This is a genomic window from Pseudomonas sp. UC 17F4 (assembly GCF_900101695.1).
Classification (GTDB): domain Bacteria; phylum Pseudomonadota; class Gammaproteobacteria; order Pseudomonadales; family Pseudomonadaceae; genus Aquipseudomonas.
The window spans coordinates 2,756,462-2,814,132 of record NZ_FNKV01000001.1 but is presented as its reverse complement, the minus strand read 5'-3'; the positions used below and the strand labels follow the sequence as shown (position 1 = coordinate 2,814,132).

The 57,671-nt window shown below is 64.7% G+C and carries 29 protein-coding genes (2 of these 29 running past the window's edge); 12 read left to right on the top strand and 17 right to left on the bottom strand.

The features are described from left to right. A protein-coding gene (locus tag BLR26_RS12960; protein ID WP_052676483.1) for a TonB-dependent siderophore receptor crosses the window boundary here: on the top strand, window positions 1-408 show its end. It extends 2,052 nt beyond the left edge of the window; the window shows 408 of its 2,460 coding nt (coding positions 2,053-2,460); its start codon lies beyond the left edge, outside the window; it ends in the stop codon at window positions 406-408. A 75-nt stretch (window positions 409-483) separates the two neighbouring features. Here the strand turns inward: BLR26_RS12960 and BLR26_RS12955 are convergent, their stop codons facing one another. The 7 genes from BLR26_RS12955 to BLR26_RS12925 all read right to left on the bottom strand — a co-directional run bounded on the left by BLR26_RS12955 (window position 484) and on the right by BLR26_RS12925 (window position 39,985). Further along, the gene (locus tag BLR26_RS12955) at window positions 484-1,443 is read right to left on the bottom strand and encodes an alpha/beta hydrolase (protein ID WP_093381094.1); all 960 of its coding nucleotides are present in this window, start codon (window positions 1,441-1,443) and stop codon (window positions 484-486) included. Window positions 1,444-1,508: 65 nt separating this feature from the next. After that, entirely contained in the window at window positions 1,509-10,676 is a 9,168-nt protein-coding gene (locus tag BLR26_RS12950; protein ID WP_371128642.1) for an amino acid adenylation domain-containing protein, read from the bottom strand. A 13-nt stretch (window positions 10,677-10,689) separates the two neighbouring features. After that, the gene (locus BLR26_RS12945; protein WP_093381091.1) at window positions 10,690-14,103 is read right to left on the bottom strand and encodes a non-ribosomal peptide synthetase; all 3,414 of its coding nucleotides are present in this window, start codon (window positions 14,101-14,103) and stop codon (window positions 10,690-10,692) included. Further along, window positions 14,103-26,474, bottom strand: coding sequence for a non-ribosomal peptide synthase/polyketide synthase (locus tag BLR26_RS12940; RefSeq protein ID WP_176794243.1), 12,372 nt, complete (start codon window positions 26,472-26,474; stop codon window positions 14,103-14,105). Before BLR26_RS12940 ends, BLR26_RS12945 begins: the two co-directional genes overlap by 1 nt. 2 nt (window positions 26,475-26,476) lie before the next feature. Then, the gene (locus tag BLR26_RS12935; RefSeq protein ID WP_093381085.1) at window positions 26,477-29,581 is read right to left on the bottom strand and encodes a non-ribosomal peptide synthetase; all 3,105 of its coding nucleotides are present in this window, start codon (window positions 29,579-29,581) and stop codon (window positions 26,477-26,479) included. A gap of 9 nt (window positions 29,582-29,590) precedes the next feature. Beyond that, the gene (locus BLR26_RS12930) at window positions 29,591-30,649 is read right to left on the bottom strand and encodes a TauD/TfdA family dioxygenase (RefSeq protein ID WP_045194609.1); all 1,059 of its coding nucleotides are present in this window, start codon (window positions 30,647-30,649) and stop codon (window positions 29,591-29,593) included. Between the two features lie 69 nt (window positions 30,650-30,718). Beyond that, entirely contained in the window at window positions 30,719-39,985 is a 9,267-nt protein-coding gene (locus BLR26_RS12925) for a non-ribosomal peptide synthetase (protein ID WP_093381082.1), read from the bottom strand. Between the two features lie 225 nt (window positions 39,986-40,210). Here BLR26_RS12925 and BLR26_RS12920 point away from each other — a divergent pair, with 225 nt between their 5' ends. Genes BLR26_RS12920 through BLR26_RS12885 form a run of 8 tightly spaced genes read left to right on the top strand, consistent with a single transcriptional unit; the run spans window position 40,211 to window position 46,320 of the window. Continuing rightward, window positions 40,211-41,413 carry a PepSY-associated TM helix domain-containing protein gene (locus BLR26_RS12920; RefSeq protein ID WP_045194614.1) on the top strand — a complete coding sequence of 401 codons (1,203 nt, stop codon included), beginning with the start codon at window positions 40,211-40,213 and terminating at the stop codon, window positions 41,411-41,413. Next, entirely contained in the window at window positions 41,410-41,946 is a 537-nt protein-coding gene (locus BLR26_RS12915) for a hypothetical protein (protein ID WP_045194615.1), read from the top strand. The genes BLR26_RS12920 and BLR26_RS12915 overlap by 4 nt, the downstream gene beginning before the upstream one ends. Beyond that, complete coding sequence (locus tag BLR26_RS12910) at window positions 41,946-42,260, top strand: hypothetical protein (protein ID WP_045194616.1); 315 nt, start codon at window positions 41,946-41,948, stop codon at window positions 42,258-42,260. The genes BLR26_RS12915 and BLR26_RS12910 overlap by 1 nt, the downstream gene beginning before the upstream one ends. Continuing rightward, window positions 42,257-42,826 carry a DUF6162 family protein gene (locus tag BLR26_RS12905; protein WP_093381079.1) on the top strand — a complete coding sequence of 190 codons (570 nt, stop codon included), beginning with the start codon at window positions 42,257-42,259 and terminating at the stop codon, window positions 42,824-42,826. The genes BLR26_RS12910 and BLR26_RS12905 overlap by 4 nt, the downstream gene beginning before the upstream one ends. 14 nt (window positions 42,827-42,840) lie before the next feature. Further along, entirely contained in the window at window positions 42,841-43,758 is a 918-nt protein-coding gene (locus BLR26_RS12900) for a metal ABC transporter substrate-binding protein (RefSeq protein WP_045194619.1), read from the top strand. Next, window positions 43,755-44,504, top strand: a complete 750-nt coding sequence (locus tag BLR26_RS12895; RefSeq protein ID WP_045194621.1) for a metal ABC transporter ATP-binding protein — start codon at window positions 43,755-43,757, stop codon at window positions 44,502-44,504. The genes BLR26_RS12900 and BLR26_RS12895 overlap by 4 nt, the downstream gene beginning before the upstream one ends. After that, window positions 44,504-45,403, top strand: a complete 900-nt coding sequence (locus BLR26_RS12890) for a metal ABC transporter permease (RefSeq protein ID WP_045194622.1) — start codon at window positions 44,504-44,506, stop codon at window positions 45,401-45,403. The genes BLR26_RS12895 and BLR26_RS12890 overlap by 1 nt, the downstream gene beginning before the upstream one ends. Continuing rightward, window positions 45,400-46,320, top strand: a complete 921-nt coding sequence (locus BLR26_RS12885; RefSeq protein ID WP_093381075.1) for a metal ABC transporter solute-binding protein, Zn/Mn family — start codon at window positions 45,400-45,402, stop codon at window positions 46,318-46,320. The genes BLR26_RS12890 and BLR26_RS12885 overlap by 4 nt, the downstream gene beginning before the upstream one ends. A 61-nt stretch (window positions 46,321-46,381) precedes the next feature. Here the strand turns inward: BLR26_RS12885 and BLR26_RS12880 are convergent, their stop codons facing one another. The 7 genes from BLR26_RS12880 to BLR26_RS12850 form a co-directional block, all read right to left on the bottom strand. After that, entirely contained in the window at window positions 46,382-47,461 is a 1,080-nt protein-coding gene (locus tag BLR26_RS12880; protein WP_093381072.1) for a DUF1615 domain-containing protein, read from the bottom strand. 60 nt (window positions 47,462-47,521) lie between these two features. Beyond that, window positions 47,522-48,190: a hypothetical protein gene (locus BLR26_RS12875; RefSeq protein WP_093381070.1), complete on the bottom strand. Its 669-nt coding sequence runs from the start codon at window positions 48,188-48,190 to the stop codon at window positions 47,522-47,524. A 72-nt stretch (window positions 48,191-48,262) separates the two neighbouring features. Next, window positions 48,263-48,757, bottom strand: a complete 495-nt coding sequence (locus tag BLR26_RS12870) for a DUF1543 domain-containing protein (RefSeq protein ID WP_093381067.1) — start codon at window positions 48,755-48,757, stop codon at window positions 48,263-48,265. 14 nt (window positions 48,758-48,771) lie between these two features. Continuing rightward, entirely contained in the window at window positions 48,772-49,323 is a 552-nt protein-coding gene (locus BLR26_RS12865; protein ID WP_093381064.1) for a hydrolase, read from the bottom strand. A gap of 63 nt (window positions 49,324-49,386) precedes the next feature. Beyond that, the gene (locus tag BLR26_RS12860; RefSeq protein WP_045194635.1) at window positions 49,387-50,106 is read right to left on the bottom strand and encodes a thioesterase II family protein; all 720 of its coding nucleotides are present in this window, start codon (window positions 50,104-50,106) and stop codon (window positions 49,387-49,389) included. Window positions 50,107-50,115: 9 nt separating this feature from the next. Then, the gene (locus BLR26_RS12855; protein ID WP_038994517.1) at window positions 50,116-50,340 is read right to left on the bottom strand and encodes an MbtH family protein; all 225 of its coding nucleotides are present in this window, start codon (window positions 50,338-50,340) and stop codon (window positions 50,116-50,118) included. Between the two features lie 82 nt (window positions 50,341-50,422). After that, the gene (locus BLR26_RS12850) at window positions 50,423-51,775 is read right to left on the bottom strand and encodes a vWA domain-containing protein (RefSeq protein ID WP_093381061.1); all 1,353 of its coding nucleotides are present in this window, start codon (window positions 51,773-51,775) and stop codon (window positions 50,423-50,425) included. A gap of 180 nt (window positions 51,776-51,955) precedes the next feature. On the opposite strand from BLR26_RS12850, the gene BLR26_RS12845 reads away from it, so the two are divergent. Continuing rightward, window positions 51,956-53,014 carry an NAD(P)-dependent alcohol dehydrogenase gene (locus BLR26_RS12845; RefSeq protein ID WP_093381058.1) on the top strand — a complete coding sequence of 353 codons (1,059 nt, stop codon included), beginning with the start codon at window positions 51,956-51,958 and terminating at the stop codon, window positions 53,012-53,014. A 15-nt stretch (window positions 53,015-53,029) separates the two neighbouring features. Here BLR26_RS12845 and BLR26_RS12840 read toward each other — a convergent pair whose 3' ends face one another. After that, window positions 53,030-54,118, bottom strand: coding sequence for a polyamine ABC transporter substrate-binding protein (locus BLR26_RS12840; protein WP_093381055.1), 1,089 nt, complete (start codon window positions 54,116-54,118; stop codon window positions 53,030-53,032). Window positions 54,119-54,165: 47 nt separating this feature from the next. Continuing rightward, on the bottom strand, window positions 54,166-55,467 hold the full coding sequence (locus BLR26_RS12835) for an NAD(P)/FAD-dependent oxidoreductase (RefSeq protein ID WP_093381052.1): 1,302 nt from the start codon (window positions 55,465-55,467) through the stop codon (window positions 54,166-54,168). Window positions 55,468-55,599: 132 nt separating this feature from the next. Between BLR26_RS12835 and BLR26_RS12830 the strand changes: the two genes are divergently transcribed. Both BLR26_RS12830 and BLR26_RS12825 read left to right on the top strand, forming a co-directional pair. Then, window positions 55,600-56,472: a LysR family transcriptional regulator gene (locus BLR26_RS12830; RefSeq protein WP_093381050.1), complete on the top strand. Its 873-nt coding sequence runs from the start codon at window positions 55,600-55,602 to the stop codon at window positions 56,470-56,472. A gap of 43 nt (window positions 56,473-56,515) precedes the next feature. Further along, complete coding sequence (locus tag BLR26_RS12825; protein WP_045194649.1) at window positions 56,516-57,157, top strand: LysE family translocator; 642 nt, start codon at window positions 56,516-56,518, stop codon at window positions 57,155-57,157. A 104-nt stretch (window positions 57,158-57,261) separates the two neighbouring features. Here the strand turns inward: BLR26_RS12825 and BLR26_RS12820 are convergent, their stop codons facing one another. Then, window positions 57,262-57,671: the 3' portion of a suppressor of fused domain protein gene (locus BLR26_RS12820; RefSeq protein WP_093381047.1), read on the bottom strand. Its footprint extends 379 nt past the window's final position; 410 of the gene's 789 nt are visible here — the last part of the coding sequence; its start codon lies off the right edge, out of view — the gene reads right to left on this strand; the stop codon is at window positions 57,262-57,264.

Genomic DNA, 57,671 nt, shown 5'->3' with positions numbered 1-57,671 from the left:
CCCGACTGGAATGTTCATGGCGGCTACACCTACCGCACCTCCGAAGACAAGGACGGCAACAAGGTCAGCACCACCCAGCCTGAACAGATCGCCCGGTTCGCAACCACCTATCGCCTGCCCGGCCTGCTCAACCGCATGACAGTGGGCGGCAACGTCTCGTGGCAGAGCAATATCTACTACGACACCACCCTGGGCTTTGGCCCCGGCGCAATCCCCGCCCGCTTCGACCAGAAGGGCTACACCCTGGTCGGCCTGCTGGCCGGTTACGATTTCAGTGACAACCTGCGCGGCAACATCAACCTCAACAACCTGACCGACCGCAAGTACTTCAGCGGCATGGGCTCCTACGGTTCGACCTTCTACGGCGAGCCGCGCAATGTGATGGCCAGCCTCAAGTATTCGTTCTGATCCAGGGCACAGGAAAAAGGGGCACTGAACGTCGGTTCAGTGCCCCTTTTTCATGGCCAGGGTGAAACCTTTGCCTCAACGCTCGAACGCCTGGCGCAGGTCTGCGCATAACTGTGTGTAGATGTCTGTGACCTGGCCAACCACCGAGCCCAGGCGCAAAAAGTCATGGGTCAGGCCGGTGTATTCCCTGAGCGTTACAGGTACGCCCTGCTCCTGCAGCCGGCGTGCATAGGCCCGGCCCTCATCAAGCAGCGGATCAAGCCCGGCCAGGGCAATGCAGGCGGGGGCAACGTTGCTCAGCTTATCTGTCAGCAACGGCGAAAAGCGCCAGTCACAGCGGTCTTGCGCAGCACTCTGGTAGTGCTGGTAGAACCACTCCAGCGTCTGGCTCTCGAGCAAGTAGCCTTCGGCGAACAGCTCCATGGAGGCGCTGCGCCGGGAGGCATCCGTCACCGGATAGCACAGGAGTTGCAAGCGCGGCTGCAGCGCCGCGTCCGGCCCTGCCTGGGCAGCCTGGGTCGCCAACACGGTGGCAATGGTCGCGCCGACACTGTCGCCGGCAAACGCGACCCGGGCAAGGTCCAGCTGCAGGGCCCGGGCCTGGCCGGGCAACCAGGCCAGGACATCCTCGCCATCGAGCAGCGGCTGCGGAAAACGGTGTTCGGGCGCCAACCGGTAGCCCACCGACAGCACCGCACATTGGCCGCCTGCGGCAAACTCGCGACAAACGCCATCGTGCGAATCCAGGCTGCCCACCACGTAGCCACCGCCGTGGAAGTACATCAGCAATGGCAAGGCCCCCTCGCATTGCCGGGCACGATACAGGCGCACCGGCACCGCGCCGCCGTCGCGGCTGGTGACCGTCAGTTCCTGACAGTCGAGCCGCTGCTCGACGGGCCAGCGCAGTTGCTGGGTAGTCTGCTCGAACGCGGCCCGGGCCTGCTCCGGGGTTTGTTGATGAAAAGGCAGATCGAGCGGGCCGCGGCTTTCCTCGGCCAGGTCGAGGAAATCAGCAAGATCAGGGTGCAAAGACATTTGAGCTTCCTAAACGGTGTATCGAATCGTGCCGGCAAAGGTTTGCCGGCACACAGGTTGACGGCTCAGGCGGCCTGGGCCAGGCAATGGCTGATGATCGCCTGCAGCTCGCGCTGATAGTCGTCCATCAACTGGCGAATGGTTTCACGACGATAGCGCCGGGTACTGAACACACAACGCAAGGCCAGGCGGCCGTCGAACACCTGGCCGACAATCTCCAGCCAGTTGCCCAGCGGCGCTTGCAGGCTGTAGCACGCCCCCACGCTTTGCTCGGCCGGCACCAACAAGGCGCGCTCGTCAAAGCTCTGGTCGAACTGGCCCAGGTAGTTGAACGTCACTCTGGCCTGGGCCAGCCCGGCAAACTGCTGCCTGAGGCTGTTGCCCGCCAGGTAGCGCAACACGCCGTAACCCAGCCCCTTGTCGGGGACTGCCGCCAACTGGCGCTGAACCCCGAGCAGGCTGGCGCGGATGTCACCCTCGGCACCGGGCACCAGGCGTACCGGGTACATGCTGGTGAACCAGCCCAGGCTACGGCTCAAATCCAGCTCGTCGAACAGGTCTTCACGACCGTGACCTTCAAGCTGGATCAACGCCGCATCCTGCCCGCTCCAGCGGCACAGCACGCGACTCAAGGCGCCCAGCAACAGGTCATTGATCTGCGTCTGGTAGACCGCCGGCACCTGGGTCAACAGTTCGCTGGTGCGCTGGGCGTCGAGTTCCATGCGCTCTACCGCATGGAAGCCGACCAGGTTCTTGCCGCGGGGGTTATCGCAAGGGAAAGGCTGCCCCGAGTCTTGCAGTTGTTCGAGCCAGTACCCCAGCTCGCGCTCCACCAGCAGCGGCGCTTGTTGTTCAAGACGGGTCGCCCAGGCCTGGTAGCTGCTGGTGCGAATCGGCAACGCTGGGCTGTTGCCCTGGCTGCAAGCCTCGTAGGCCTGTTGCAAATCCTGCAGCAAGATGCGCCAGGACACCGTATCAATCGCCAGGTGGTGAATGACCAGCAGCAAGCGCTGCTCGCCGGCAAAGGTGATTTGCAGGGCGCGCATCAATGGCCCTTGCTGCAGGTCCAGGCTACGTTGCACCCGGGCGGTCAAGTCTTCCAGCGCCGCCTCATCGGCCACGCTCACCTGCTCCAGCAGCGGCTTGTCGGCCTGGGCCTGCTGTGGCCGATACGCCTGATACCAACGTTCGCCCTCCTTGGCAAAGCACAAGCGCAAGCCATCATGCTGCTGCACCACAGCCTGCAAAGCCTGCTCCAGCGCCTGCGGATCGAGTGCCTGGCGCGAGCGCAGCATCAATGCCTGGTTGAAGTGGTGCGCCTCTGGCATGTTCTGGGCGAAGAACCATTCCTGGATCGGCAACAGGCTGAACCGGCCATCGCTGACCCGGTGGCTCAGGTCCTCCTGCTGCGCAGCACCGGCAAAGACCTGCTGATCGAACAGGCCGGCGATGGTCTGGTAGCGCATCAGGTCGCGCAGCTTGAGGTTGATGTCCAGCTGCGGGTGATTACGCACGCGGGAAATGACCTGCAAGCTGAGAATCGAGTCGCCGCCCAGCTCGAAGAAGTTGTCACTGATGCCAACCCTGTCGACTTGCAGCACCTCGGCCCAGACCTGCGCCAGCAGGTGTTCCTGCTCGCTGCGCGGGGCCAGGTAGCTATCGGCGCTGAAATCCGGCTCTGGCAAGGCCTTGCGGTCGAGTTTGCCGTTGAGCGAGATGGGCAGTGCCGCGAGGCAGATAACCTGTGCCGGGACCATGTAGTCGGGCAGCACCGCGCGCAGACCGCTGAGCAGCGCCGGCCCCTGATCGATGCCGTGCGGGGTGACCGCGTAGGCAATCAAGCGCTTGCCGGCGGCAAAGTCACGGGCAATGACCAGCGCATCGCTGACCCCGGGTTGCTGGCGCAGGCAGGCCTCGACTTCGCCCAGCTCGATGCGAAAGCCGCGAATCTTTACCTGGTGATCGATGCGACCGACGTAGTCGATGATGCCGTCCTCACGCAGGCGCACCAGGTCACCACTGCGGTAGGCCCGGGTTCCTGGCTGGCCGAAAGGGTCCGGTACGAAGCGCTCGGCGGTCAGGCCCGGGCGACGATGGTAGCCTCGGGCGACCCCCTCGCCACCAATGTACAGCTCGCCGGCGAAGCCTGCAGGCAACGGGTTGAGGTCATCGTCCAGGACCTGCAAGGCGCGCAAGCCGATCGCGCGGCCGATCGGTGCATACGCAGCTTCACAGGTCGAATCGGCCGGCACTTTCCATAGCAGCGGGGTGACCACGGTCTCAGTCGGTCCGTAGCCATTGGTGAAGTACTGCGGGCGCAATGCTGCCTTGACCAGCTCGAAGGTCTGTTCGGGTACGGCGTCGCCGCCAAAGCAGTAGATGTTCACCGCAGGCGCAGGCTCGCCACACTGGCGGGCATACTCGGCAACCTGCTTGAGGTAGGCCGGCGGGAAGCAGGCGATGGTGATTGCCTGCTGCCCAAGGGCCTTGAACGTCTGCTCCGGTGTCCACAGTTCGGCGTCGCGAATGACCAGCGCCCCGCCGCTGCCGAGGACGCTCAACCAACGCTCATGGGCACCGTCGAAGGCAAACGACATAAAGTGCAGTTCGCGGGTGCTGGCGTTCATTTCGTAGCGTTCGATAATTGCCTGGCAGTGCATGCTCAAGGGCCCGCGGGTAACCGCCACGCCCTTGGGCTGACCGGTGGAACCGGAGGTGTAGATCAGGTACGCCAGGTTGCGATCATCGCCGCAGGCAAGCGCTGGCCCGACGCGCTGTTCATCGAGCGGCAGTCGATCCATCTCTACCCGTGGCAACAGCGCCGGCAGCGGCAGGCGCCCGAGCAGATCGCTGTGGGTAATGACCAGGGCCATGCCCGAGTCCTCGATCATGTAGGCCAGGCGCTCGCTCGGGTAATCGATGTCCAGCGGCACATACGCCGCGCCGCACTTGAGCACGGCCAGCAGTGCCACGATCATCTGCGGCGAACGCTCCAGGGCCACCCCGAGCAGAACTTCAGGGCCCGCGCCCTGCGCCATCAAGGTCGCGGCCAGAGCATTGCTCTGGCGCTGCAGGGCGGCATAGTCCAGGCGCTGCCCCGCACATTCCACCGCAATCGCCCCGGGCTGACGCCGGGCCTGTTCGTCAATCAGCTCGACCACCGACAGCGGACGGTACTGCCGCGCCGGCTGTGCCCCCCAGGCTTGCAGTTGCTGCCACTGCGCGGTATCCAGCCGTTGCAGGTTACCCACCCGCTGCAGCGGTGTCTCGAGCATGGCCGTCAGTAGCCCCTCCATGGCGTGACGGATGCCCTCGACGGCCTGCTCGCTGAAGGCACTGCGCAAATGCAGGTATTCGATCGACAGGCTGTCGTTGAGGTGGACGGCCAGGTCCATCGGGAAGTTGGTGACATCGTGATTGCGTGACTCGCCAAAGTGCAGGCCGCTGTCCCGGGCCTCGCCAAGCCGCTCATCGATCGGGTAGTTCTCGAACACGATGATGCTGTCGAACAACGCCTGTCCGCCCATGCCTGCCCAACGCTGGATATCCGCCAGCGGCACATGGGAATGATCGCGCACGTCCAGGTTGTAGGCTTGCAGGTCGCGCAACCAGGCATCCAGCGCTTGTTCCGGCCTGATGCGGTGAATGACTGGCAAGGTATTGATAAACAGGCCCAGCAGGGTGTCGGCATTGGCCAGGCCCTCCGGTCGCCCGGCAACCGTGGCGCCGAACACCACGGTGTCCTGGCGCGTGTAGCGTTGCAGCAAGAGCAGCCAGGCGCCCTGAATCAGGGTGTTGGGGGTGATACGCAAGTCACGGCACACCTGTTGCAACCGTGCAGTGCGCGCTGCATCCCAGCGGGTGTACAGCGCCCGGTGACCGGGCTCGCTGCTGCTGTGCCGCGGATGCACCGCCTGGCTCAGCGAAGTCGGCTCGACCAAGGCCTGCAGGCGCTGCTTCCAGAACTGTTCGAGGCCCTTGGCGTCCTGCCCCTGCAGCCAGCCGATGAAGTCGCGAAAGCGCCCGCCTGGCGCCGCAACCTGCGCGCCACAGTAGTGCTGCAGCACTTCTGCGAGCAGACGTGAATTGCTCCAGCCATCCATCAGGATGTGGTGGCTGGTCCAGATCATCCGGTATTGCCCAGGGCCGGTACCAATCAGCAACAGGCGCAGCAACGGCGCGGCGCCGATATCAAAGCCGCGGGCCCGTTCGGCGCTGGCACATTGCGCGACACGCTGTTCATCCCAGGGTTGATCCTGCCAGTCGAGGGTCTGTACGTGCAGCTTGACCCGGCGCTGCACGACTTGCAGCGCCGGCGTCTGCCGATCCGGCCAATGAAAACTGGTACGCAGGGCCTCGTGGCGGTCGATTGCCGCCTGCCAGGCCTGGCAGAATCGCTCGACATCCAGGCCCTGCACCGGCAACTGCACCTGGTTGATGTAAAGCGCCGACTCGTTGTCTTCCAGGGTGTGCAGGAGCATGCCCTGCTGCATCGGCGAGAGCGGGTAGATGTCTTCGATTTCGCCGGCGGCAATCGGCAGTTGGTCAAGCCAGGCCTGCGAAACCTGCGCCAGCGGGAAGTCCGAGGGGGTCACCGCGCCAACGCCCTGATCGCAGCAATGCTCGATCAGACGCTCGAGCTCCTCGCTGTACTGCGCGGCCAGGTGCGCGATCGTCGCCTCATCGAACATGCTGCGGCTGAAGGTCCAGCCTATGCTCAAGGCCGAGTCGTACACCTGGCCATTGAGGCTCAACCAGTTGCCCAGCGGCGCGTCCAGGCTGCGCTCAAGCCCTCGGTTTTCAGCGGCGGGAACGAACAGTGCCTGATCGCTGCTGAAACTGGCGTCGAACTGCCCAAGGTAGTTGAAGGTCACCCGCGGCACCGGCAATTGCGCCAGGCTTTCACGCGCCTGCTGATCACCCAGGTAACGCAGCACCCCGTAGCCGATGCCTTTGTCCGGCACCGCCCGCAGTTGCTCCTTGATCCCCTTGAGGGTGTCGCTCCACTGCTCGAAGGCCTGCAACTTGAGCGCAAACATGCTGGTGAACCAACCCAGGGTGCGGGTCAGGTCGACCTCATCGAACAGCTCTTCACGGCCATGGCCTTCAAGCTGGATCAGGCAATGGTCGGCGCCGGTCCAGCGCTGCAACACCCTGGCCAGGGCTGCCAGCAGCAGGTCGTTGATCTGCGTGCGGTAAGCCGCGGGGGCCTGCTGCAACAGCTTGCGCGTCAGCTGCGGGCTCAACTGGCTGTACAGCGTCAGCGCATCGCGACTGCGCAGCGTACCGTCGGCGTGATCCTGGGGCAGCTCGGCGCATGCGCCCTGCAACTGCTGCTGCCAGTAGCCGAGCTGCGCCTGCAGGTTGTCGCCCCGCGCATAGGTTTGCAGACGTTCGGCCCAGGCTTTGACCGAAGTGGTCTTGGCCGGCAAGGCCACAGGCTGGCCTGCCGCCAACTGTGTGTAGGCCTGTTGCAGGTCTTCGAACAGGATGCGCCAGGACACACCATCCACGGCCAGGTGGTGGACCACCAGCAACAGCCGTTGCTGACCGTCGGCCAGGGTCGCCAACAGCGCCCGCAGCAACTGCCCTTGTGCCGGCTGCAGGCTGCGCTGGGCCTCGTCGCAGTCGACTGAAAGCGCGGCCAGGTCGACTGGCGCGGTTTGCCACAGCAGCGGCGCCTGCGCCCAGTGCGCAAGCAGGCGCTCGGGCTGCAGATAGCGCACCTGTTCGGCGCTGAAGCACGAACGCAAGACATCGTGGTGCATCACCAACGCTTGCAGCGCACGCTCCAGCAGGTCGGCCTGCAGCGGCTGCGATGGCTTGAGCAGCACCGACTGGTTCCACTGGTGACGCTGGGGGATGTCACTGGCAAAAAACGCCTGGTGGATCGGCAGCAGCAACGCCGCGCCACTGACCAGGCCCTGGTCCACTGCATCGACTTCGCCGACCTCGCGAGACCGGGCGACAGCCGCCAGGCTCTGCACCGTCTGGTGCTGGAACAGCTCTTTGGGGGTGAACACGATGCCCTGGCGCCGCGCGCGGCTGACCAGTTGAATGGACACGATGGAGTCGCCGCCGAGTTCGAAAAAGTTGTCGTTCAGACCCACCCGTTCAACCTTGAGCACCTCTTGCCAAAGCGCCGCCAGCGCCACTTCCACGGCACTGCCCGGGGCCACATAGGCCTGCTGCATCTGCTCTGCATCAGGCACCGGCAGCGCCCGGCGTTCCAGCTTGCCGTTAGGGCTCAACGGCAGGCTGTCGAGGAACATCAGTTGGCTGGGTACCATGTAGTCGGGCAAGGCCGCCAGCAAGCGCGACCGCAGCAGCTCGCGCGCCTGCGCCTGGCGCTGGCGGTCGTCGCCAGGCCAGTCGCGCCGGGCCGGCACCAGATACGCCACCAGTTGCTGGCCATTGCCAGTGGCAACGGCCAGAACAACCGCCTCGTGGATTTCATCCTGTTCCAGCAAGCGTGCCTCGATCTCGCCCAGCTCAATACGCAGTCCACGGATTTTTACCTGATGGTCGATCCGCCCGCGGTACTCGATCACCCCGTCACTGCGCTGACGCGCCAGGTCGCCGGTGCGGTACATACGCTCGCCGCTGGCGAACGGGCTGACGACAAACCGTTCGGCGCTCAGGCCCGGACGGCGATGATAGCCGCGCGCAAGCCCGATACCGGCCAGGTACAGCTCACCCGTTACCCCCACGGGCACCGGCGTCAGCTCGTCGTCCAGCACATAGGTGCCAAGGTTGGCAATCGGCTGGCCAATCGGCACGCTGTCGCGGCCTTCGTCGCGACAGGTCCAGTGGGTAACATCGATTGCCGCTTCGGTCGGTCCATACAAGTTGTACAAGCTGGCTTGCGGCAAGCGGCTCAGAACCTGTTGCTGGGCATCCGCCGGCAACGCCTCGCCACTGCAAATCACTCGGCTCAGCGAGGTGCACAGACCCGCCTGGTCATCGAGCATGAACACCTGCAGCATCGAGGGCACAAAGTGCAAGGTGGTTATCTGTTCACGGCGGATGACCTCGATCAGCCGCGCAGGATCCTTGTGATCACCCGGCGCCGCCAGCACCAGGCGTGCCCCCGTCATCAGCGGCCAGAAGAACTCCCACACCGAAACGTCGAAGCTGAACGGCGTCTTCTGCAAGACCCGGTCCTGTTCGCCCAGGCCATAGGCCTGTTGCATCCAGCACAGCCGGTTGGTCAGGGCCAGGTGGCGGTTGGCCGCGCCTTTTGGCTTGCCCGTGGAGCCGGAGGTGTAGATGACATAGGCCAGGTTCTGCGGGTGCGGGTAGCACGCCGGGTTGCTGACAGGCCAGCCATCCTGAGGTTGATCGAGCAGCAGGCATTCGACATCGGCCGGCACCGGCAAGCGCTCACGTACCGATTGTTGGGTCAGCAGCAGGCGCATGCCGCTGTCCTGCATCATGTAGGCCAGGCGCTCCGCGGGATAATCCGGGTCCAGCGGTACATAAGCGCCGCCAGCCTTGAGCACCGCCAGCAGGCCGATAACCATTTCCAGGCTGCGTTCGGCGGCAATACCCACCAGCACATCGGGCCCGACACCTGCGCCCAGCAAGCGGTGTGCCCACTGGTTGGCGACTTCATTGAGCTGGCGGTAACTGAGCTGCGCAGCACCCAGAACCAGGGCTACCCGGTCGGGTGTGGCCTGCGCCTGTTGTTCGATCAACTGATGCACGCAGCACGCCAAGGGGTAGTCCATCGCCGTGTCGTTCCAGCGCACGACCTGTTGCTGCCACTGATCGCTGTCGAGCAGGGGCATGGCCGCGACGCGCTGATCGGGCTGTTGCACGATCGCCTGCAACAGGCCCAGCCAGTGCGCAGCCATGCGCTCGACGGTCGCGCGTTCAAACAGGTCGCTGGCGTAGGTCAGGCCGGCGGCAAGCCCGCTCGGGCTGTCATGGGTATCGAGCATCAGGTCGAACTGAGCGGTGTGCTTTTCCCACGCCAGCGCCTCGATCGTCAGGGGCCCGCCCTGCCCCGCCAGTTGGTGACGCGTGCGCGCGTCGCTCTGGTGGTTGTACATGACCTGGAACAGCGGGCTGTGGCTGAGGCTGCGCTCCGGGCGCAACGCCTCGACCAGTTGTTCGAACGGCAAATCCTGATGAGTCTGGGCATCGAGCACTGTCTGGTGCACGGCCTGCAGCAACTGGCGGAAGGTCAGCTGATCGTCAAAGCAGGCCTTGATCACCTGGGTGTTGACGAAAAAACCGATCAGCCCCTCGGTCTCCACCCGGTTGCGGTTGGCCGAGGGTACCCCGACACGAATCTCGGCCTGGCCACTGTAGCGGTGCAGCAACAGCTCGAAGCTGCTCAGCAGCAGGGTAAACAGGGTGACATTCTCCTGCCCGGCGAAACGCTTGAGCGCATCGGCCAGGCCATCGGGCAGGCTCAGCGCCAGCCGCGCACCGCGATAACTCTGCTCAGCCGGACGCGGTCGGTCAGTGGGCAGTTCAAGCAAGGGATGCTCGCTACCCAGCTGCGCAGTCCAGTAGGCCAGTTGCCGCTCACGTTCACCTGCCTCCATCCACTGGCGCTGCCAGAGGGCGTAGTCAGCGTACTGGATCGGCAGCGGCGCAAGGTCCGGGGCCCGGCCCTGGGTGAACGCGCTGTAGTACTCGATGATCTCGCGCAGCAGGATCTCCATGGACCAACCGTCAGAGACAATATGGTGCTGGATGAGCAGCAATACGTGATCATCGACATCAAGGCGCAGCAGGCAGACGCGCAACAGCGGCCCCTGGCGTAAATCGAACAGCTGGCCGACCTGCTCCTCGACGAAGGCCTTCAGCCGCGCCTCAGAACGCGCCGACGCTGGCTCGTTCGACCAGTCCAGGCAGGTGAAGTCCGCAGTCATGGACGGGTGGACGACCTGCAGGGCCTGCAGGTCGTCGTCGACAAAGGTGGTGCGCAACGCTTCATGGCGCAGATGCAACGCCTCGACACTGCGCTGCAAGGCGCCAAGGTCGAGCTCGCCGCGCAGGCGCAGCGCGAGTGGAATATGGTAGTTAGCGCTGTCTGGCTCCATCTGCCAGAGAAACCACTGGCGCTCCTGCGCATAGGACAACAACAAGGGCTCGTCGGCTTTGCGCTTGAAAATCGGCGCGACATTGAAGAGGTTGATCCCTTTTTGCTTCAGCAGTATCGCCAAGGCTTTGCGTTCCTTCGACGAAAGCGCTCCAACTGCCCCGATCAGCTCTTGCACACCCAGACCCTCATTAGGAAATTAGCTTTTCAAGTTCATCTCCAGTTAAACGTTTGAGGGCCTGCAGAGATTTAGCCAATTCGTCTTCCAGCGGCGAGCTCTGCGCCTGAAGCGTTGCCACCAGCGTACAGAAAGCCTTGAAGTCGCGGGCCTGAAACAATTCACGCAACGGCACTTCGAGGTTCACCTGCTCACGGATGCGGACAATCACCTGGGTGGCCAGCAGCGAGTGCCCGCCAAGGCTGAAGAAGTCATCGTCGAGGCCAACCTGGGGCACCTGCAGTACCTCTTGCCAGACCGCTGCCAGTTGCAACTCGAGCGCGCTCTGCGGGGCGCGATAGCGGCGTGATCCCTGCAATTGGCCCGGCGTCGGCAGGGCCTTGCGATCAAGCTTGCCGTTGGCGGTCAACGGCCACGCCGCGAGGAAGACCATGTGGGTCGGCACCATGTACTCGGGCAGCGCCTGCAACAACAAGCCGCGCAAACGCTCCACGGCCTGAGCTTGATCCTCGGCGCTGGCCAGGGCGATGTCCGCGCGCGAAGCGATCAGGTAGGCCACCAGTTGTTGCCCGGCCACGCCCTGGTGCGCCAGGACCAGGGCCTGGTCGACCTCTGCCAGGGCTTGCAAACGCTCCTGGACCTCGCCCAGCTCAATGCGAAAACCACGGATCTTCACCTGGTGGTCGGCACGCCCGGCATACTCGACCGTGCCGCTGGCGGTGAAGCGCGCCAGGTCTCCAGTGCGATAGAGACGCCCGCCGGGGTTGCCGAACGGATCGGGAACAAAGCGGCTGGCACTCAAACCACCGCGATTCAAATAGCCACGGGCCAGCCCCGCGCGCCCGACATACAACTCACCCACACAGCCGTGAGGTACCGGGTTGAGGTCGCCATCGAGCACGTACCAGGACAAGTCGCCAATCGGTTCGCCAATGGGGCTGCCCTGGGCACTGCCCAGATCAGCCCTGGACAACGGTCGATAGGTCACGTGCACCGTGGTCTCGGTGATGCCATACATGTTGATCAGGCGCGGTGCCTCGTCACCAAAGCGCTCGAACCACGGCGCCAGGCTGCTGACCTCGAGGTTCTCGCCGCCAAACACCACATAGCGCAAGGCCAGGTCCAGCGTCCCGGCGGGCGCGGCGCAGGCAACCTGGGCCAGCACCTTGAACGCCGAGGGGGTCTGGTTGAGCACCGTGACCCGCTCGCGCTGCAGCAGCGCCAGGAACGCCTCGGGCGAGCGGGCAGTGTCCTGGTCGACCATGATCAGCCGGCCGCCGTGCAGCAAGGCACCAAAGATTTCCCACACCGAGAAATCGAAGGCGAATGAGTGAAACAGGCTCCACACATCGGCACTGTTGAAGGCGAACCACTGCTCGGTGGCCGCGAACAGACGCACGACGTTGGCATGCGCCAGCAAGGTGCCCTTCGGTAGCCCGGTCGAGCCCGAGGTGTAGATCACATAGGCCAGGTTGTCCGGGTCGAGCTTGAGCTGCGGGTTGCTGCAATCACCGTCATCCGCCACGTCCAGCAGCAGGGTTGGTACGCCTTCCGGCACCGGCAGCTGCGCCAGCAATTGCTCCTGCGCCAGCAACATCGACATGCCGCTGTCCTGCATCATGTAGGCCAGGCGGTCCTGCGGGTAGTTGGGGTCGAGCGGAACGTAGGCGCCACCGGCCTTGAGGATGGCCAGCAGGCCGACGATCATCGGCAGGTCGCGGGTCGCCGCCAGGCCCACCCGGACATCGGCCCCCACCCCCATGGCAATCAGCCGATGGGCCAGCTGGTTGGCGCTGTTGTTGAGCTGGCCGTAACTCAAGCACTGCTCACCGCGCGACACCGCCAGCGCATCCGGGTTGCGTTCGACCTGGGCTTCGAACAGTTCATGAATGCAGTGGCGCACAGGGAACTGTTGCGGCGCCGGGTTCCAGCAGCGCAGCGTTGACTGCTGTTGCGCCGGATCGAGCAACGCCAGCTGGCCCAGACGTGCCTGCGGGTCAGCGGCCACCGCCCGCAGCAGCGCTTGCCAATGCCCGAGCATCTGCTCGATGGTGGCCGCGTCGAACAGGTCCGTAGCGTAGTTGAGGCTGGCGCCAATGCCTTGCGCGGATTCATGGGTGGTCAGGGTGAGGTCGAACTGTGCATCCTGGCTGTCCTGGCCAACCGCCTCGACCTGCAGGGCCAGCGCGGCCTGAGGCGCCGCGCCCGGGGTGTCGCTGCGATGATTGAACATCACCTGGAACAACGGGCTATGGCTCAGGCTGCGCTCCGGGTGCAGGGCTTCGACCAGTTGTTCGAAGGGCAGGTCCTGGTGCGCCTGGGCGCCCAGCGCCCGCTCACGAACCTGGGCCAGCAGCTCGCTGAAACGCAGGTGCCCGTCAACCTCGGCACGCAGTACCTGGGTATTGACGAAAAAGCCGATCAAGCGCTCGGTTTCCGGGCGGTTGCGGTTGGCCACCGGTACTCCGACGCGAATATCCCGCTCGCCGCTATAGCGCGCCAGCAGCGCCTGGAACGACGCCAGTAACAGCATGAACAGCGTTGCACCCTGTTGCCGCGCCAGCCCTTGCAGTGCCTGGCTCAGGTCGCTGTCCAGCTGTATCTCCACACGTGCACCGCGAAAGCTCCTGCTGGCCGGGCGCGGCCGGTCGGTGGGCAGCGCCAGCACCGGCTGCTGATCGCCCAGTTGCTCAAGCCAGTAGGCCAGTTGGCGTTCGCGCTCACCAGCTTGCATCCAGTGCCGCTGCCAGATCGCATAGTCACTGTACTGCAGCGCCACTGCCGGCAGGCTGCAAGGCTGTCCTTGCAAGCGGGCGCTGTACAGGGCCACCAGCTCCTCGACCATGACCTGCATGGAGCGCGCATCCGAGACGATGTGATGCTGGGTCAGCACCAGCACGTGATCGTCGTTGCCCAGGGTCAGCAGCTTGATCCGCAACAAGGGCCCCTGGCGCAAGTCAAACAGCTGCGCGGTTTCGGCGCGGATGAACTGCCTGAGCGCCTGCTCGGCCGACTGCCCCGGCGGCACACTCAACGGCTGCACCGCAATGCGCAAATTGGCCTGGGCATCAATGACCTGGCAAGTGCCCCCTTGGGCGTTCTGGACAAACCGCGTGCGCAATGTGGCATGCCGCGCGCCCAGCAGGTCGAAGGCCTGCTGCAGGCTGGCGATGTCCAGCGGGCCACGTAGACGCAGCGCGGTGGGGATGTGGTAGGCGGCGCTGTCAGGGTCCAGTTGCCAGAGAAACCACTGGCGCTCCTGGGCAAAAGACAGTGGCAGTTGTTCGAACTCATCGCTCACCCGCGGTATCGGCAGGTTGGCGGGCGAGATGCCCTCTGCCTGCATTTTTTCCAGGTACAGCCGGCGTTTTTCCAGCGGCAGAAGAATGAAACGCTGAGCAATCTTCAAGGCGACCTGCTGATCCATCAGATGGCCTCCATTTCGTCGAGCAACGCATCGAGCCTGCTGAGTTTGTCACTGTTCAGCGAAGACCCGCTCTGTTCCAGCTCGGCGACCAAGGCGCCGAGGACCGGGAATTGAAAAACCGTTTGCGCTGTCAGTTTCATACCAAGCTCAAGTTGAATTCGCGACACCACGCTCACCACCAGCAAGGAGTGACCGCCCATCTCGAAGAAGTTATCGTTCATGCCAATCCGCTCGACCTGCAGCACCTGCTGCCAGATCTGCGCCACCTGGCAGGCCAGCTCAGTGCTTGGCGCAATGAATTCGCTGCTGCCAACCTGGCTGTCGACTGCCGGCAGCGCCTTGCGGTCAAGTTTGCCGTTGGGGGTCAGCGGCAACTGTTCAAGGAACAGCACGTGGGCTGGAATCATGTAGTCGGGCAGGTCGGCTCGCAGCGCGTGCCTGATGGCTTCGCCCGCCTGGGCGTAGGCGCTTGGCGCGAGGTCGCCATCCACCACCAGGTAGGCCACCAGGTGCGCGCCCCGCGCCCCCTGCAGCGCCAGCACCGCAGCCTCGCGCACCTGGGCCAGGGCCTGCAGGCGTGCTTCGACTTCGCCCAGCTCGATGCGGAACCCGCGGATCTTGACCTGATGATCCAGGCGGCCGATGTACTCAAGCTCGCCGTCGTCGCGGTAGCGCACCAGGTCACCACTGCGGTACAAGCGGGCGCCGGGCACGCCGAAGGGATCCGGCACGAATTTCTCGGCGGTAAGACCCGGGCGCAGCAGGTAGCCACGGGTAACCCCGTCGCCGGCCAGCAGCAACTCGCCGGCCACCCCAAGGGCGGTCGGCTGCAAGCGGCCATCGACGACGTAGGCGCGGGTGTTGGCCAACGGCCGGCCGATACTCGGTGTGCCGCCAGGGTGACGGCGCGTCCAGGTCGAGTAGGTGGTGTCTTCCGACGGTCCGTACAGGTCGTAGACGTGCTCGATGGTGCCGCTGGCATACAGCTGCTCCACCAGCGCCTGCCTGAGCGGCTCGCCGGCCAGGTTGACGATGCGCACGCCCGGCGGAATCTGCCCGGCACGCTGCAGGGCCGCGACTGCCGAGGGCACACTGTTGAGCAGACGTACCCGCTCGCGGGCCGCCAGCGTCGGCAGCTCCAGGGCATTGCGCGCCATGATCACCTGACCGCCATTGGCCAGGGTGACGAACAGCTCCCACACCGACAGGTCGAAGCAGATCGACGTCGACGCCAGCACACCCTGGATATCTTCCTGGCTGTAAACCTGCTGCGACCACTGAATCAGTGCGCCGACGTTGCGATGGGTAATCGCCACGCCCTTGGGTTTGCCGGTGGAGCCGGAGGTATAGATGACATACGCCAGGTTCTGCGCCGAGACCGCTGTCTGCGGGTTGCCAGGCGTGGTCGCCGCCTGCTCGCCATAGCCACGCTCCACCGGCACGACCTGAACGCTGGCGGGCACGCTGAGGTGCTCCAGCACCTGCTGCTGGCTCAGCAGGACACGGGCGCGACTGTCTTCAAGCATGTAGGCCACACGCTCGGCCGGGTAGTCGGGGTCCAGCGGCACATACGCACCACCTGCCTTGAGCACCGCCAGCAAGGCCACCAGCATTTCACTCGAGCGCGGCATCGCCACGCCGACCCGCACCTCGGGGCCCACGCCAAGCTCGATCAAGGCACAGGCCAGAAGATTGGCCCGCTGGTTCAACTGGGCATAACTGATGTGCGCCTGACCGTCGATCAATGCTGTTGCGTCAGCCCTGCGCGCGGCCTGCGCTTCGATATGCTGATGGATACAGCGCTGGTGAGCAAAGGCCAGGGTATTGCTGTTGCAGGTTTCGAGCAGCAGCCCGCGCTCGCTGCCGGTTAGCATGTCCAACTCGCCGAGGACCCGTTGCGGCGCCTGGCAGAGTTGCTCGAGCAGGTTGTCCAGGTGGGTGGCGATACGCTCGATCTGGGCATCGCTGAACAACGCACAGGCATAGTTGAACTGCAGCACCAGTTCCTCGCCCGTCGAAACCAGCAAGGTCAGCGGGTAGTGCGTTTGCTCGTGGCTGTTGAGCCGGCCGAAACGCAAGTCCTGGGTTGCGCCCTGCTCCAGGGCCTGCGACACCGGGTAGTTCTCGAACACCAGAATGTTGTCGAACAGCGATTCAGCGCTGTGTCCGGCCCAGCGTTGAATGACGAACAGCGGGGTATGTTCATGCTCGCGCAGGCTCAGGTTTTTCGCCTGCAGCGCCTGCAGGAAGCTGCCGACGCTTTGCTCCGGGCGCGGCGTGGTGGCAACCGGCAGGGTATTGATGAACAACCCCATCTGGCGTTCGGCATCAGGCAGTTCGACCGGACGTCCGGCTACCGTGGCACCGAACACGACCGTTTGCTGGCCGCTATAACTCTGCAGCAAGAGTGCCCAGGCGGCCTGAACCAGGGTGTTGAAGGTCACCTTCTGTTCGCGGGCAAACCCATGCAAGCGTTGGCTGCGCGAGCCTTCCAGCACGTGCCGGTACTCGCGCTGGTGGCGGTTGCCAGCGTCATGTGCCGTGCTTGCGGCCAGCCGGGTTGGGCCGACCAGGTCCTGCAGTTGCGCTTTCCAGAACGCTTCACTGGCCTGCTCGTCCTGAGCCTGCAGCCACTGGATATAGTCACGGTAACGGCCGTGCAGCGCAGCCGGTTGCTCGCCACGATAGCGTTGCAGCACCTCCCCCATCAGTTGTGAATTGCTCCAACCGTCCATAAGGATATGGTGGCTGGTGTAGATCAGCTGGTAGCGTTGCCCGTCGCAGTGCACCACATGCAGGCGCAGCAACGGCGCGCAGCCCAGGTCGAAACCGCGCTTGCGCTCACTGGCCGCCAGCGCGCCCAGCGCCTCGTCCAGGTCGGCACGCTGACGCCAGTCAAGAACGGTAAAGGGCACCTCCACCGATGCTTGCACTGCCTGCAAGGGACGTGCGCCAACGCCCTGCCAGATGAAACGGGTTCGCAGGATGTCGTGGGCCTGCACAGTGGCCTGCCAGGCGGCGGCAAAAGCCTCTACATCGAGGCCGAAAACCTCGACGCTCATCTGGTTGACGTAACTGCCCTGCTCGCGACCATCGAGGGCATGGAACAACATGCCCTGCTGCATCGGTGACAGCGGATAGAGGTCTTCGACTGCGCTCAGGTCCAACTGATCGAGCTGTGCCTGAGTCAGTTGCGCCAGGGCAAAGTCCGATGGCGTGGCGCCCTGGCTGCGTGGGTCACAGCAATGGGCGACCAGCGCTGCCAGTTCCTGCTCATAGTCATCGGCCAGGCGCTGCACCGTCGAGGCAGCGAACATTTGCGTGCTGAACGTCCAGCCGATACTCAGCTCGCCATCAAACACCCGGCCATTGAGCATCAACCAGTTGGCCAGTGGAACATCAGCGCCCTGCTCGGCCCCCCGCGCCTCGCCAGTCGGGGTGAACAGTGCCGCGTCGTCGGTGAAACTGCTGTCGAACTGGCCCAGGTAGTTGAACGTGATGCGCGGCACCGCCAGCCCTGTGAGCCGGGCGCGATCGCCTGGTTCAGCAAAATGGCCGAGCACGCCATAGCCCAGCCCCTTGTCGGGGATCGCGCGCAACTGCTCCTTGACGGTTTTCAGGGTCGTACCCAGGTCATCACGGGCACTCAGGCGCACCGGGAACAGGCTGGTGAACCAGCCAACCGACCGGGTCAGGTCAATGTCATCGAAGAGGTCTTCGCGGCCATGCCCTTCCAGCTGGATCAGCGTATCGGCCTGCCCGCTCCAGCGCGCGATGACCCGCGCCAGCGCCGCCAGGAGCACATCGTTGACCTGCGTCCGGTAAGCATTCGGCGCCACTTGCAGCAATTGCCGGGTGAGCCCGGCATTCAGGCGGGTGACCACGCTGTGGGCGTAACGGCTATGCAGGCTGGCGTCCGGATCGTCGCAGGGTAGCGCACTGCCCGACACCGACAATTGCGCCTGCCAGTAGTCGACCTGCCCGCGCACGGCCTCGCTTTGGGCATAGCGCTGCAAGCGTGCCGCCCAGGCCTGCACCGAACTGGTCTTGGCCGGCAGGTTGCCGGGCGTGCCCGCCAGGGCACTGGCGTAGGCTGCCTGCAGGTCCTCAAAGAGGATGCGCCAGGAAACCCCGTCCACCACCAGGTGGTGGATGACCAGCAGCAAGCGCTGCTGCTGGTCAGGCAGGTCGAGCAGCAACGCTCTGAGCAGCGGCCCCTGTGCAAGGTCGAGGCTGCACTGGGCCCGTTCACAGGCTGCGGCCAGTTCGCTTTGGTCGTGCACGCTTGCCTGCCACAGCAGCCCTTCGCGCCGCCAGTGCTGCGCCTGTTGTTGCAGGCTGCGGTAATCGGCCCGCCATTGCCCGTCTGCCGCGCTGAAGTTCAGGCGCAACGCGTCATGATGCTGCACCAGCGCTTGCAGGGCCTGCTCCAGTGCTGGCGCCTGCAGGCGTTCGGCGGGCTTGAGCAGCACCGACTGGTTCCAGTGCTGGCGTGTCTGCATGTCTTGTTCGAAGAACTGCGCCTGGATCGGCAGCAACTGCACCCGCCCGCTGGCTGGCCCCTGATCGATCTCAAGGGCCGCGGCGCCGGTTGCCGCAACCGCCGCCAGGCTTTGCACGGTCTGATGCTGGAACAGCTGTTTGGGAGTGAAATGGATACCCGCCTGACGCGCGCGGCTGACCACCTGGATGGAAATGATCGAGTCACCGCCCAGTTCGAAAAAGTTGTCGGTCAAACCGACGCGCTCGCACTTGAGCACGCTTTGCCAGATCTGGGCAATCTGCCGCTCCAGCTCCGCCACCGGTGCCACATACTGCTGGCTCGGTTCCAGGTCAGGTGCAGGCAGGGCCTTGCGCTCCAGTTTGCCGTTGGGGCTGAGTGGCATCCGCTCGATCAACTGGATGCGAGCGGGCACCATGTAGTCGGGCAGGTTTGCCTTCAAGTGCTGGTCCAGCGCCTGGCGCCAGGCGCCTTGCTCGGCCTGGGCGCTGGCAAAGTCCGCGCTCGGTACCACATAGGCCACCAGGCGTTGGGCGGCGTTGTCGCCCACCGCCAGCACCGCGGCCTCGCGAACCGACGCGTGTTCGACCAGGCGTGCCTCGATTTCGCCCAGCTCGATACGCAGCCCGCGAATTTTTACCTGGTGGTCGATGCGACCGGCATATTCGATCACCCCATCGGCACGGTAGCGCGCCAGGTCACCGGTGCGGTACAGGCGCTGAGCAGCGTCGAACGGGCTGGCGACGAAACGCTCGGCGGTCAGTCCTGGACGCAAATGATATCCCCTGGCCAGGCCTTCGCCGCCAAGGTACAGCTCGCCTATCACCCCCGCCGGCAGCAATTGCAGGCTCGCATCGAGAATCCAGGTTTGCAGGTTGGCGATCGGCTCACCGATCGGCACGCTGTCCCCCGGCTCTTCCCGGCAGGTCCAGTGGGTGACGTCGATGGCCGCTTCAGTCGGCCCATACAGGTTGTAAAGCGCCGCACCGGGCAACTGGGCAAAAACTTGCGCCTGGGCATCCACCGGCAGTGCTTCGCCACTGCAGACTATCCGCTTGAGCGAGGTACAACAGGCCACCGCCTCGTCCTGCATGAACGCCTGCAACATGGACGGCACAAAATGCAGGGTGCTGACGCCCTGGTTGCGGATCAAAGCAACCAACCTTGCAGGATCCCGATGATCGCCGGGCTCGGCGATGACCAGGCGGGCACCGAACATCAGCGGCCAGAAGAACTCCCAGACCGAGACGTCGAAACTGAACGGGGTCTTCTGCAGCACGACATCGTCAGGTGTCAGGCCGTAAGCCTGTTGCATCCAGTTAAGGCGGTTGCTCAGGGCCACATGGCGGTTACCGGCGCCCTTGGGCTTGCCGGTCGAGCCTGAGGTATAGATCACGTAGGCCAGGTTCTGCGCATCAGGCGTGCACGGCACTGGCGCCATGCCCTGGGCGGGTGTCAGTGCCTCGGGCCGGTCCAGCAGCAAGGTCTGCAGACTGCCCGGCAGGCTCAAGCGCTCGAGCAGTGCCGACTGGGTCAGCAACAGCCCGATACCGCTGTCCTCGATCATGTAGCTCAGGCGTTCGGCGGGGTAATCGGGGTCCAGCGGCACATAAGCGCCTCCGGCCTTGAGCACCGCCAGCAAGCCGACGACCATTTCCAGGCTGCGTTCGGCAGCGATGCCGACCAGCACCTCCGGGCCCACGCCTGCGCCAACCAGGCGCTGGGCCCATTGGTTGGCCTGCAGCTCCAGCGCCGCGTAGGACATGGCCTGACCGGCGAAGACCAGGGCAGTGGCCGCGGGCGTGCGCTGGGCCTGGTCGGCAATCACCTGGTGCACGCAGCGCGAGTCGGCATAGTGCTGCGCGGTATGGTTCCAGCCGTCGATAACCTGGCGTTGCGCGCGTTCACCCAGCATCGGCAACTGGCCAAGCGGCTGATCGACCTGCTCGACAAAGCCTTGCAGCAGTTGGGTCAGATGGCCGCACAGGTTCGTCACCGCAGTGTCATCGCACAGCGCCCGGTCGTAGCTGAACTGCAAGGTCAGCACCTCGCCGAGCCCCACCGCAAGGGTCAGCGCAAAGTGCGTCTGCTCCTGCATCTTCACCTCGCCGAACTGCAGCCCTTCAGGCGCACCTTGTTGCAGCGCATCGGCAATAGGATAGTTCTCGAACACCAGGATGCTGTCGAACAGCGGCTCGCCCGCCCGTCCAGCCCACCGCTGAATATCGGCCAGCGGCACCTGCTCATGTTCACGCAGCGCCACGTTCTGCGCCTGGACCTGTTGCAGCCAGTGCCCGACGCTGAGCTCTGCAGCCGGGCTGGCAATGACCGGCAGGGTGTTGATGAACAGGCCAACCTGCTGTTCGATGCCGGCAAGCTCCGCCGGCCGCCCCGCCACCGTGGCACCCAATGCCACGGAAGGCTGGCCGGTATAGCGCTGCAGCAATACCAGCCAGGCTGCCTGTACCAAGGTATTGAGGGTGACTTTCTGTTGCCGGGCAAACTCGCTCAAGCGAGTGCTTTGCGCCAGCGTCAGGCTCGCCTGGTACTGGCCCTGACCGCTAGCGGCCTGCCCGTGCGCGCCAGCCAGGGCTGGTGCCAGCAGGGTCGGCGCGGCGAGGTCAGACAACTGCGCCTCCCAGAACACGCGGCTGCGCGCATCATCCTGCGCCTGCAACCAGCCGATGTAATCGGCATAACGCCCAGGCCGCGCTGGCACGGCGTGCCCTCGGTAACGCTGGAGCACTTCGCCCATCAGCAACGAGCTGCTCCAGCCGTCCATCAGGATGTGATGACTGGTGTGGATCAGGTGATAGTCATGCTCGCCGCTACGCACCAACAGCAAACGCAGCAATGGCCCGCAGCTCAGCTCGAAACCCCGTGCCCGCTCAGTGTCCGCCAGTTCCTGCAGGTCCTGGGCACTGCCCGGCCGCCCGCGCCAGTCAAGGACCTCAAACGGCAGCTCGACCTGTTTGAGCACCACTTGCACAGGTTTGTCGGCATCGTCAGGCCAGATAAAACCACTGCGCAGCACTTCATGGGCCTGCAGGCACGCCTGCCAGGCATCGCGGAAGCGCTGCAGATCCAGCCCGCGAATATCCACGCGCAACTGATTGATATAGTCACCCGACCCCTGCTCATAGAGGGAGTGGAAAAACATGCCCTGCTGCATCGGCGACAGTGGATAGAGGTCCTCGATATCCGCGCCATTGCACGCCAGCCGGTCCAGTTGCGCCTGGCTCAAGCGCGCCAGCGCGAAGTCGGACGGGGTAACCCCACGGTGGCGTGGATCACAGCAATGGCTGATCAGGCTGCGCAGCTCGTCGGCATACTCATCGGCCAGCGCCTGCATCTGCGCGCGGTCGAACATCTGCTCGCTGAAAGTCCATTCCAGGCTGAGCTCGCCCGCGTAGACCTGGCCGTTCAAGGTCAGCCAGTTGCTCAACAGTGCCTGCGGGCTGCGCTCCTCGCCCTTGTCCTCGGTACTGGGGACAAACAGGCCTTGCCCATCGGCAAAACTGGCATCGAACTGCCCCAGGTAGTTGAAGGTGATCCGCGGTTGCGCCAGGCCACGCAACTGCAGGCGCGTCGGCTCATCGGCCAGATAGCGCAGAAGACCGTAGCCGATGCCCTTGTCAGGCACCTGGCGCAGTTGCTCCTTGATCTGCTTGATCGATTGCCCAAGGTCGTCGCAAGCCGTCAGACGCAGCGCAAACACGCTGGTAAACCAGCCCAGGGTCCGGCTCAGATCGATATCGTCAAACAGCGCTTCACGGCCGTGGCCTTCCAGGCGGATCAAGGTATGCCGGTCGCCGGTCCAACGGCTGATGACACGGGCCAGGGCCGTCAGCAGCAAGTCGTTGATCTGCGTACGGTAGGCAGCAGGCGCCTGTTGCAGCAACTGGCGCGTCACGGTGCTGTCGAGCCGGGTCTGGACGCTGCGGGCGTGACTGGCCAACAGGCTCGCCTGCGGGTCACGGCATGGCAAGTCGTTGGCGCAGCTCAACTGCTCACGCCAGTAAGCCAGCTCGGTGTCCATGCGCCGCTCGCGGGCTCGCACCTGCAAACGCTCGCTCCAGGCCTTGAGCGAACTGGTCTTGTCCTGCAAGCGCAGCGTTTGGCCAGCCATCAGCTGCTGGTATGCCTGCTGGATATCCTCGAGCAACAGGCGCCACGACACACCATCGACCGCCAGGTGGTGAACCACCAGCAGCAGCCGCTGCGAGCCATCGGCCAAGGTTGCCAGCAACCCGCGCAGCAGCGGCCCGTGCTGCAAGTCCAGACTGCGCTGAACCTCGTTGCAGCGCGCGGTCAGGGCCTGCTCATCCGCCACGTCAGCCTGCCACAGCAATGTCGCTGGCAGGCGCGTCAACGCACCGTAGGTGGCCTGCCAGCTACCGTCGGCCTGGCGCTGGAAGTTCAAGCGCAGCGCATCGTGATGCACCACCAGCGCTTGCAGCACCTGCTCCAGCAGCTCGGCTTGCAAGGGCGCTCGCGGTTGCAGCAGGACCGATTGGTTCCAGTGCCCAGGGGCCTGCAGTGACTGCTCGAAAAACGCCTGGGCAATCGGCAGCAATGGCACCTCACCGACCACCGGCGCTTGTTCGAAGCGCTGCACGCCACCCAGCCGGGCGACACTGGCCAGGCCCTGGACAGTCTGCTGCTGGAACAGATCGCGCGGGGTGAAATGAATGCCGGCCTGGCGTGCGCGGCTCACCACCTGAATGGAGATGATCGAGTCGCCACCGAGCTCGAAGAAGTTGTCCTGACGACCAATGGCCTGGCGCTTGAGCACCGCCTCCCAGATCGTTGCAATGCGCTGCTCCAGCTCATTGGCCGGTGCCTGATAATCTTCCTGCGCGCGCTCCAGGCCGGGCTGCGGCAAGGCCATGCGGTCGAGCTTGCCATTGGCCGTCACGGGCAGTTGGTCAAGCAGCACCACATGCGCGGGCACCATGTAGTCCGGCAGCACTGCGTGCAATTGCTCGCGCAGCTGGCTTGGCGGGGTGCCAGCGTCGGCGACCACGTAGGCAACCAGCTGTTTGCCAAGGCTGGCGTCAACGGCCAGCACCACCGCTTCGCGCACCGGTGCCAGGGCCAGCAACTGCGACTCGATTTCCCCCAGTTCGACACGCATGCCGCGGATCTTCACCTGGTGATCGATACGGGTAACAAACTGCAATTCGCCGTCAGCCCCCCGCCGCACCAGGTCACCGCTGCGGTACAGGCGTGCGCCCGGGCTGCGGCCGAACGGATCGGGGACAAAGCGCTCGGCCGTCAGCCCAGGGCGGCGGTGATAACCACGCGCCAGCGCCGCGCCGCCGATGTACAGCTCACCGATGGCCGCCGGGGCCAGCACCTCAAGACCGCCACCGAGCACGTACAAGGCGGTATCAACCAGCGGCCGGCCAATGCCTACCCGTGTATCGCTGGCGGTTGCGCGTTGGCTGTGGCTGGCATTGATGGTCGCCTCCACGGGCCCGTAACGGTTGTACAAGGCTACGTGGGGCAGGCGTTGCAGCACCTTGTGCTGCAGCTCGCGAGACAACGCCTCGCCCCCACTGAACAGATTGCGCAACGACGTACAGCCTTCAAGCCCAGGGGTTTCAATGAACGCCTGGAGCATCGAGGGAACAAAGTGCAAGGTACTGACCTGATGAGCCTGGATCAGCGCCAGCAGACGCTCCGGGTCTCGCTGGTCGCCCGGTTGCGCCAGCACCACCGGCGCACCACAGGTCAACGGCAGCAACAGCTCCCAGACCGAGACATCAAAACTGCTTGAGGTTTTCTGCAGCACCGCGTCTGCGGGGCTCATGGCATAGGTATCGCGCATCCATTGCAAGCGCCCGCTCAAGGCCCCATAGCGATTACCCGCCGCTTTCGGCCGGCCGGTGGAACCGGAGGTATAGATCAGGTAGGCGAGGTTCTCGGCCTGCTGCACAATCGGCAAAGGCTGGTCGCTGCACTGCGCCAGAGACGGATCGTCAAGCAACTGCACAGGCAACGGCAGGTCGCCGGGCAGGCGCGAGAGCACCGGCGCCTGGCTCAGCAGCAGGGCGATACTGCTGTCCTCGATCATGTAGGCCAGGCGCTCGCGCGGATACTCAGGGTCCAGCGGTACATAGGCGCCACCGGCCTTGAGCACGGCAAGCACGGCCACGACCAACGCCATCGAACGCTCGACGGCGATGCCCACCAGAACGTCCGGCCCAACCCCCGACGCCCGCAGGCGCTGGGCCAGCCGGTTGGCCTGGGCGTCGAGCTGCGCATAACTCAAGGTCGCCTCGGCAAACACCAGCGCGGTTGCCTGGGGCCGGGTTGCGACCTGCTCGGCGATCAGGCTCAGCAGGCAAGCCGGGACGCTGGCTTGCGGGTCATTGCAGGCGTCGAGCAACTGACGAGTCTGGGCATCGTCGAACAGCGACTGTTCCGCCAGGCGCTGGTGCGGCTCGGCAAGGCAGCGCTCAAGCAGGTAACGCCAGTGCTCGCCGAGCCGCTCGATGGTGGCTGGCTCGAACAGGTCACAGGCATAGGCCAGCGACGCCTTGAGTATCCCGCCCTGGTCCTCGGTGTTGAGGGTCAGATCGAAACGCACCGTGTCGCTGCCTCGATCGAGCGCCTCGACGGTCAATCCCGGCAGGCGCCACTGGTCAACCGCCGGTTGCGCCACCTGGTGGTTGAACATCACCTGGAACAGCGGGCTCTGGTTCAGGCTGCGCTGCGGCTGCAAGGCATCGACCAGGTGCTCGAACGGCAGGTCCTGATGGGCCTGGGCCTCGAGCACGCGCTGCTTGGCCTGCTGCACCAGCTCGACGAACGACATCTGCCCATCGACCTGTGCCCGCAGTACCTGGGTATTGACGAAGAAACCGATCAGCGGCTCGACCTCGGCCCGTGTCCTATTGGCGATCGGCGTGCCAATGCGGATATCCGATGCGCCGCTGTAGCGATGCAGCACCGCCTGAAACGATGCCAGCAGCACCATGAACGGCGTCGCGCCCATGCTCGCGGCGAATGCGCGCACCGCTTGCGAAACGCTCTCGGACAAGGCTATCGGCACCCGTGCGCCACGTGCACTGCGCGACGCCGGGCGTGGGTAATCGAGGGGCAGCTCGAGGTTGACCGCCTCCTCTCCAAGGTTGGCTTTCCAGTACGCCAGCTGCCGTTGCGCTTCACCGGCGTCCAGCCACAGGCGCTGCCAACGTGCATGGTCGGCATACTGCACGGCCAACGGCGCGGGTACGGCCTGCTCGGCGTCCGCGACCAGGCGCGCATAGCCGTGGGTCACTTCTTCGACCAGAATCGGCAGGGACCAGGCATCACAAACGATGTGATGGGTGCAGAACAACAGCACATGTTGCTCGGCATCCAGCCTGAGCAGCGTGGCCCGCAGCAACGGCCCCTGCTCCAGGTCGAAGGCTTGCCGGGCCTGGCGTTCAATCTCCTGATCCGCCAGTGCCTGGCCGTTCTCGCCGCTAAAGTCGAGCAGTTGCAGTTCAAAGCGCGCAACGGCCTCGACCTGCTGCAACACCTGGCCGTCCTGCAGCACAAAACGGGTGCGCAGGACTTCATGGCGGGTCACCAGCGCCTCGAAGCTTTGCCGCAGGCTTTCGACATTCAACTGTCCGCGCAAGCGCAGCACGGCCAGTTGGTTATAGGCCGTGGAGTCCGGCTCCAGTTGCCAGAGAAACCACATCCGTTGCTGGGCATGCGAGGCGGGCGTCGCCTCGCTGGGGTCTTCGCGCCGGGGAATCGGCAGGCTTTCCAGCGACAGGCCTTGCTCAAGCATGCGCGCCTGCAAGGCGCGCCGTTCAGCAGCGGAAAAACGGGTGAAGCGCTCAGCCAGCGCCAGCATTCGTTGCTCAAGCATGCTCATTGCTCCTGAGCCTCGGCAAACAGCGCTTCGAGCGCCTGGATCTTGTCTTCGCTGACCGCCTCGTCACGGTGCATCTCGATCTGCCGGGCCAGCAGCTCCACGGTTTCGCCCTCGAAGAACACCTTGAGCGGCAAGGTGACATTGAGCCGCGCCTGAACCTGAGAACGAATCCGCGTGGCCAGCAACGAATGCCCGCCCAGGGCAAAGAAGTTGTCGTTGATACCCACCCGCTCCAGTTGCAAAGCCTCCTGCCAGACCTCGGCCAACAATTGCTCGAGTTCATTGCCCGGCGCGACGTAGGCAACACCGTCCAATGCCCGCGCAGCCAGGGCGGTCCGGTCAAGCTTGCCATTGGGGGTACGGGGCAGGCTTTGCACCGCCTGCAACGTCGAGGGCACCATGTACTCAGGCAACTGCTCTCGCAACAGTCCCAGCAATTGCACGGTCCGCGGCTGCGCATCGGCCATGGCGGCCAACACCACATAAGCCACCAGTTGCTTGCCGGCGGCGGTGTCGCGGGCGATGGCCACGGCCTCGCGCACGCCCTCCTGCGAACCCAGCAGAGCTTCGATCTCACCCAGCTCGATGCGGTGGCCACGAATTTTCAATTGATGATCCAGCCGACCGAGGTAATCGACCAGGCCGTCGGCGCGCACACAGGCAAGGTCGCCGGTGCGATAACAGCGCTGGCCCGGCTCGCTGGCGAACGGATCCGGAACGAAGCGACTGGCCGTCAGCCCGGGCCTGTTGAGATATCCCCGGCTAAGCCCGGCACCGGCAACGTACAACTCACCCTCCTGGGCAACCCCCGCCCAGCGCTGTTGATCATCAAGAACATACAGGCGAGTGCCGGCAATGGGCTCACCGATGGCGACGCGCAGTTCGTGATCAACGCGATCTTCTGGCGCCACCTGGTAGGCGCAGCACCAGACAGTGCTCTCCGAGGGCCCGTATTCGTTGACCAGCGTTACCCCCGGCAGTGCCTGGCGGTGGCGGCGCAGCAGCTCGGGAGGACAGACCTCGCCGGCAACAATGGCGCAACGCAACGCGGGCGCCGCCTGCAGATGCTCAAGCACCTGGGCGTGCAGCGACGGCAGGGCGAGAAAGTGCGAGATGGCCTGGCGCTCTATCAGTTGGGCAATGGCTTGAGGGTCCTTGTGCGCCTGCTCAAGCGGCAGGCACAGGCTGCCGCCCTGCCCCAGGGACCAGAAAATCCCCGCCACGGAGCTGTCGAACGAGAACGACGAGAGCATCAGGAAGCGTTGCACCGGCTGCTGATAGAACTGCACCCGCGCCTGGGTCGAGGCCAGCGCATTGGCGTGGCTGACCATCACCCCCTTGGGTGTGCCGGTGGAGCCTGAGGTGTAGATCACGTACGCCAGGTCATCCGCCTCGCCGCAACTGGCCAGCGGGCTGTCATCGACCTGATCGAGCGCCTCGTCATCCAGGCTGAGCAGGGTTGTCGTCGCCGGCATGGCGATAGCCGGATCAAGCGCCTGCAAGGCAATCAGGCACTCTACCCCAGCGTCCTCGAGCATGAAGGACAGGCGCTGCGCCGGATACTGCGGGTCCAGCGGCAGGTACGCCGCTCCCGCCTTGAGGATAGCCAGCAACGCCACGACGATCTCCACCGAACGTGCGCCGTAGACGCCAACAATCGCCTCACGGCCGATTCCGCGCTGGTTCAGAACGCGGGCCAGCTGGTTGGCACGGCGCTCAAGCTGGGCATAACTGACCTGCTGCTCGCCGATCTGGATCGCTGTCCGTTCGGGATGCTGCTGCGCGTGGCGCTCGAACAACTGGTGCAACTGGCGGCTGGCGCTCTCGCCCAGCGACTGGCTGCGGTCCAGTGCCTGCTGCAACGGTCGGGCCTGGGCGGCATCCACCAGGGCAACCTTTTGTGCTGCTTGCCGGGGGTCAGCCACGGCTTGAGTGACGAACTCAGCAAACTGAGCCAGCCAGGCGCGGCCCAGTTCGGCGCTGAACGAGCCGGCCGGCGACAGCAGGCGCAACAGCAGATCATCACCGCTGGGAGCTACCTGCAGGTGGAGTTTTTCCAGGCTGGGGCGATCCAGCCGGGCCCCCTCAAGCGGCTGATCAGCCCAGGAAAAACCGAAGTCCAGCCCCGCGCCCTGGCCACCGAGCATGTCCAGTTCGTTGAAGCAGTCCTGCCAGGACTGGCTCAACTGCAGCTGCGCGGCAAAGTGCTCGGCGTAGCCGTCCACGGACAGATCAGCCTGGCGACTGAAGGCAACCGGCAAACGCCAGGCCAGATGCCCCAGGGTAGAGTGCAACTGCTCGTTGCGCCCGCTCATTGCGCAGGCCACCAGCCAATGCTCGCGGCCACTCAGGCGACCGACGAACAGCCCCCACAGCAACAGCAGTGATGCTGCGTCCGAGTCCAGTCGCCATTGCTGGCGCAGGGTGCGCAGCGCCGGCACAACCGCTGGCAAATGCTGCTCGTGTTGCTGCAATGCCCCCATGAACGGGGTGAGCCGTTCATAAGGCAGACGCGAGTCGACCTGCATGTCGCGGTACAGATTGCGCCAGAACTCGCCCCCCTTGCGGCCGATGTCCTCCTGCGCAAGACCGGTCTGCCAATCGGCGTAGTCGGCGTATTGCAACCCGTCGAAGGGGGCCAGCGACTGCCCCTGGTAGAGCGCGCGCAATTGCTCCTCCAGCAAGCCCAGGGCAACCTCATCCAGGCTCGCCAGGGGCGCAGCGACTCGTAAGCGGTGTGCATCCTCGCCACTGCCCAGGCCCAGCACCAGGCTGTGGCTTGCCAATTGCGCCAGGCACGCTGGACCCGCCTGTTCGAAGGTGCCCGGCGCCACCGACAGCAGGCACAGGCGCGGCTGGGCATGAATCACCTGAACCGGACGTTTCATCCCCGGCATGTTTCGGTACTCGGTGCGCAGGATCTCGTGCCGTTCACTCAGGTCAATCGCCGCCTGCTCGAGCCGCTGGCGATCGATGGGGGCATCGAACGTCATGATCAGCTGGGCGCCGAGGACCGTACCACGGGCTTGCTGGGCATCGAGAATGGACGCTTGCTGGGCGGAAACCTGGAAAACTTCGGAAGGGTCGACTGGAGCGTTCATGGGGAATCCTTAACCAATTGCCACATCGACGCTGTTCAGCGCGATAGCCATTGCAGTGAGTATTTTTCGCGGCCCGGTGTATTCGTTGCGCGCGTGAACCGTAAGAATGTTGTCGAGAATCACCACGTCGCCCTGCTGCCAGGGGAACTCGACCATGACCTCTCGATAGATTTGTTGCAGGTGGGTGATGTAGTGCTCGGGGATTGCCGAGCCGTCACCGAAGAAGGTGTTCTGCGGCAGGTCCATCGGCGCGAACTCGGCCAGCAGGCTGGTGCGGATACTGTCTGGCAGCGTCAGCGCATTGAAAAAGGTCGCGTGATTGAACCAGACCGTCTCGCCCGTACGCGGATGACGGACCATGGCCGGACCGCGCTGGCGCGTGCGCAGCCGGTTACCGGGCTTCCACTGCGGCTCGACGCCGATCTTGCGGCAGTAGGCTTCAACCGCCTCGCGGTCTTCGGTCTGGAACACGGTCTGCCACGGCAAGCCCATGCCATCCCCATAGTTGCGCACATACAGCACGCCTTTGCGGGCAAACGCTTCACGCACCTGAGGATCGATCCGATCGAGAATCAGCCGTGTATCACCCAAGGGCGTCTCGCCCCCGGTCTGTGACGCCAGGTCACAGTAGAAATACAGGTGCAAGGGAAAGACCGGCGAATAGGAGTGCTCGTTGTGCGGGAAGATCTTCTCCACCGCCGGGTAGTCTGTGGAGCTGTAGACATTCAACTTGCGGGTAATCTGGGTACGTGGCGAAGCCCGGAACAGGTACTCGAGCGCGCCGCCGGAGATCACATCGACACAGCGGTTGAAGGTTTCAATGTCCTGTACATCGAAACCACGAAAAAGAATCGCCGCGTGCTTGTCCAGCTGTTGCTCGATCAGTTCGCGGTTTTCGCTGGCCCATTGCACCAGGCCCACGCCGGGTACGGTCGGGCGACACAGCAAGGGCATAGAGCCGCCTTCCAGCAGCGGCGAAAACGCCACCAACTGCTGGGCGCTGGCACCAAGGCTCTTTCTTCTGCCTTTGGCCAGTGCCGGTATGACGTGAGACTGGAAATCCGACATTTAACACCTTCCATTCGCTGATTCGACATTGGCGGCAAAGCCAACCGATAGATCCGTCCGGGCGCTGCTTCAATTCACCTGGTTACTGCCTGCGCGCTGAGGCGAGCGCCGGCGAATCGGGTGCTGCTGCAGCAATTGCGTTCTGCGCGCTAGCGCCTGATCCTTGCCGGCCTGCTCCTGCACGGCCCGCGAGGCGTCGAGCAGAGCCTGGAGCGGTTGCTCTGGCGCCTGAATCATCTGTTCGAGTACCAAGGCCGTCTGCGCAAACAGACAGGCCATGTCATTGCTTTCGTACAGCCCGGCAATGCATTTGAAGCCAACCCCGATGGTCGTCGACGAGTTGACGAACTCGGCGATCAGGTCCAGCTCCGCCGCCGCCTGCCCCGCGGCCCAGGGCCTGATCTGCAGCCCATCGATAGCCACCGGCTGCGCCCCTTGTTCCTGGTAGATGAATTTGATCGCGAACAACGGCGACTTGCCTGAACGACGCGGCAACCGCAGCGCCTCCACCAGGCGATCGAACGGCAGGTCCTGATGGTCCGAAGCACCGATGACCGTGGTGCGGCAGGACGCCAGGAAACTGCCGATCGTCTGTTGTTGATCCACCGAGAGTTGCAGTACCAATTGATTGACGAAGAAGCCGACCATTTCTTCAACGCCGGCGTGATTTCGGTTGGCGACATCCGTCCCCAGGCGGACCCGGGCAGCGCCACAGCGCTGGCTGACGACCAGGGCAAAGCCGGCCAGCAGGAGCATGTACAGGGTCAGGCCCTGTGCCTTGGCAAACTGACGCAAGCGCTCGCTCAAGCCCTGCTCAAGGGCAAACTCGTACACCTCGCAGTCTTGCTGCTGATCGGCGGATGCGCCGCTGCCACTGGCCGGCAAGGTGGTGAAGAAATGCTCGCTGCCCAGTTGCTGCTGCCAGTACTGCAACTGCCGGTCATGCTCCCCAGCCGCCAGCCATTGACGCTGCCACACCGCAAAATCGAGGTACTGCAGGCCTGGCGCGCTCAAGCCAGGCGCCACACCGGTGGCAAATGCCTGGTAGAGCGCGCTGAACTCGCGGATCAAAATGGCAAACGACCAGTGGTCGGCGACGATGTGATGCAGCGTCACCAGCAACACGTGGCGCTCTGGCTCGGTGCACAGCAACTGCACCCGCAGCAGCGGCCCACGCTGCAGGTCGAAGGGACGCAGGGCCTCTTGCTGCACCTGTTGCGCCAGCACCACCTGCCGGTTGGCGCTGTCCAGGGCCTGCAAGTCGACACTCTCGAACGGCACGGGCAAGTGCGCCTGGACCCGCTGCCAGCTTTCGCCCTGATCCTCGAAGAACGTCGTGCGCAGCACCGCGTGGCGCGCAACCAGGGCTTCGAAGGCCAGGCGCACGGCCTCGACCTGAAATGGCCCGAGCAACTCCAGCGCGCGCGGAATGTTGTACATCGAACTTTGCGGTTCAAGTTGCCAGAGGAACCACAAGCGCTGCTGAGCATAAGACAGCGGCTGCGGCTGCGAAGCATCGACCCCATGCAAGTCCGGCAGCACGCGTCGGCTTCCGGTTGCCGGTAACTGCTCGACGAATGCCTGTAGCGACGGGCTGTCGAACAGCGCGCGCAAAGGCAGGTCCAGCTGCAGTTCATGGCGCAGTCGACTGATCACCTGGGTCGCCAGCAATGAATGGCCGCCCAGCTCGAAGAACTGGTCGTCGAGCCCGACCCGCTCAAGCTTGAGGACCTCCTGCCAGACCTGGGCGACCTGCTGCTGCAGCGCGGTGCTGGCGGGCCGATAAGGCTTGCTGGCGACGCTGCTGTCGGCCAGCGCCAGCAAGGCCCTGCGGTCGAGCTTGCCGTTCGGGGTCAAGGGCAGATGGGCAATGACGCTCAGGCGTGTCGGCAGCATGTGCGCCGGCAGGTTCAAAGCCAGGGACTGGCGCAACTCGCTGCACAGTTGCTGGCCCTGCGCCGCGTCCTCGAACAGCTGCCGGTCGGCCCCCACCAGGTAGCCCACCAACTGCTGTACACCTTGCTCTTGCTGGGCCACAACCACCGCATCACGGACCCGCGCATCGGCCAGCAAATGACGCTCGATCTCACCGGTTTCGATACGAAAGCCACGGACCTTGACTTGATGATCGGCGCGCCCGGCATACTCGATCTGCCCATCTGCCGCGTAGCAGCCCAGATCGCCAGTGCGGTACAGGCGCCCGCCAGGTTGCGCGGCGAACGGGTCCGGCACAAAGCGTTCGGCCGTCAACCCGGGCCGCGCATGGTAACCCCGCGCCAGTGCGTCGCCGGCAATGCACAACTCGCCAACCACGCCCGCAGGCACTGGCTGCAGGGCCGGCCCCAAAACCAGCAGCCGGACGTTATCGAGCGGCCGCCCGATCGGCACCATGACCCGTTCCAGCGCCCCGGTGAGCATGGCGAAGGTGACCTCGATGGTGGCTTCGGTCGGCCCGTAGAGGTTGACCAGCGTACCCGGCCAGCGCTGCAACAGCTGGTTGGCCAGGGTTGCACTCAAGGCCTCGCCCCCTGCCATCAGATAGCGCAAGCTGGCCATGTTCTGCGCCGTCGCCGCCGGCAGCACCGCCTGCAGCAACGAGGGCGCCGCCTGGACAATGGTGATGCCCAGCGCTTCGACCCGGGCCCAGAGCCTGGACATATCGGCTGACAAGCCCGGCTCGGCAATGACCAGTTGCGCCCCGCAGATCAATGGCAGCCAGCACTCCCAGACCGAAGCGTCGAAGCTCAGGGCGGTCTTTTGCAGAACCCGGTCGGCAGGCTCCAGTTGCAGGGTGCGCTGCATCCAGTGCATGTGATTGGCCAGCGCCCCGTGCCGCACCTGCACGCCTTTCGGGGTGCCGGTGGAGCCTGAGGTGTAGATCATGTAGGCCAGGTTGTCCGGGTGCAGGCAGGTGCTGACATCGGCGATTGGCGGCCCGGCGTAGGCTGCGCTGTCGAGCACCAGGCGGGTAACGCCCGCCGGCACGTCCAGCGCAAGGCCCGGCTGAACGAGCAACAAGCGCGCGGCGCTGTCGTCGAGCATGAAGCGGATGCGCGCCTGCGGATAACCGGGGTCCAGTGGCAGATAGGCGCCACCGGCCTTGAGGATCGCCAGCAAGCCAATGATCATCTCCAGGCTTCGCTCGACAGCAATGGCGACGACCACCTCGGCCCCTACCCCAGCCTCACGCAAACGGACTGCCAACTGGTTGGCTGCGCTGTTCAATTGCTCGTAGCTCAGGCGCTGGCCGGCATACTCGACGGCACAGGCCTGCGGCGTGCGCGCCGCCTGCTGCCGCACCCAGTCATGGATAGCCAACGGCGGCACGTCCACCGGCGGCTCAGGTTGAGCCCGCTGCAACACCGCCTCGCGTTCGGCCTGCGCCAACATCTGCAGTTCGCCCAGCGGCGTCGACAACGCGTGCGGCAATTGCTCGAGCACAGTGCGCAAATGCTCGGCCAGGCCCTGCAGCGCCTGCTCGCCGAAGGCGTCGCAGGCATAGTCGTAATCGAGCTGCAGCTCATCGCCCACGCTCACCGCCACCGACAACGCGTAGTGGGTCTGCTCCTGGTTCGCCACCGCACCAAATCGAGGGCCCTGCTGTTGTTGCAACGCCTCGGTCAGCGGGTAGTTCTCGAACACCAGAATATGGTCGAACAACGCATGGGCCTGATGCCCCGCCCAGCGCTGGATTTCGAACAGCGGGGTTTGCTCGTGCTCGCGCACCGCAAGGTTGAGCGCCTGCACCTGCTCCAGCCACTGCGCCAGGGTCTGCTCGGGCCGCGGGCTGGCAATGATCGGCAGGGTGTTGATGAACAGGCCAATCTGCTGCTCGATCCCCGGCAGCGGCAGGCTGCGCCCGGCCACCGTGGTGCCCACCACCACGCTGCGGCGCCCGCTATAGTGCTGCAGCAACAGCAACCAGGCCGCCTGCACCAGGGTATTGAGGGTGATTTTCTGCTGACGGGCGAAGGCACTTAGCTGCGCGGTGTGCTGCGCGTCGAAGCGCTGGACCAGGCTTGCACGCAGGCCCTGGGCCTGTGCCCGGCCCGCTTCGGGCAGGTAGCGCGCCAGGTGCAGCGGCTCGTCCAGCGCCTGCAGCTGCGCAGTCCAGAACTGCTGGGCTGCCCGTCCATCAAGACCCTGCAAATGCTCGATGTAGTCGCGGTAGCGGCTTGCCGGCAAGGCGCCAGGCTGGTCGTTGTAACGCGCCAGCACTTCGCCGAGCAGCCTGGCATTACTCCAGCCATCCATCAGGATATGGTGGTGGGTGTAGATCAAGTGATGCCGCTGCTCACCGGTGCGCACCAGATCGAAGTTCAACAAGCCCGCGACCTGCAGGTCGAAGCCGTGTTGACGCCGGCTCAGGGCCAGGCCCTGGAGCCTGGACGCCAGCCCGGCATCGCCGCGCCAGTCATGCTCGCGCAGATCAAGCCGGACCTGCTTGCAGACAAACTGCAGCGGCTGTGCCAGGCCGCCGTCCCAGATAAAACCACTGCGCAGAATATCGTGGGCCTGCACCGTCGCCTCCCACGCCTGGCGAAAGCGTTCCGGCTCCAGGCCGTCGACGTCAACCCGTAACTGGTTGACGTACTCGGCGCCGTTGTTGCTGTACAGGGCATGAAACAGCATGCCCTGCTGCATGGGCGACAGCGGGTAAAGCTCATCGACCTGGCCGAGCAGCGGCGCAAGCTGATCGAGTTGCGCCTGCCCAAGCCTGGCCAGGGGGAAATCCGATGGTGTCGCCTGCGCGCCTGGCAGCTGGCAGCAATGCCCGATCAAGCCTTGCAGCTCATCGAGGTAGGCATCGGCCAAGGCCTGGACGGTACTTGCCTGGAACATGGCTTGACTGAACGTCAGGCGCAGGCCCAGTTGCCCTTCATAGACTTGCCCCTCGATACTCAGCCAGTTGGCCAATGGCGCATCGCTGGCCTGCCCGGCGCCACCCGGCTCACTGGCCGGATACAGCAAGGCGCGCTCGTCGAACTGACTGTCAAAGCGCCCCAGGTAGTTGAAGGTGATCCGCGGTGCAAGCGCATCACCGCCCAGGCTTGCGCGCTGCTGCGCGCTCCCCAGGTAACGCAGCACGCCAAAGCCCAGGCCTCGATCAGGCACCGCCCGCAACTGCTCCTTGATCGATTTGATCGAAGCCCCAAGATCATCCTCGGGTACCAGCCGAAGCGGGAAAATACTGGTGAACCAACCCACGGTACGGGTCAGGTCCAGGTGTTCGAACAGATCTTCGCGGCCATGGCCCTCCAACTGCAGCAACGCACTGTCATGCCCCGTCCAGCGACACACCGCCCGCGCCAGGGCGGTCAGCAGCAGATCATTGACCTGGGTGCGGTAAGCGCCCACGGCGTCCTGCAACAATTGCCGGGTGTGCTGCACATCGAGGCGGATTTCAATGCTTGCCGCGTCGCGGTTGTACAGCGTGCCCTGGCGGTTGTCACAGGGCAGGTCCACAGCGTGCTCAAGCTGCGCTTGCCAATATGGCAGTTGCTCGCCGGCACGCTCGAGGTAATCCTGCAGCTGCACAGACCAGGCCTGATAGGCACTGGTCTTGGCGGGCAGTTGAACAGCTTGCCCGGCCTGCAACCGGGTATAGGCCGACTGCAGGTCTTCGAGCAGGATCCGCCAGGAAACCCCGTCGACCAGCAAGTGATGAACCACCAGCAACAGGCGTTGACTGCCATCGCCCATGTGCACCAACAGGGCCCGCAGCAACGGCCCCTGCTGCAGATCGAGGCTGCGCTGGGCGGCCTCGCACAGCTCAAGTAGCTGGGTCGGCGTATCGGCCTGACGCTGCCACAGCTCAAGGGCCGCTGGCGTGGCCTGGTGAAACTGGCGCCAGCTCGCGCCCAGCGGCTCAAAGCGCAAGCGCAGGGCATCATGGTGATCGACCAGCGCCTTGAGCGCCGCTTCCAGCAACGCAGGCTCCAGCGTTTGCCGCGCATTGAGCAGCAATGACTGGTTCCAGTGCGCCGGTTGCGTCAGTGACAGCTCAAAAAAGCCCTGTTGCACCGGGGTCAAGGCTACATCGCCATGCACCGGCCCCTGCTCGATTTCGCGCACCGTACCGGCTTGCGCCGCCTGCGCCAGGCTGCGCAACGTCTGGTACTGGAACAGATCGCGCGGCGCCAGCAGCAGGCCGGCCTGGCGCGCGCGGCTGACCACCTGGATGGCAATGATCGAGTCACCGCCCAGCTCAAAAAAGTTGTCATCCAGACCAATGCGCTCATGCCCCAGCAGGGTCTGCCAGATCTGCGCCAGGGCGCGTTCACGTTCACTGCCCGGGGCCTGGTAGGCGCCTTTGGGGGCAGCCTGGGGCGCAGGCAACGCCTTGCGGTCGAGCTTGCCGTTGGGTGTCAGCGGCAACGCCGGCAAGACCATCAGGTGATTGGGCAGCATGAACTCGGGCAGGCTCTGCAGCAGCCAGGCCTTGAGCCGGGCTTGCCAGTCGTCCGGCGCCTCACCTTCAAACACCAGGTACGCCACCAGTTGCTTGCCCTCCGGGGCCAGCACCACGGCCTCGCGCACCAGAGCATGCTGAACCAGGCGCGCCTCGATTTCGCCCAGTTCAATGCGCAGGCCGCGGATCTTGACCTGATGATCAAAGCGCCCCAGGTACTCGATAACCCCGTCGACCCGCTGTCGCACACGATCGCCAGTGCGGTACAAGCGCTCGCCACTGCCAAACGGGTCAACCACAAAGCGCTCGGCGGTCAACCCCGGGCGGCGGTGATAACCGCGGGCCAGGCCTTGCCCCCCGAGGTACAGCTCACCCGCAACACCGGGCGGTACGGGCGCGAGGCTAGCATCCAGCACCAGGGTACGCAGGTTGGCGATCGGCACCCCGATCGGCACGCTGTCGCGGCCCTCGTCCACACAGCTCCAGTGGGTGACATCGATGGCCGCTTCGGTAGGGCCGTAGAGGTTGTAAAGCCCGGCCTGCGGCAACTTGGCAAACACCTGTTGCTGGGCATCCACCGGCAGCGCCTCGCCACTGCAGACGATACGCTTGAGGCTGCGACAACCCTCGACACCCGGCTCATGAATAAATGCCTGGAGCATCGACGGAACAAAATGCAGGGTAGTGACCTGATAACGCTCGATCGTGGCAATCAGCCGCGCAGGCTCGCGGTGTTCGCCCGGCGCGGCCACCGCCAGGCGGGCACCGCTGAGCAGCGGCCAGAAGAACTCCCAGACCGACACGTCAAAGCTGAACGGGGTTTTTTGCAGTACCGTGTCGCCGGCCTCCAGGCCATAAGCCTGTTGCATCCAGCACAGCCGGTTGACCAGCGCCGCGTGGCTGTTACCGGCGCCTTTGGGGCGGCCGGTGGAGCCCGAGGTGTAAATCACATAGGCCAGCTGCAGCGGGTCGACGACGATGTTCGGGTTGCTCGTGGCGTAGCCACCCAGCCAGGCACCGGCCTGGTCCAGCACCATCACCTGCACCGCCTGCAGCGGCAAGCGCTCGGTCAGCGACGCCTGGGTCAGTACCAGGCGCACGCCGCTGTCCTCGATCATGTAGGCCAGCCGCTCGGCCGGGTAGTCGGGGTCGAACGGCACGTAGGCGGCGCCGGCCTTGAGGATCGCCAGCAGGCCGACAACCATCTGCAGCGAACGCTCGACAGCAATGCCGACCAGGCTGTCGGCACCGATGCCGGCTTCGATCAGGCAATGGGCAAGCTGGTTGGCGCGGGCGTTGAGCTCGGCATAGCTGAGCGTTTGATCGGCAAACAGCAACGCCGTGGCATGGGGGCTGCGCTCGACCTGGGCTTCGATCAGCCGGTGCAGCGGTTGCTGCAGTGGATAATCAACGGATGTCGCGTTCCAGTCGACGACGATACGCTGCAACTCTTGAACATCAAGCATGCGCAACTGCTCGACAGGCGCGTGCGGTGCGGCCAGCATCGAACCCAGCAGGTTCTGCCAATGCCGGCCCATGCGCTCGATGGTTGGCGCCTCGAACAGGTCGCTGGCGTAGGTGATTACAGCCTGCAGACGCCCGCCCTGCTCAAAGGTATCCAGGCTCAGGTCAAACTGGGTGGTGCGGCTTTGCCAGTCGACCTGGCTCATCTGCAGCCCGCCCGCCAGGTGCAGCGTGGTGACGTCGGCGACCTGCGGCTGATGGTTGTACATCACCTGGAACAACGGCGTGTGGCTGAGGCTGCGCTCAAGGGCAAAGGCCTCCAGCAGTTGCTCGAACGGCAGGTCCTGGTGCGACTGGGCCCCCAACACCGTGTCCTTGACCGCCGCCAGCAGTTGGCTGACGGTCGTCTGCCCGTCGAGCCGGGTACGCAGTACCTGGGTGTTGACGAAGCAGCCGATCAGGCCTTCGATCTCACTGCGGTTGCGGTTGGCAATCGGCACGCCAACGCGCAGGTCACGCTGACCTGTGTAGCGGTACAGGAGAATGTTGAACGCCCCGAGCAGCAGCATGAACAGGGTCACGCCCTGGCTGCGGGCAAACGCGCCCAGGGCCTCGGCCAGTTGCGGGTCCAGGCTCAAGCGCTGGCGTGCACCGCGATAGCTGGGCAACGCCGGGCGCGAATGATCCAGCGCCAGTTCCAGCGGCGGGTGCTCCTCGCCCAACTGCGCGCGCCAGTAGTCGAGCTGACGCTGCTTCTCGCCCGCTTCCAGCCAGCAGCGCTGCCACAGGGCGTAATCGCTGTACTGGATGGGTAGCGCGGCCAGGGCCGGCACCTGCTTGCCCAGGTGCGCGGCGTACAACTGGCTGAACTCTTCAATCAGGACGTTCATCGACCAACCGTCGGAAACGATATGGTGCAAAGTCATCAACAGCACGTGCTCATCGGCCTTGAGCTTGAGCAGCAGCACCCGCAGCAACGGCCCCCGGGCCAGGTCGAAGGGCTGCAGCGACTGTTGCTCGGCCAGGGTCCGCACGCGCTGTTCACGTTCGGCGGCATCCAGCACACCGAGGTCCAGGTGCTCGACCTGCGGCCATTGCGCAGCCGGCATCAGCGCCAGGCGTTCATCGGCTTGCTGAACAAACACGCTGCGCAGGGTTTCGTGGCGCTGTACCAGGCTGGCAAACGCCTGTTCCAGCGCCTCGACATCCAGGTTGCCCTGCAGGCGCACGGCGCTGGGCAGGTTGTAGGCCGCGCTGCCAGGCTCCAGTTGCCACAACAGCCACATGCGCTGCTGGGCATAGGACAAGCCGCCCTGCCCGGCCACCGGCACCTGGGCCGGGATCGGGAACTGGGCAAAGTCGACCCCTTCGCGGGCCAGCCCCTGAAGAAAGATGCGGCGCTTTTCCAACGGCAACTCTATGAATCGGCGGGCAAGCTTGCGGGCATCTTCGGCATTCATCGGCTTTCATCCATCCAGGGGAACAACGAGCCTGCAGGCCCGGTAATTCAAGAAAAACGGATGACCGCGAATGAAAATTAAGCGCATCGGGCTGATGACCCAGGAGCTTTGAAACATTTGCTTTCAACTAACCCTGCGGGTTTTACGATTCTCGTTCGTCTTATCTATTGCAGTCCCTAGGCTGAGCATTGGCTCGACCTCAATTTCTCTGAAAAGACACCTGCAATGTCCCAGAAAGCGAAAAAGTCCAAATCCAGGCTGTGGTTCCTGGTCCATAGCTGGCTCGCCCTGCCGATCTGGTTTTTCGTCCTGATCGTCTGCGTCACCGGCACCCTGGCGGTGGTCAGCCAGGAGATCGTCTGGCTGGCCAACCCTGATGTGCGCGCCAGCAAGCCTGACGGCGACGCCGAGCGGCTGAGCTTCCAGCAGGTGCTCGATGCCCTGCACAAGGCCGAGCCGGACATGGCCGTGCGCTTTATCAGCCAGCCGGACGGTTCGCACTTTGCCCTGACCGCGGCGGTCACCTTCCCCGACGGCAGCGCCCCGACCCTGTACGTCAACCCCTATACCGGGGCGATCCAGGGCAAGAGCCCGGCGTTCAACTTCGAGGGTTTCACCCGTGCCCTGCACGGCTGGTGGCTGGTGCCGTTCACCAATGGCTACAGCTGGGGCTGGTATCTGGTGTCGCTGCTCGGCCTGCCGATGCTGGCCTCGCTGGTTACCGGGCTGGTGGTCTATAAACGCTTCTGGAAGGGATTCTTTAAGCCGACGTTGCGCTTTAACCATGGCGCGCGGATCTTCTGGGGCGACTTCCACCGCCTCAGCGGCATCTGGTCGATCTGGTTCATTGCGGTGATTTCCATCACCGGCACCTGGTTCCTGATCCAGGCGATCCTCGGTGACAACCACATCACCATTTCCACCGAACCGGTGGTGCCGGTGATTGCCCGCGAAGACGTGCCGCGCACCGAATCCGGCGCACCGGCACCGCGCATCAGCCTGGATGACGCCACGCGCATCGCCAAAGAGCAGATCCCCGGCCTTGATGTGAGCTTCGTGTCGCTGCCCGGCAACGCCTACGCCCACGTCTACCTGGGCGGGCGCGGCTGGTACCCGCTGATGTTCCAGACCGTCAACGTCAACCCGTACAACAGCAAGATCGAGGCGCAGTTCCTGATCAACGACCGCTCGACCCTGGAGTTCGTCACCGAATCCATGCGCCCGCTGCACACCGGTGACTTCGGCGGCCTGGCGATCAAGCTGATCTGGGCGTTCTTCGGCCTGGTGCTGTCGATGATGGTCTTGAGCGGCCTGCTGATCTGGACCAAGCGCACCGCCCAGGCCACCGCTGCCGCCCTCAAGCGCGAGCAACGGCCGCGCAAGCAAACCGCCAGTGCTACCGACACCGCCACGGAGGCCAGCCTATGAGCAAGGCAGCAGTTGCGCCGCAAAGCCCGTTGAGCCGCTTCTGGCACAAGTGGCGCTTTCACCTGAACATCCTGCTGTTGCTGATCCCGCTCGGCTTCATGCCCAAGTACTTTGCCGATGCCGCGCTGTTTCGCGGTGACAGCGGTCTGGGCGAGCGCGAGCTGGGCGAGATCAAGGTCGGGCCGTGGAGCGTGCAGCTGGCCGAGTTGCGCGATGAAGCACCGCGCGCCGATGGCCCTGCCGGTTACTTCAAAGCCTTCAACATTGCTCTGTGCCAGGCCTGCATTCCCGAGGTCAAGGCCGCTTACCTGCGCATCGGCAAGCCGCGCAGCCTGCGCGCCGCCGGGACGATTTTTTTCGGCACCCCGTACCGCATGAGCACCAGCCTGCCAGTGCCGGCCAAGACCCGCGCCGATGCCGAAATCTGGATCACCCTCGAAGGCTGGGACGGCAGCATGCAGCAGGCTGCCGTGCCGCTGAGCAAGGCCTCGCCGGCCACCGTCGCCTGGCTGAACAAACAAGGAGGCAAATGATGACGTTGCGCAAACTGCTGCTGGCGTTGCTGCTGCTTGGCGCAAGCGGCCAGGCCATGGCCCACAACCCGATGTGCGAATGCAAGCCGATCGATGGCGGGCAAATCGAATGCACCGGCGGCTTTTCCGACGGTAGCGGCGCGCCCGGGGTAACCCTCGACGTGATCGGCTACAACGAAGAGATCCTGGTGCCGGGCAAGCTGGGGGAAAACTCCAAGCTGACCTTCAAGCGCCCTGAAGGCGAGTTCTATGTGCTGTTCGACGCAGGCCCCGGCCACGTGGTGGAAATCGACTACGCAGATATCGAGCAATGAGCCGCGTGCAGGTGGTGCGCCCGGCCGGTGCCGGGCATGAAACCCTGTACGTGCTGCTGGTCAGTTTGTTGATCCTGGCGGTGGCCGCCGGCATCGTCGCCCTGCGCGGCGAACGGCATGACGAGGTCAGCATCGAGGCCCACCAACTGGATGCCCGCCGCGACCTGACGGCCGCCGAGCAAGGCGTGTATGCCGACCTGCGGGTGGCCTTCGACGAGATCCAGGCACGCCGCGAAGAAGCCCCACAGTTGCTGACCGTCGAAGACCTGGCCGAAGAAGGCTTCCCGCCCTTCGTCGCCGATGCCAGCGCCGCCAGCCGCGGCCAGCACCACTGGCAACTGCTGCAGGAACGCGCCTACCTGGGCCTGAGCCAGGCCAGCACGGTGGCCGGCAGTTTCCTCTTGCTGGTGCCCGAAGCCGTGGACGGCACAGCCGACGTCTGGCTGCAGCGCAGCCCTTCCGCCAGCGCCCCTGCCGACTTCAGCCAGGCCGCGCTGATCGCCGCCAGCTGGCAACAGATCGCCGCCCACTACGACGCCGGCGTCACCCGCCAGCATCGTCACTGACACAAGGACGCCCCATGTTTCGCGCCACCCTCGCCCGTCGCCTTCTAAGTGTGTTCCTCGCCTGCGCCCTGCCCGCCCTGGCCGTGGCCGATAACGGCAAGCCGCTGCGCATCGGCATCACCCTGCACCCGTACTACAGCTATGTAAGCAATATCGTCGGTGACAAGGCCGAGGTGGTGCCGCTGATTCCGGCCGGCTTCAACCCCCATGCCTACGAGCCACGGGCCGAGGACATCAAGCGCATCGGTACCCTGGACGTGATCGTGCTCAACGGCGTCGGCCATGACGACTTTGCCGACCGGATGATCGCCGCCAGCGAAAAACCCGCCATCGCCACCATCGAATCGAACAGCAACGTACCGCTGCTGGCCGCCACCGGCGTGGCCGCGCGCGGCGCCGGCAAGGTGGTCAACCCGCATACCTTCCTGTCGATCAGCGCCAGCATCGCCCAGGTCAACAACATCGCCCGCGAACTGGGCAAGCTCGACCCGGACAACGCCAAGTACTACAGCCAGAACGCCCGCGCCTACGCCAAGCGCCTGCGCAAACTGCGCGCCGAAGCCCTGGCCCAGGTCACCGAAGCGCCGGGCGCCGAATTTCGCGTGGCGACCATCCACGCCGCCTACGATTACCTGGTGCGCGAGTTCGGCCTGGAGGTCACCGCCGTGGTGGAACCGGCCCATGGCATCGAACCCAGCCCGAGCCAGCTGAAAAAGACCATCGACCAGCTCAAGGCCCTGGATGTGAAGGTGATCTTCTCGGAGATGGACTTCCCTTCGGCCTATGTCGAAACCATCCAGCGTGAGTCAGGGGTGAAGATCTACCCGCTGACGCACATCTCCTACGGCGAATACAGCAAGGAGAAGTACGAAGTCGAGATGAAGCGCAACCTCGACACCGTGGTGCGGGCGATCAAGGAGTCCCAGGCATGACCGTGGCCCAGCCGCTGCTCAACCGCGCCTGCGGGCCGGACATTGCCTTCGCCGAGGTCGACCTGACCCTGGGCCGCACGCGCATCCTCGACAAGGTCAGCTTCAACGTTGCCGCCGGCAGCGTGCATGCGCTGGTCGGGCCCAATGGCGGCGGCAAGAGCTCGCTGATCAAGACCCTGCTCGGGCAGATGCCGCACCAGGGCCAGTTGACCCTGACCTGGCCGGGCGACCAGCAGATCATCGGCTACGTACCCCAGGCCCTGGAATTCGACCGTGGCCTGCCAATGACCGTGGACGACTTCATGGCCGCCATGTGCCAGCGCCGCCCGGCCTTTCTCGGCCTGTCAGCCAAGGTGGCGCCGGCCATCGACGCGGCGCTGCAGCGGGTGGGCATGCTCGACAAGCGCAAGCGGCGCATGGGCGCCCTCTCCGGGGGCGAGCGCCAGCGCGTGCTGCTGGCCCAGGGGTTGATCCCGGCGCCGCAATTGCTGGTGCTCGATGAGCCGATGTCGGCGCTGGACGAGGCCGGTATCCAGGTGTTCGAGCGCCTGCTGCACGAGTGGCGCGCTGCCGGCACCACGGTGCTGTGGATCGAACACGACCTGGAAGCCGTGGCACGCCTGGCCGACCGCGTTACCGGCCTGAGTCGCCGGGTGCTGTTCGATGCGCCACCGAAACAGGCACTGACCCCGGACCGCCTGCTCAGCCTGTTCTCCATCCACCCGCGCAGCGAGAGCACTGCCTGATGAACTACGAAGAATTTCGCCTGCTGATCCAGGGCTGGGCCACTGCCGGTTACCTGCCCGAGGCCCTGGCCTACGGCTTTGTGGTCAATGCCCTGCTCGCCGGCCTGATGATCGGCCCGGTGCTCGGCGGCCTTGGCACCCTGGTGGTGGTCAAGCGCTTTGCCTTCTTCTCCGAAGCGGTCGGCCACGCGGCGCTGACCGGCGTTGCCATCGGCATCCTGCTTGGCGAACCCTACACCGGTCCCTATGGCAGCCTGTTTGGCTACTGCCTGCTGTTCGGCATCCTGCTGAACTTTCTGCGCAACCGCACCGGGCTCTCGCCCGACACCCTGATCGGCGTGTTCCTCTCGGTATCCTTGGCCCTGGGCGCCAGCCTGCTGCTGATGCTGGCCGGCAAAATCAACGTGCACATCCTCGAGAACGTGCTGTTCGGCTCGGTGCTGACCGTCAGCGGCCAGGACCTGCTGGTGCTCGGCATCGTCGGCAGCCTGGTGCTGGCCCTGGCCTTGCCGCTGTACAACCGCATCATGCTGGCCAGCTTCAACCCGCAACTGGCGGCGGTGCGCGGCGTTGCGGTGAAGAGCCTGGACTACCTGTTCGTGGTGCTGGTGACCCTGGTCACGGTGGCGGCGGTGAAAGTCATCGGTGCAATTCTGGTCGGCGCCTTGCTGGTGATTCCGGCAGCGGCGGCGCGCTTGATCAGCCAGTCGCTCAAGGGCTTTTTCTGGGCTTCGGTGCTGATCGCCACCCTGAGCACTTTGGTAGGCATCCTGCTGCCGATCGTCTTCGACCTGCCGGTGCCTTCGGGTGCGGCGATCATCCTCGTCGCCGGCTGCTGCTTCGCCCTCGCCGCCCTCGCCCGCGGCCTTGTTCCACGCCTGCAAGGAAACCCGGCATGACCTTCAAACTCCAGCACCTGTGCCTGGCCCTGGCCCTGGCCGGCCTGCCGACCCTGAGCCTGGCCCAGAGCGCCCCGGCAGCGGCCAAACAACAAGCGGCCGGGGTGACCGTCCTGGCCTCACTGCCGGTGACCAACACGCTGGCCAGCGCCCTGCTCGACGGCACCTCGGTAAAACTGCAACGGGCAGCGCCGGCGAATATTCCGGCCTCGCGCCAGCCCTCGTACTTCAGCGGCCGCGGTGGTGCCAGCCTGCAAAAGGCTGCTGGCGGCGCCGATGCGGTGATCGGCCTGCGCTCGATCTGGAGCGACGACCCGTTGTACCCGGTGGCGCGGCGCAGCAATATCCGCATCGTCGAGATCGACGCCGCGCGCCCGGTCGATGGCGCCCTGCCGGGCATCGCCGTGCAGGGCAACAATGCCTTTGCCGGCTACCCGTGGCTGAACCCGAGCAACCTCGGGCGCATGGCCGATGTGCTGGCCAACGACCTGGGGCGCTTGAGCCCGGCCGACCAACCGAAAATCCAGAGCAACCTGGCGGCGCTCAAACGCCAGTTGCTCGAGCTCAGTGCCGGCAGCGAAGCGCGCCTGGCCGAAGCGGACAACCTCAGCGTGGTGAACCTGTCGGATCGCCTGGATTACCTGGTCAGCGGATTGAACCTGGACCTGATCGACCACCCGCAGGTGGCCGATGACCAGTGGGATGCGGCGGCGCTCAAGCGCCTGGGCGATGAGCTCAAGAACCAGGAGGTGGCGCTGGTGCTTCATCACAAGCAGCCGAGCAAGGAAGTCGCCGAGGTGATAGCAGCCTCCGGGGCCAAGCTGCTGGTGGTGGAGACCGATGCCCAGGATTCACTGGCGGGGTTGAAGGCCAGTGTCGAGCAGGTGGTGGGGGCTTTGGTCGCCGGCAATAGCTGAGGGCCTCATCGCAGGTCCCTGTGGGAGCGGCGGTGCGGCGACCCGACTTGACCCGCGATGCTCAACGTTTCATACAGCGCTGATAACGCTCATCAACGCGCTTGGCAAACCACGCCGTGGTCAGTTTGCGGTTGATCTTCGGGCTTTTCAGTTCGATCCCCGGTAGCTGCGCCCGCGCCACCGCCTTGCCCGCCGCACCGTCGGCCAGGGCATACACGCCCTTGTACAGGCGGGTGTCTTCGAATTCCAGGCTATCGCCCTTCTCCAGCTGGTTGCGGATGCTGACATTGCGCAAGTCCAGCTTCTGCCCCAGGCGCCTGGCCGCCTGCTCGGTGCTGCCGGGCATGATCGCCCCCGGCGCGATCAGGTCGCCGTCGAGCGCCAGCTTCACCCCGGTAGCGCGGCTCAGAGCACTCTGGAACGCCGCATTGCGGCTGGCGTACCAACCGGCATTGAAGTCGCCGAAGCGGTACAGCTGACGGTCATAGTGGGTGGGGTAACCGAGCAGGTGGGCGATGCCGAAATACATGCCGCCACGGCGGCTGAAGACCTCCTGGCGAATGGTTCCGGCATAGGTGTAGGGATAACCCTTGGCATGCTGCTCGGCAAAGTCGATGCTGACCTGCATCGGCCCGCCGGTACGCACCGGGTTCAAACCACCGAGCAGGGTCTTGCCCATGGGCAAGGCGCCGATCAGTTCGTCAAACAGGTCACTGAGCTGTTTTTCGCTGCGCACCGCATCAAGGCGCTGGCCGTAGGTTTTGCCACTTGCCGAGCGGGTCTGCAGGGTGGCGTCGATCAGCAGTTTGGGAATGTGCAGGCTGGCGGCGCGGCGGTCGATCTCTTGCCGGGCGATGCGACCCAGGCCCGGTACTTTCGGGTCGGCCTGGAAGGTTGATTCCTGCTCGGTGACCGCCAGTACCGCGCACAGGTTGCTCTTGCTGGCGCTGAGCTGCTGCGCGGCGAAGGCGCCCTGGATATCCCGCGCCCAACCTTCACGGTCGTTGGCGCTGGCCGGCAGCAGGCGCACGATCTGCGCGCGCACCTTGGCCGGGTCCTGCTCAGGGGCTTCACCCTGGGTGACGCAACCCTGAAGCGCCAGCAGCGCGCTGATCACAACCAGCCAACCGGTTACCTGCATAAGCCCTCCCGCCGCATCGGGCAATAGCTGCACAGTAGCGGCGCGCGGGCACGACTGCAATCAGCAGCCTGGTTTGCTCAGTTGCGTGCCGATGGTCACCGCCGTGATCGCCACCGGCTTGAAGCTCTGCAGGGCAGCCGGATCGAAGCTGCGCTCGCAGTTGTATTGGTTTTCCATGACGAAGTCTTCGCCCTTGTGCTTCTTCATCTCGTCTGCCCATTTGCTCGAGGCGGCGATGGCTGCGTCGTCGGTGAGCATGACCTCGGCCAGGACCTGGGTGAAGCCCACCGCATGCGGCCCTTCCCACAAGGCATACACCGATGGGTCGGCGGCGTTGCCACACATCTCCAGGCAGTCGGCGTAGAACTCCAGCGGGCCACCGGTGGATTCATGCAGGGCGGCGATGGTCAGCGGCTGGTTGGCCGCTGGCGCGAAGGTGCCGATGAACGAGCGGAGGTCGGCCTTGCAGGTCGGCGACAGCTGCAGGCGCAGGTCGTTGATGCTGCCGCCGGCGGCGTCGGCAGTAATTTCGCAGCCCTGTACCTTATAGGTGTGCTTGTCACCGAAGCTGGTGCGGGCAATGCCTGCGACCGACTCGAAGTACTTGAGGTTGGTGCCGAGCATTTCACCATTGAAGACCTGGGCAACGGTGGCCTGGGCCTGGGCAAACAAGGGCAGGCAGGCCAGGGCCAGGGTCGAGCCGATAGTCAGCAATGCACGCGGTTTCATCTGAACATCCTGTAAGTAATGAAGTGGCGCGCACTGTAATGCACAGCAGCGCGCAACACCACCACCTGCGGCTCAGGACAGGATGAGGTAGTCGCTGTACTGGGCCAAGGCTGCGTGTGGCCCCGGCTGCAGCGTCACATAGCGCCCGCCGACCTGGTCGACCACCACGCAGTCGTCGACATCCAGCAACGCGTCGGTGTGCGGTTTGCTCCAGTGCCGGGCCATCTGCTGCTTGCCCTTGGCCTTGGCTTGCTCTTTGTTGCTGGCGACCACCAGCAGGTAGTGATGCGCCTCACCAAAGCAGCCCGGCTCGTAACCGCCAAGGTTGATGAAGTACAGGCGCGGCTCGCCCGGCGCCGGTTGCAGGTCCGACCAGCCCAGCTTGAAGCCCTCTACCCCGTCGACCTCAAGCCAGGAGTCGATATGCAGGCCCTTGGCGCTGCCGAACCACTGCTCGCGCAACTGCGGGTAACAGGCCGCCAGCGACGGCCCGACGACAAAGGCCACATCGTGCACCTCGATCCTGGCCCGCGGGTGCTTGCCGCCGAGCATCACCACATACAGCATCGAAGGTGTAGCGCTCACGGCTGTTCGCCCACCATGTAGGTCTTGCTGATGTGGCGAAACTGTTCATGGGCCGAACTGCCCATCAATTCGAACACCACCATCTCGCGGGTGACGATCTGCGCCCCGGCGGCGCGCATGCGGGCAATGCCGGCGTCACGGTTGTGGGCACCGCGACAGTCGCAGGCATCCTCGACCACGAACACCTGCTTACCCAGCTCAAGCAGGCCGAGCACGCTTTGCAAGACGCAGATATGGGTTTCCATGCCGCAGACGATCACCTGCTCGCGGGCCAGCAGCGCTGCCGGCAGGCACTCGGCAGCCACGCAGGAAAAGTGCTGTTTCTCGACCACCGCAGCGCCGGGCGAAGCCTCCTTGAGCTGCGCCACGGTCGGCCCCAGGCCCTTGGGATACTGTTCGGAAAACACCGTCGGCAGGCCCAGGGTAGCGGTCGCCGCCAACAGCCAGCGGGTGCGTGCGAGGGTGCCGGCCGGGTCGCTGACCGCGCCAATGAGTTTTTCCTGAACATCGATGACCAGCAAGCTGGCCTGATTCGGCTTGATCAACATCCTCTGCCCCTGGGTTGCGGGTAAAGCCCAAGGCTCGCCCATCAGACCGCGCTGCGTCAATGCTCAAGCCGACAGCCGATGGGGCTCCAGGGCAGCGCTGAGCACGCCGAGCACGCGCGCTTCATGCTCGTGAATGAAGAAGTGGCCACCGGGGAAAATCTCCAGCGAGAAGTCGCCGACACTCTCCTGGCGCCAGGCCAGCAGTTGCTCTTCGCTGGCCTTGTCGTCTTCCCCGCCGAGCACATGCACGGGGCAACGCAGCGGCGGGCGCTGGCGATATACGTAGCGCCCGCACAAGAGGAAATCGGCGCGCAGCACCGGCAGGGTCAGGCTCATCAGCTCCTGATTGGCCAGCACCTCTTCCGGCGTGCCTTGCAAGGTGCGCAACTCGTCGATCAATACTTCATCGCTCTTGGGCTCGCGCCACTTGCCGCCGTCGTAGTCTTCACGCCGGGTGGGCGCAGCCGTGCCGCAGGCGAACAGCGCCACCGGCGGCGGACAGCCCAGCGCCTGCAGCTCGTGGGCCAGCTCGAAGGCCAGCAAGGCGCCCAGGCTGTGGCCGAGCAAGGCATACGGCTGGCTGGCCGCCAGCCGTTGCTCGCTGGCCAGCTGGCGGGCCAGCACCTGCATGTCGGTCAACAGCGGCTCGCCCAGGCGCGCGCCGCGCCCGGGCAGTTCCACCGGGCGCACCTGCAACCAGGCCGGCAGCTTGCGCCGCCAGCGGCTGTAGACCATGGCACTGGCGCCGGAATACGGCAGGCACAGCAGGGTCAATGCAGACACGGCCGCCCCTTACTGCGCCGCAGCGGTTTCGGCCATCTTCTGGCGCAGGCTCAAAGGACGCATATCGGTCCAGACTTCGTCGATGTAGGCCAGGCATTCTTTTTTCAGGCCGCTTTTGCCCACGGTCCGCCAGCCCGCCGGGATCGCCTTGTAGTCGGGCCAGATCGAATACTGCTCTTCGTGGTTGACCACCACCTGGAACACGATGTCTTCGCGGTCGAATACCGATGTCATTGCCTGTCTCCTCGATTGATTGGGCCCGTCACGCCAATGGCGTACGGTGGCTTTCAAGAGAACGAACGACAGGTGCAATAAATTAATCCGCGGTCACCAGCACACTGACCAGCTCACAACGCTGGAACGGTCCCGAAGCCTGGCTTTCGCCGCTGACCACTACCTGCACGCTGTAGGAGCCCGGCACCGGAGTGTCGAGCCAGGTACCGAGTTGACCGGCGCCGCTGCCCAGGTGCACCACCCGTTCCTGATGGGCGAGGATGTCCAGTTCCGGCAGCAAGGTATGGCGCAGCGCAGCCAGGCGCGCCAGGGGTTCGGCGATGCCCTGGGCGCGGTCGAACGGCAGCGCCTGCACGGTGTAGAGCTGGTCGTCGTATTTGATCAGGGCGTCGGCCAGGCTGATGGTCGGCCCCTGCACGATGGCATGGGCGCGGACATTGCTGAGCACTTCGCCACCGGCCTCCAGGTGCACCGTCAGCGGCAGCGGCTGGCCGGCCGTGTGCCGCACGGCCATCTCCACGCTCAGACGGATGTCGGCCAGGCCGCTGCGCACCGTTGCCCCGTGCTGCAACGCCCCGGCGGTGCAACTGATCGATTGCCCGCTGCCGGCGAACTCGACCTGCAGGTACCACTGCCCCGGTGCCGGCTGGGGAATATTGAAGATGACAAAACCGGCACCGATGATGCTCGGCGCCCGCGGGCTGACGGCGCCGCTGGGGTCGACCAGGCTTACTGAGAGCTGATTGCCGCGCGGGCTGGCGCTGGTGTAGCTGACTTCGCGGCGCGACCACACCAGCGACAACTGCGCAGCACCCGGGCGCTGGCCGATCACCACCGGAATCAACTGGTAGCCATGCTGGGCGATATCGCACAACTGGTTGTTCAGTAGCGCCGCCCTGGCACTGGAGGCGCGGATCTGGTTGTAGACCTTCATCAAGTCCACCGCCCGCGGCGCATAGAAGTAGCGACCACCGGTGCGTTGGGCAATTTGCTGCAACAGGTGCTGATCTGCCTGCGGGCCGAGGGCGCAGGCCATCACCGGGTAGATCGGCAGCACCTCCAGCGGTGGAGGCCCGTCATTATGCTGACCGTCGCTGAGCAGCACGCAGGCGCGGGACAGCCGCGAGGCGTCGAGAAAACTGCGACTGTGCTGCAGGCCCAGGCCGATGGCGCTGGACAGCCCGTCAAAGGCCAGCCCGGCGACCGCAGTGGCGGCGCTGGCGGTGATGTTGAGCAACGGGTCGACCGTGGCCAGGCCGCCGTTGCCGGTGAACACTGTGCGCGCCTTGTGGTCACAGGCGACCACCGCGAGCTTGTCACCGGCCTTGTGCAAGCGCAGGAACGCCTGGGTGTCGATCAGCGCCTGCTCGACGTGCCCATATTGGCTCATGCTTTCCGATATATCGATGATCGGCACAACTGAAACGGTGCTCATGCCCTGTGCTCCCTGCTCATGGGCTGTTTCTGGATCATAGCCACGGTGAATACCCTGTCAAACCGCTTAACTGACATAACGCCACCATTGGTCGCCTGAGGCTACGGCCGGCAAAAGTCGCCCGGGTAGCTATATTGAAGCGCTGAGCTTGCCCTCCGTCCGCAACCTTCAGAGGTGCCTATGTACACCATCGGATATGCAGCGCAACGGCCCGACGCGCCCCTCGCCCCCTTCCCGTTCGAACGCCGCGAACTGCGCGCCAACGATGTGGCCATGGAGATCCTCTACTGCGGGGTGTGCCACTCCGACCTGCACCAGGCCCGCGACGACTGGGGCATCAGCCGCTACCCGATCGTGCCCGGGCACGAGATCGTCGGCCGGGTCACGGCAATCGGCAGCGCAGTAAAACGCTACAAGGTCGGCGACGCCGTGGCGGTGGGGTGCATGGTCGACTCCTGCCAGCAGTGCGACCAATGCCGCAAGGGCGAAGAACAACTGTGCCGCGAGACCAACACCCAAACCTACAATGGCCTGGACCGCATCACCAGGGCGCCGACCTACGGCGGTTACTCCAAGCACCTTGTGGTGCGCGAGGAATTCGTCCTGCGCGTGCCCGAAGGCCTGGACCTGGCCAAGGCAGCGCCGCTGCTGTGCGCCGGGATCACCACCTACTCGCCGCTGCGCACCTGGAATGTCGGCCCCGGCAGCCGGGTGGCGGTGCTGGGCCTGGGCGGCCTGGGCCATATGGCGGTGAAACTGGCTGCTGGCATGGGCGCCGATGTCACCGTGGTCAGCCGCAGCGCCGACAAGCTCGCCGACGCCCTGGCCCTGGGTGCCGACAAGCTGCTGGTGTCTGCCGACGCCAAGGCCATGGCCAGCGCCCGTTCAAGCTTCGATCTGATCATCGACACCATCCCGGTGCGCCACGATGTGTCGCCCTACATGGCCTTGCTCGACATCGACGCCACCCTGGTGATCGTCGGCCAGGTCGGGCCGATCGACGAGCAACAGACCGTACCCTTGATCCTCGGCCGCCGGCGCCTGGCCGGCTCGCCGATTGGCGGGATTGCCCAGACTCAGGAAATGCTCGATTTCTGCGCCAAGAAGAACATCCTGCCCGACTGCGAAATGATCCGCATGGAGCAGATCAACGAGGCCTTCGAGCGCATGGAGCGCTCCGATGTGCGCTACCGCTTCGTCATCGACATGGCCTCATTGCAGGCGCCTGCCAAGACCTGACAGCGCCTCGGGGGCTCAGGTGTTGGACTTGAGCCTGGTCCACAGCCGTGTGCCCAGGCGGGCGATGGCCGGCGGCAGGTCTTCGACGGTGAAGAGTTTTTCCATCACGCGCTTGGGTGGGTAGATCGCCGCATCGTCCTTGACCGCCGGCGCCAGGAACGCATCCGCCGCGCTGTTAGGGTTGGCGTAGTGGATGCTGTTGCTGACGTTGGCGATCACCTGCGGGTCGAGCAGGTAGTTGAGGTAGGCGTAGGCGTTTTTCTCATGGGGCGCGCTCTTGGGGATGACCAACATGTCCATCCACAGGGTCGAGCCCTCCTCCGGGATCGAATAGGCGATCTCGATGCCATTGTTGGCTTCCCTGGCGCTGGCCGCGGCCTGGACCACGTCACCGTTGAAGCCGATCACCGCGCAGATATTGCCGTTGGCCAGGTCACTGATGTACTTGGAGGCATGAAAGTACTGCACATAGGGGCGGATCTTCAGCAGCGCCTGTTCGGCCTGCTTGTAGTGCGCAGGCGTGTGGCTGTGGTGCGGCAGGGCCAGGTAGTTGAGGGTGATCGGCAGGATCTGCGTCGGGTTGTCGATGATCGCCACGCCGCACTGGCTGAGCTTCTTAATGTTCTCAACGTCAAACAACAGCTTCCACGAACGGGTGACGTCGGTACTGCCGAAGATCGCCTTGATCCTCTCGACGTTGTAGCCAATGCCGGCGGTGCCCCACATATAGGGGAATCCATACTGGTTGCCCGGGTCGTTGACCTCGAGCTTTTTCATCAGCAGCGGGTCGAGATTCTGCCAGTTGGGCAACTGGCTGCGGTCCAGCGGCTGGATCGCCCCGGCCTTGATCAGCCGCGACATGAAGTGGTTGGAGGGGCTGACCACGTCATAGCCGGTGTTGCCGGTCATCAGCTTGGACTCGAGCACCTCGTTGCTGTCATGAATGTCGTAGGTGGCCTTGATACCGGTCGCCTTGGTGAAGCTGGGCAAGGTGTCGTCGGCGATGTAGCCGTTCCAGTTGGAGATGTTCACTTCTTCCACGGCCTGGGCGGCAGTGGCACAGGTGGCGAGCAAGGCAACCAGGGGCAGGGTTTTGCATGACATGATCAATCACCTTTTGGCGAGCTTTGTTTTTGTTGGGCTAGGTGGGGTCAGATTTCAGTCCTGGCTCGCAGCGCTTCCACGCGCATACGCAGCATGGCACCGATGTCGAGCAGCGGCTTGGGCGGTAGCCAGCCGGGTTGCGCGCGGGCCATGACCGAGGTCAGCAGCGGTGAGCTTTGGCCGCTGGCAAGCTCTGCCAGCAAGCGCCCCCACAGGGTGCCGCGGGCGACACCCGAACCATTGCAGCCGGCCACGGCAAACACGCCCTCCTCGACCCGGGCGAAATACGCCTGGCCGGAGCGCGAGGCGCTGAGGTGGCCGCTCCAGGTGAACTGGATATCTTCGGCGCCAAACCACGGAAAGCGCCGCTGCAGGCCGCGCAGGTGGTGCCGCTGACGCTGGGCCAGTTCACTCGGGTTGAGGTCGCGGGCACGGTATTCGGCAGTGTTGCGGATCATCACCCGGCGGTCCGGGGTCAGGCGTACTGTGGCGCCCAGCGGCCGGGTCGAGAGCACGCCCCAGGGCTCGACGTTGCCGATGGCGCGGAACTCGGCGTCGGTCATCGGCCGGGTGAGGCTGGCGCTGAGCTCCATGGCAAAGGTGGCGCTGTGATCGATGCCGGCACGCGGGATAAAAGCGTTCAGGCACACCAGCACCTGCTTGGCTTCGATACTGCCATCGGCAGTATTGGCGCGAATCCCGCCCTGGCCGAGGCGCTCAAGGCCGCTGATATCGGTGTCTTCGTACAGCGTGACACTGGCTGGCAATGCATCGAGCAAGCCTTTCACGTACTTGGCCGGTTGCAGCAAGGCATTGCCGTTGCCGCACCAGATCGCAGCCTGGTAATGACCGCTACCAAGCCTGTGCTTGAGCGCCGCGCCTTGCAGGAACTGCGCCTCGGCACCCACGGCACGCAGGGTTGCCAGCTTGGCTTCGACCTGGCTGAGTTTGTCTGGGTCGTTGACCGCAAAAAAGTAGCCGTCGTCACGAAACTCGCAGTCGATGTTGTGGCGCGCGATGCGCTGGCGCACTTCGTTGCTGGCGGCCTGGCCGATCGTGGTGTCGACTTCGTAGCCGGCAAAGCCCGGGCGCCCCAGTAGTTCGCTGTCTGCCGGGTGCTCATGGGCGACGACAAAACCGGAATTGCGCGCCGACGCGCCTTGCGCAGCGCTCTGGCGATCGACCACGACAACCCGCGCCTGCGGGTGCATCTCGGCCAGGGCATGGGCGGCGCTGAGCCCGGTGATGCCGGCGCCGATCACCAGCCAGTCGGCTTTTTGTGCGCCGCTCAGCCGAGCGCGTGCCGGTGAACTGCCCGCCAGGGCAATCCAGCCACATTGGTTTTTCATGCATTACCTCTCGACCTGTATGCACACAGCGCATGGACGTTTTATGCTGGTGGCGGTTGCCATGGCCAGAATTTAAAAGGTCTGTGCCGATTCAACCAACGTTATAAATTCATCGGGGCATTCGAAAAACGCATGGATAAAGTTCGCCACCTGCCTTCACTGCAAGCCCTGCAGGCGCTGGTCGCCGTTGCCGATGCAGGCAGCTTCACCCAGGCCGCGCACCGCCTGTGCCTGACCCAGAGCGCGGTGAGCCGCAAGATTCAGTTGCTGGAGAGCCACTTTGGCGTGGCCATGTTCGTGCGCAGCAGCCGCAGCCTGCAGCTCACTGCCGAGGGCGAGCAGGTACTGGCCAGCGCGCGGAGCATTCTCGAGCAACTGCAAAGCCTTGAACAACGCCTGTCGCCGCAACAGCGCCCGTTCCGCATCCGCATGCATGTGTCGCTGGCGGTGCGCTGGCTGCTGCCGCGGCTCAACGAGTTCTATCGCTTGCACCCGGACATCTCGCTGGCGATCGAGACCGTGGCCACAGAGCTTGTCGAGCCGGGCAGTGAAAGCGATGCCTACATCGTTTACCTGCCGGCGCCATCCAGCGATCCTGCCTGCACGACGCTGTTCGAGGAAACCCTGGTGCCGGTGTGCAAACCCGGCCTGGGGCTGGGCTCAGAGGCCGGCCTGAGCCGCTTCGCCTTGCTCCATGGCTCCACCGACCAGCAGACCTGGAGCCAATGGCTGGCGGTGCGGGGTAACAAGGCGCTGGCGGATTACCGGCACCTGCCCTTCAACCTCGACGAACTGGCCCTGGATGCGGCAGCGCGTGGCCTGGGGGTGGCGATGACCGACCTGACTCTGGCGCAGGAGTCGATCGATCGTGGCGTGCTGGTCGTGCCGTTCGGCCAGCCGCTGAAAACCGGCGGGGTCTATTCGTTGTGCCTGCAGGCGGCAGGGGCCGGGCATCCGGCGTGTGCGCTGGTGATGCAGTGGTTTGCCGAGCAGAGCGGTGGCTGATCCTGTTACATTCTGTGCCTACTCCACCTTCTAGAGCCTGAAAATGGATCTTCACGCACTGCTTGCCTTCACCCTGGTTGCCGCGATTGCCATCGCCAGCCCTGGCCCCGCCACGCTGATGGCGATCAACAACAGCCTGGCCTATGGGCCGCGTTTCGCGGTGTGGTCTTCACTGGGCAATGCCAGCGGGCTGTTCTGCCTGTCAGCGGCGGCCATGCTCGGCCTCGGTGCCCTGCTGGCCAGCTCCGAATGGCTGTTCAACGCGGTGAAGATCCTCGGCGCCGGCTACCTGTTCTACCTCGGTGCCAAACAGCTGATGAAAAAGAGCCCGATGCTGGCGAGCGACGTTGCCGCAGGCCAGGAACAGGTCAAGCCATCGCGCTTGAAGCTGTACAAATCGGCGTTCCTCACCGCTGCCACCAACCCCAAGGCAACGATGTTCTTCACCGCGCTGTTCCCGCAGTTCATCGACCAGAGCGCCGCGCTGCTGCCGCAGTTCCTGATCCTCACGGCGATCTTCATGGCCTTGTCGCTGACCTCGCTAAGCCTGTACGCCGCCCTCGCCTCGCGGGCCAAGGGCGTCCTGACCCGGCCGGCGTTCTCACGCTGGGTCAGCCGGGTGGTGGGTTCGACGTTTATCTGCTTTGGCGCGGCGATCCTGACCATGCGCCGTCAGGGCGCTTGATCCGCAGAGCAGCGTAAACCTTGTGGGCGCTGGCCTTGCCAGCGATCGAACGGGTAGCGGTCGCAAATCGGGCAATAATTGATGTGTTGACTGAAACGGCCGCATCACACCACGCTGGCGCGCTGCAGGCTGCTGACATGCCCCACTCCGGCCGCCTGTAGGCGGCTGACCAGATCGGCACGAGCCGCGCCGCCGCCGGCGCGGATGTATTCAAGCTCCGCCGCGGTGATCAGCACCACCGGTACCAAGGTGACGGGCGATAGCGGCATGTCTTGAAGGCGGGTCGGGAAGTCTGGCGCCGGGCCGCCCAACAGTACACCGATGCTGTCGTCGTCGGTGACGAAGTGTTTGGGCACCTGACTGGCTATGTGGTGCGATTCACTGAACCCGGGCAGTTCCAGGGACAGCGCGCCGTAGCGCTCCAACTGCTGGGTGATGCCACCGGCATCGGCCACGGTCTTGGCGATGTTCTCGATCAGCTCGAAGGCCCAGCTGCCCTTGAACGGGTCGACTT

Coding starts and splice junctions, on each gene's coding strand:
- BLR26_RS12955 (WP_093381094.1), bottom strand. CDS start 1,443: ATGTCTTTGCACCCTGATCTTGCTGATTTCCTCGACCTGGCCGAGGAA.
- BLR26_RS12945 (WP_093381091.1), bottom strand. CDS start 14,103: ATGGATCAGCAGGTCGCCTTGAAGATTGCTCAGCGTTTCATTCTTCTG.
- BLR26_RS12940 (WP_176794243.1), bottom strand. CDS start 26,474: ATGCTTGAGCAACGAATGCTGGCGCTGGCTGAGCGCTTCACCCGTTTT.
- BLR26_RS12935 (WP_093381085.1), bottom strand. CDS start 29,581: ATGAACGCTCCAGTCGACCCTTCCGAAGTTTTCCAGGTTTCCGCCCAG.
- BLR26_RS12930 (WP_045194609.1), bottom strand. CDS start 30,649: ATGTCGGATTTCCAGTCTCACGTCATACCGGCACTGGCCAAAGGCAGA.
- BLR26_RS12925 (WP_093381082.1), bottom strand. CDS start 39,985: ATGAATGCCGAAGATGCCCGCAAGCTTGCCCGCCGATTCATAGAGTTG.
- BLR26_RS12920 (WP_045194614.1), top strand. CDS start 40,211: ATGTCCCAGAAAGCGAAAAAGTCCAAATCCAGGCTGTGGTTCCTGGTC.
- BLR26_RS12915 (WP_045194615.1), top strand. CDS start 41,410: ATGAGCAAGGCAGCAGTTGCGCCGCAAAGCCCGTTGAGCCGCTTCTGG.
- BLR26_RS12910 (WP_045194616.1), top strand. CDS start 41,946: ATGACGTTGCGCAAACTGCTGCTGGCGTTGCTGCTGCTTGGCGCAAGC.
- BLR26_RS12905 (WP_093381079.1), top strand. CDS start 42,257: ATGAGCCGCGTGCAGGTGGTGCGCCCGGCCGGTGCCGGGCATGAAACC.
- BLR26_RS12900 (WP_045194619.1), top strand. CDS start 42,841: ATGTTTCGCGCCACCCTCGCCCGTCGCCTTCTAAGTGTGTTCCTCGCC.
- BLR26_RS12895 (WP_045194621.1), top strand. CDS start 43,755: ATGACCGTGGCCCAGCCGCTGCTCAACCGCGCCTGCGGGCCGGACATT.
- BLR26_RS12890 (WP_045194622.1), top strand. CDS start 44,504: ATGAACTACGAAGAATTTCGCCTGCTGATCCAGGGCTGGGCCACTGCC.
- BLR26_RS12885 (WP_093381075.1), top strand. CDS start 45,400: ATGACCTTCAAACTCCAGCACCTGTGCCTGGCCCTGGCCCTGGCCGGC.
- BLR26_RS12880 (WP_093381072.1), bottom strand. CDS start 47,461: ATGCAGGTAACCGGTTGGCTGGTTGTGATCAGCGCGCTGCTGGCGCTT.
- BLR26_RS12875 (WP_093381070.1), bottom strand. CDS start 48,190: ATGAAACCGCGTGCATTGCTGACTATCGGCTCGACCCTGGCCCTGGCC.
- BLR26_RS12870 (WP_093381067.1), bottom strand. CDS start 48,757: ATGCTGTATGTGGTGATGCTCGGCGGCAAGCACCCGCGGGCCAGGATC.
- BLR26_RS12865 (WP_093381064.1), bottom strand. CDS start 49,323: ATGTTGATCAAGCCGAATCAGGCCAGCTTGCTGGTCATCGATGTTCAG.
- BLR26_RS12855 (WP_038994517.1), bottom strand. CDS start 50,340: ATGACATCGGTATTCGACCGCGAAGACATCGTGTTCCAGGTGGTGGTC.
- BLR26_RS12850 (WP_093381061.1), bottom strand. CDS start 51,775: ATGAGCACCGTTTCAGTTGTGCCGATCATCGATATATCGGAAAGCATG.
- BLR26_RS12845 (WP_093381058.1), top strand. CDS start 51,956: ATGTACACCATCGGATATGCAGCGCAACGGCCCGACGCGCCCCTCGCC.
- BLR26_RS12840 (WP_093381055.1), bottom strand. CDS start 54,118: ATGTCATGCAAAACCCTGCCCCTGGTTGCCTTGCTCGCCACCTGTGCC.
- BLR26_RS12835 (WP_093381052.1), bottom strand. CDS start 55,467: ATGAAAAACCAATGTGGCTGGATTGCCCTGGCGGGCAGTTCACCGGCA.
- BLR26_RS12830 (WP_093381050.1), top strand. CDS start 55,600: ATGGATAAAGTTCGCCACCTGCCTTCACTGCAAGCCCTGCAGGCGCTG.
- BLR26_RS12825 (WP_045194649.1), top strand. CDS start 56,516: ATGGATCTTCACGCACTGCTTGCCTTCACCCTGGTTGCCGCGATTGCC.